Annotated in this window: 60 protein-coding genes; 56 read left to right on the top strand and 4 right to left on the bottom strand. The window is 31.7% G+C overall.

The features are described 5' to 3' along the window. The first annotated feature begins 232 nt into the window (after positions 1–232). Together ACREVU_RS19875 and ACREVU_RS19880 are read left to right on the top strand one after the other, a co-directional pair. Positions 233–370: a hypothetical protein gene (locus ACREVU_RS19875; RefSeq protein ID WP_216162584.1), complete on the top strand. Its 138-nt coding sequence runs from the start codon at positions 233–235 to the stop codon at positions 368–370. 252 nt (positions 371–622) lie between these two features. After that, positions 623–1,054: a transposase gene (locus tag ACREVU_RS19880; RefSeq protein WP_431553334.1), complete on the top strand. Its 432-nt coding sequence runs from the start codon at positions 623–625 to the stop codon at positions 1,052–1,054. A 121-nt stretch (positions 1,055–1,175) separates the two neighbouring features. Here ACREVU_RS19880 and ACREVU_RS19885 read toward each other — a convergent pair whose 3' ends face one another. Further along, the gene (locus tag ACREVU_RS19885) at positions 1,176–3,260 is read right to left on the bottom strand and encodes a methyl-accepting chemotaxis protein (protein ID WP_431553335.1); all 2,085 of its coding nucleotides are present in this window, start codon (positions 3,258–3,260) and stop codon (positions 1,176–1,178) included. 208 nt (positions 3,261–3,468) lie between these two features. On the opposite strand from ACREVU_RS19885, the gene ACREVU_RS19890 reads away from it, so the two are divergent. The 31 genes from ACREVU_RS19890 (at position 3,469) to ACREVU_RS20040 (ending at position 29,901) form a co-directional block, all read left to right on the top strand. Beyond that, a complete protein-coding gene (locus tag ACREVU_RS19890; protein ID WP_431553336.1) occupies positions 3,469–4,308 on the top strand; it encodes a flagellin in 840 nt (279 codons plus the stop codon). 647 nt (positions 4,309–4,955) lie between these two features. Beyond that, on the top strand, positions 4,956–5,366 hold the full coding sequence (gene flgB, locus ACREVU_RS19895; RefSeq protein WP_431553394.1) for a flagellar basal body rod protein FlgB: 411 nt from the start codon (positions 4,956–4,958) through the stop codon (positions 5,364–5,366). 6 nt (positions 5,367–5,372) lie between these two features. Continuing rightward, positions 5,373–5,807 (top strand): flagellar basal body rod protein FlgC, encoded by a 435-nt coding sequence (flgC, locus tag ACREVU_RS19900; RefSeq protein ID WP_431553337.1) that lies wholly within the window; start codon positions 5,373–5,375, stop codon positions 5,805–5,807. An 11-nt stretch (positions 5,808–5,818) separates the two neighbouring features. Next, the gene (gene fliE / locus ACREVU_RS19905; RefSeq protein WP_431553338.1) at positions 5,819–6,118 is read left to right on the top strand and encodes a flagellar hook-basal body complex protein FliE; all 300 of its coding nucleotides are present in this window, start codon (positions 5,819–5,821) and stop codon (positions 6,116–6,118) included. 15 nt (positions 6,119–6,133) lie between these two features. Further along, positions 6,134–7,690, top strand: a complete 1,557-nt coding sequence (gene fliF / locus ACREVU_RS19910) for a flagellar basal-body MS-ring/collar protein FliF (protein ID WP_431553339.1) — start codon at positions 6,134–6,136, stop codon at positions 7,688–7,690. A gap of 6 nt (positions 7,691–7,696) precedes the next feature. Then, positions 7,697–8,710: a flagellar motor switch protein FliG gene (fliG, locus tag ACREVU_RS19915; RefSeq protein ID WP_431553340.1), complete on the top strand. Its 1,014-nt coding sequence runs from the start codon at positions 7,697–7,699 to the stop codon at positions 8,708–8,710. Next, positions 8,694–9,440 (top strand): FliH/SctL family protein, encoded by a 747-nt coding sequence (locus tag ACREVU_RS19920; protein WP_431553341.1) that lies wholly within the window; start codon positions 8,694–8,696, stop codon positions 9,438–9,440. Before fliG ends, ACREVU_RS19920 begins: the two co-directional genes overlap by 17 nt. Positions 9,441–9,462: 22 nt before the next feature. After that, positions 9,463–10,770, top strand: coding sequence for a flagellar protein export ATPase FliI (gene fliI, locus ACREVU_RS19925; RefSeq protein WP_431553342.1), 1,308 nt, complete (start codon positions 9,463–9,465; stop codon positions 10,768–10,770). A gap of 72 nt (positions 10,771–10,842) precedes the next feature. Next, positions 10,843–11,289: a flagellar export protein FliJ gene (gene fliJ / locus ACREVU_RS19930; RefSeq protein WP_431553343.1), complete on the top strand. Its 447-nt coding sequence runs from the start codon at positions 10,843–10,845 to the stop codon at positions 11,287–11,289. A gap of 5 nt (positions 11,290–11,294) precedes the next feature. After that, positions 11,295–12,893, top strand: coding sequence for a flagellar hook-length control protein FliK (locus ACREVU_RS19935; protein ID WP_431553344.1), 1,599 nt, complete (start codon positions 11,295–11,297; stop codon positions 12,891–12,893). Between the two features lie 35 nt (positions 12,894–12,928). Then, entirely contained in the window at positions 12,929–13,666 is a 738-nt protein-coding gene (locus ACREVU_RS19940; protein ID WP_431553345.1) for a flagellar hook assembly protein FlgD, read from the top strand. A gap of 38 nt (positions 13,667–13,704) precedes the next feature. Beyond that, positions 13,705–14,127, top strand: coding sequence for a TIGR02530 family flagellar biosynthesis protein (locus tag ACREVU_RS19945; protein WP_431553346.1), 423 nt, complete (start codon positions 13,705–13,707; stop codon positions 14,125–14,127). A 116-nt stretch (positions 14,128–14,243) separates the two neighbouring features. Continuing rightward, the gene (locus tag ACREVU_RS19950; RefSeq protein WP_431553347.1) at positions 14,244–15,245 is read left to right on the top strand and encodes a flagellar hook-basal body complex protein; all 1,002 of its coding nucleotides are present in this window, start codon (positions 14,244–14,246) and stop codon (positions 15,243–15,245) included. A gap of 176 nt (positions 15,246–15,421) precedes the next feature. Continuing rightward, complete coding sequence (locus tag ACREVU_RS19955) at positions 15,422–15,613, top strand: flagellar FlbD family protein (RefSeq protein ID WP_431553348.1); 192 nt, start codon at positions 15,422–15,424, stop codon at positions 15,611–15,613. A gap of 11 nt (positions 15,614–15,624) precedes the next feature. Further along, positions 15,625–16,437 (top strand): motility protein A, encoded by an 813-nt coding sequence (locus tag ACREVU_RS19960; RefSeq protein WP_431553349.1) that lies wholly within the window; start codon positions 15,625–15,627, stop codon positions 16,435–16,437. Beyond that, positions 16,430–17,164 (top strand): flagellar motor protein MotB, encoded by a 735-nt coding sequence (locus tag ACREVU_RS19965; protein ID WP_431553350.1) that lies wholly within the window; start codon positions 16,430–16,432, stop codon positions 17,162–17,164. Before ACREVU_RS19960 ends, ACREVU_RS19965 begins: the two co-directional genes overlap by 8 nt. Beyond that, positions 17,161–17,619, top strand: a complete 459-nt coding sequence (locus ACREVU_RS19970) for a flagellar basal body-associated FliL family protein (RefSeq protein WP_431553351.1) — start codon at positions 17,161–17,163, stop codon at positions 17,617–17,619. The genes ACREVU_RS19965 and ACREVU_RS19970 overlap by 4 nt, the downstream gene beginning before the upstream one ends. Positions 17,620–17,630: 11 nt before the next feature. Continuing rightward, on the top strand, positions 17,631–18,035 hold the full coding sequence (fliO, locus tag ACREVU_RS19975) for a flagellar biosynthetic protein FliO (protein ID WP_431553352.1): 405 nt from the start codon (positions 17,631–17,633) through the stop codon (positions 18,033–18,035). Then, the gene (gene fliP / locus ACREVU_RS19980) at positions 18,019–18,849 is read left to right on the top strand and encodes a flagellar type III secretion system pore protein FliP (RefSeq protein ID WP_431553353.1); all 831 of its coding nucleotides are present in this window, start codon (positions 18,019–18,021) and stop codon (positions 18,847–18,849) included. The genes fliO and fliP overlap by 17 nt, the downstream gene beginning before the upstream one ends. 10 nt (positions 18,850–18,859) lie before the next feature. Next, positions 18,860–19,129, top strand: coding sequence for a flagellar biosynthesis protein FliQ (gene fliQ, locus ACREVU_RS19985; RefSeq protein ID WP_431553354.1), 270 nt, complete (start codon positions 18,860–18,862; stop codon positions 19,127–19,129). An 11-nt stretch (positions 19,130–19,140) separates the two neighbouring features. Next, positions 19,141–20,979: a fused FliR family export protein/FlhB family type III secretion system protein gene (locus ACREVU_RS19990; RefSeq protein WP_431553355.1), complete on the top strand. Its 1,839-nt coding sequence runs from the start codon at positions 19,141–19,143 to the stop codon at positions 20,977–20,979. 9 nt (positions 20,980–20,988) lie between these two features. After that, positions 20,989–23,055, top strand: a complete 2,067-nt coding sequence (gene flhA / locus ACREVU_RS19995; RefSeq protein ID WP_431553395.1) for a flagellar biosynthesis protein FlhA — start codon at positions 20,989–20,991, stop codon at positions 23,053–23,055. Then, entirely contained in the window at positions 23,055–24,335 is a 1,281-nt protein-coding gene (flhF, locus tag ACREVU_RS20000; RefSeq protein ID WP_431553356.1) for a flagellar biosynthesis GTPase FlhF, read from the top strand. The genes flhA and flhF overlap by 1 nt, the downstream gene beginning before the upstream one ends. Next, complete coding sequence (locus ACREVU_RS20005) at positions 24,329–25,192, top strand: MinD/ParA family protein (RefSeq protein ID WP_431553357.1); 864 nt, start codon at positions 24,329–24,331, stop codon at positions 25,190–25,192. The genes flhF and ACREVU_RS20005 overlap by 7 nt, the downstream gene beginning before the upstream one ends. A gap of 12 nt (positions 25,193–25,204) precedes the next feature. Continuing rightward, on the top strand, positions 25,205–25,849 hold the full coding sequence (locus tag ACREVU_RS20010) for a flagellar brake protein (RefSeq protein ID WP_431553358.1): 645 nt from the start codon (positions 25,205–25,207) through the stop codon (positions 25,847–25,849). A 12-nt stretch (positions 25,850–25,861) separates the two neighbouring features. Next, the gene (locus ACREVU_RS20015; RefSeq protein WP_431553359.1) at positions 25,862–26,590 is read left to right on the top strand and encodes a FliA/WhiG family RNA polymerase sigma factor; all 729 of its coding nucleotides are present in this window, start codon (positions 25,862–25,864) and stop codon (positions 26,588–26,590) included. A 17-nt stretch (positions 26,591–26,607) separates the two neighbouring features. Further along, positions 26,608–27,144 carry a DUF6115 domain-containing protein gene (locus ACREVU_RS20020; protein WP_431553360.1) on the top strand — a complete coding sequence of 179 codons (537 nt, stop codon included), beginning with the start codon at positions 26,608–26,610 and terminating at the stop codon, positions 27,142–27,144. 35 nt (positions 27,145–27,179) lie between these two features. Further along, positions 27,180–27,344: a hypothetical protein gene (locus tag ACREVU_RS20025; RefSeq protein ID WP_431553361.1), complete on the top strand. Its 165-nt coding sequence runs from the start codon at positions 27,180–27,182 to the stop codon at positions 27,342–27,344. Next, positions 27,341–28,123: a flagellar hook-basal body complex protein gene (locus ACREVU_RS20030; RefSeq protein ID WP_431553362.1), complete on the top strand. Its 783-nt coding sequence runs from the start codon at positions 27,341–27,343 to the stop codon at positions 28,121–28,123. The genes ACREVU_RS20025 and ACREVU_RS20030 overlap by 4 nt, the downstream gene beginning before the upstream one ends. 25 nt (positions 28,124–28,148) lie before the next feature. After that, positions 28,149–28,943 carry a flagellar hook-basal body complex protein gene (locus tag ACREVU_RS20035; RefSeq protein WP_431553363.1) on the top strand — a complete coding sequence of 265 codons (795 nt, stop codon included), beginning with the start codon at positions 28,149–28,151 and terminating at the stop codon, positions 28,941–28,943. Positions 28,944–29,115: 172 nt separating this feature from the next. Continuing rightward, the gene (locus tag ACREVU_RS20040; RefSeq protein WP_431553364.1) at positions 29,116–29,901 is read left to right on the top strand and encodes a hypothetical protein; all 786 of its coding nucleotides are present in this window, start codon (positions 29,116–29,118) and stop codon (positions 29,899–29,901) included. 110 nt (positions 29,902–30,011) lie between these two features. Here ACREVU_RS20040 and ACREVU_RS20045 read toward each other — a convergent pair whose 3' ends face one another. Beyond that, positions 30,012–31,655, bottom strand: coding sequence for a putative manganese-dependent inorganic diphosphatase (locus ACREVU_RS20045; protein ID WP_431553365.1), 1,644 nt, complete (start codon positions 31,653–31,655; stop codon positions 30,012–30,014). A 229-nt stretch (positions 31,656–31,884) separates the two neighbouring features. Between ACREVU_RS20045 and ACREVU_RS20050 the strand changes: the two genes are divergently transcribed. Both ACREVU_RS20050 and ACREVU_RS20055 read left to right on the top strand, forming a co-directional pair. After that, positions 31,885–34,488: a cation-translocating P-type ATPase gene (locus ACREVU_RS20050; protein ID WP_431553366.1), complete on the top strand. Its 2,604-nt coding sequence runs from the start codon at positions 31,885–31,887 to the stop codon at positions 34,486–34,488. A 92-nt stretch (positions 34,489–34,580) separates the two neighbouring features. Next, on the top strand, positions 34,581–34,838 hold the full coding sequence (locus tag ACREVU_RS20055; RefSeq protein WP_431553367.1) for a DUF4190 domain-containing protein: 258 nt from the start codon (positions 34,581–34,583) through the stop codon (positions 34,836–34,838). A 322-nt stretch (positions 34,839–35,160) separates the two neighbouring features. Here ACREVU_RS20055 and ACREVU_RS20060 read toward each other — a convergent pair whose 3' ends face one another. Further along, a complete protein-coding gene (locus tag ACREVU_RS20060) occupies positions 35,161–35,598 on the bottom strand; it encodes a hypothetical protein (protein WP_431553368.1) in 438 nt (145 codons plus the stop codon). 252 nt (positions 35,599–35,850) lie between these two features. Here ACREVU_RS20060 and ACREVU_RS20065 point away from each other — a divergent pair, with 252 nt between their 5' ends. Continuing rightward, positions 35,851–38,145, top strand: coding sequence for an AAA family ATPase (locus tag ACREVU_RS20065; RefSeq protein ID WP_431553369.1), 2,295 nt, complete (start codon positions 35,851–35,853; stop codon positions 38,143–38,145). Positions 38,146–38,410: 265 nt separating this feature from the next. Here the strand turns inward: ACREVU_RS20065 and ychF are convergent, their stop codons facing one another. Beyond that, a complete protein-coding gene (gene ychF / locus ACREVU_RS20070) occupies positions 38,411–39,508 on the bottom strand; it encodes a redox-regulated ATPase YchF (RefSeq protein ID WP_431553370.1) in 1,098 nt (365 codons plus the stop codon). A gap of 307 nt (positions 39,509–39,815) precedes the next feature. Here ychF and mraZ point away from each other — a divergent pair, with 307 nt between their 5' ends. The 20 genes from mraZ (at position 39,816) to ACREVU_RS20170 (ending at position 57,607) form a co-directional block, all read left to right on the top strand. Next, entirely contained in the window at positions 39,816–40,244 is a 429-nt protein-coding gene (mraZ, locus tag ACREVU_RS20075) for a division/cell wall cluster transcriptional repressor MraZ (protein WP_431553371.1), read from the top strand. Between the two features lie 68 nt (positions 40,245–40,312). Continuing rightward, positions 40,313–41,245: a 16S rRNA (cytosine(1402)-N(4))-methyltransferase RsmH gene (rsmH, locus tag ACREVU_RS20080; RefSeq protein ID WP_431553396.1), complete on the top strand. Its 933-nt coding sequence runs from the start codon at positions 40,313–40,315 to the stop codon at positions 41,243–41,245. A gap of 18 nt (positions 41,246–41,263) precedes the next feature. Then, complete coding sequence (locus ACREVU_RS20085; protein WP_431553372.1) at positions 41,264–41,758, top strand: hypothetical protein; 495 nt, start codon at positions 41,264–41,266, stop codon at positions 41,756–41,758. A 73-nt stretch (positions 41,759–41,831) separates the two neighbouring features. Continuing rightward, complete coding sequence (locus tag ACREVU_RS20090) at positions 41,832–44,021, top strand: stage V sporulation protein D (protein ID WP_431553373.1); 2,190 nt, start codon at positions 41,832–41,834, stop codon at positions 44,019–44,021. A 260-nt stretch (positions 44,022–44,281) separates the two neighbouring features. Next, a complete protein-coding gene (locus tag ACREVU_RS20095; protein WP_431553374.1) occupies positions 44,282–45,727 on the top strand; it encodes a UDP-N-acetylmuramoyl-L-alanyl-D-glutamate--2,6-diaminopimelate ligase in 1,446 nt (481 codons plus the stop codon). After that, the gene (locus tag ACREVU_RS20100) at positions 45,728–47,215 is read left to right on the top strand and encodes a UDP-N-acetylmuramoyl-tripeptide--D-alanyl-D-alanine ligase (protein ID WP_431553375.1); all 1,488 of its coding nucleotides are present in this window, start codon (positions 45,728–45,730) and stop codon (positions 47,213–47,215) included. It begins immediately after the preceding gene. Beyond that, positions 47,212–48,165 carry a phospho-N-acetylmuramoyl-pentapeptide-transferase gene (gene mraY, locus ACREVU_RS20105; protein WP_431553376.1) on the top strand — a complete coding sequence of 318 codons (954 nt, stop codon included), beginning with the start codon at positions 47,212–47,214 and terminating at the stop codon, positions 48,163–48,165. Before ACREVU_RS20100 ends, mraY begins: the two co-directional genes overlap by 4 nt. A gap of 19 nt (positions 48,166–48,184) precedes the next feature. Next, entirely contained in the window at positions 48,185–49,297 is a 1,113-nt protein-coding gene (gene spoVE / locus ACREVU_RS20110) for a stage V sporulation protein E (protein ID WP_431553377.1), read from the top strand. A gap of 260 nt (positions 49,298–49,557) precedes the next feature. Further along, entirely contained in the window at positions 49,558–50,364 is an 807-nt protein-coding gene (locus ACREVU_RS20115; protein ID WP_431553378.1) for a cell division protein FtsQ/DivIB, read from the top strand. Positions 50,365–50,416: 52 nt separating this feature from the next. Next, a complete protein-coding gene (locus tag ACREVU_RS20120; protein WP_431553379.1) occupies positions 50,417–51,136 on the top strand; it encodes a DUF881 domain-containing protein in 720 nt (239 codons plus the stop codon). A gap of 10 nt (positions 51,137–51,146) precedes the next feature. Further along, entirely contained in the window at positions 51,147–51,485 is a 339-nt protein-coding gene (locus ACREVU_RS20125; protein ID WP_431553380.1) for a small basic family protein, read from the top strand. A 12-nt stretch (positions 51,486–51,497) separates the two neighbouring features. Continuing rightward, entirely contained in the window at positions 51,498–52,211 is a 714-nt protein-coding gene (locus ACREVU_RS20130) for a DUF881 domain-containing protein (protein ID WP_431553381.1), read from the top strand. Positions 52,212–52,383: 172 nt separating this feature from the next. Continuing rightward, positions 52,384–53,055: a YggS family pyridoxal phosphate-dependent enzyme gene (locus tag ACREVU_RS20135; RefSeq protein ID WP_431553382.1), complete on the top strand. Its 672-nt coding sequence runs from the start codon at positions 52,384–52,386 to the stop codon at positions 53,053–53,055. Between the two features lie 2 nt (positions 53,056–53,057). Next, positions 53,058–53,504, top strand: a complete 447-nt coding sequence (locus ACREVU_RS20140; RefSeq protein ID WP_431553383.1) for a cell division protein SepF — start codon at positions 53,058–53,060, stop codon at positions 53,502–53,504. A 70-nt stretch (positions 53,505–53,574) separates the two neighbouring features. After that, positions 53,575–53,835: a YggT family protein gene (locus ACREVU_RS20145; RefSeq protein WP_431553384.1), complete on the top strand. Its 261-nt coding sequence runs from the start codon at positions 53,575–53,577 to the stop codon at positions 53,833–53,835. 20 nt (positions 53,836–53,855) lie between these two features. Then, on the top strand, positions 53,856–54,629 hold the full coding sequence (locus ACREVU_RS20150; protein ID WP_431553385.1) for a YlmH family RNA-binding protein: 774 nt from the start codon (positions 53,856–53,858) through the stop codon (positions 54,627–54,629). 15 nt (positions 54,630–54,644) lie between these two features. Continuing rightward, positions 54,645–55,268: a DivIVA domain-containing protein gene (locus ACREVU_RS20155; protein WP_431553386.1), complete on the top strand. Its 624-nt coding sequence runs from the start codon at positions 54,645–54,647 to the stop codon at positions 55,266–55,268. A gap of 125 nt (positions 55,269–55,393) precedes the next feature. Further along, positions 55,394–56,086: a 5'-methylthioadenosine/adenosylhomocysteine nucleosidase gene (locus ACREVU_RS20160; protein WP_431553387.1), complete on the top strand. Its 693-nt coding sequence runs from the start codon at positions 55,394–55,396 to the stop codon at positions 56,084–56,086. Positions 56,087–56,097: 11 nt separating this feature from the next. Then, a complete protein-coding gene (gene aroF / locus ACREVU_RS20165; protein WP_431553388.1) occupies positions 56,098–56,904 on the top strand; it encodes a 3-deoxy-7-phosphoheptulonate synthase in 807 nt (268 codons plus the stop codon). 97 nt (positions 56,905–57,001) lie between these two features. Then, on the top strand, positions 57,002–57,607 hold the full coding sequence (locus tag ACREVU_RS20170; protein WP_431553389.1) for a TraR/DksA C4-type zinc finger protein: 606 nt from the start codon (positions 57,002–57,004) through the stop codon (positions 57,605–57,607). The last annotated feature ends 64 nt before the right edge of the window (positions 57,608–57,671 follow it).

Consider the following 57,671-nt stretch of genomic DNA (forward strand, 5'->3'; position numbering starts at 1 on the left):
AACTAGAAGAATTAAACATTAAGCTAAACAATTTAGTAGCACAGGTAAATGCACAAGATGAAGAAAGTAGAAATATAGAAAATGAAGGAATAGTTGAATGAGGAGCAAGTTCGTCGGCAAACCTCCTTACTAGGGTGACAGGCACTTGTAAAAGAATGTAAAAATAAAAGTGTTAAAATAGTAAAGCCTGTTAATAATATAAATAATAAAAATTGACAGGAGAAATTTTGAAATGGGAAGAAAAAAGCTAGAATGGTATCCTGGAGCTGTGTATCATGTAACTGCTAGAGGTAACCGTAGAAATGATAGACTCAAAGAAAAAATTGATTTTAAATTTTATTTAAAATGTATGGAAGAGTCACTAAGTTAGCTACTGATGCTCATTTTGTTGTAGTATGCTTCTATATTTTAATAGCAGAAGTTCCATAAGACATGGAAAACATGTGGGAATTAACAAATTTTCAAGATACTTTGCCAAAGTATCTTGAGCAAGCAAGTTCGTCGGCAAACCTCCTCACAAAGGTGACAGGCACTTGTAAAACAATGTAAAAATAAAGGCTTTAAAAAATTAAAAACTGTCAACAATAATATAGATAATAAAAATTGACAGGAGAATGTATAAATGGGAAGAAAGAAGTTAGAATGGTATCCAGGAGCTATATATCATGTTACAGCAAGAGGCAATCGAAGAAGTGATTTATTTAAAGAAGAAATTGATTTTGAATTCTATTTAAGATGTATGGAAGAGGCACTATGTTATTACAAAGATTGTTATAGAATTATAAGTTACTGTTTGATGACAAACCATGTACATATACAAATAGAAGCAAAAGAAAAGCCTATAAATTTTTATATTGGTAGGATAAATAATTTTTATGCTAAAAATTTTAATAAGAAATATAATTTTATAGGTCATTTGTTCCAATCAAGATATAATGCTGAAATAATAGAGAAAGATGGATATGTATTAGAAGTAAGCAGGTATATACACTTAAACCCTATGAGAGCAAAAATGGTTAAAAAGCCTGAGGATTTGCTGGTTAGTAACCAATAAACGTATTTATTGGAATGGGTTAGCCACTGATGCTCATTTCTATTATTTGCCTGTAAAATAGACCTATAGGATTAATCTCCTATAGGTCTATTTTTTTCCTAGCTCTATTTTAAATTACAAATTATAACCTGAAATTGCTCATTAAACTTTGTAGTTCAACGGCCATTTCAGTTAAATTTTCAGCAGCATTAGCTACTTCTTTCATTAGTGCTGTCTGCTCCTGCGATGCTGCTACTACGTTCTCAGCATTTCCTGACGATTCAGTTGAAATCTTAGCAACATTCTCAATTGCTCCTAGCATATTGTGTGTCCCTGCACTTATTTCTTCTGTTACTGAGGAAACATCTTCCATTTGGGTAGCGATGTAATTTATATCCTCTAATAGATCTGCAAATGATTTGCCTGCCTGATTCACCATGTTTATGCCATCGTTAACTGCAATACTACCATTATCCATAGCCTTGACAGCATTTACTATTTCCTTTTGAATTTCATTTATTAAACTTGATATATTCTTAGCTGCTGATGCGGATTGTTCTGCTAATTTTCTAACTTCATCAGCTACTACTGCAAATCCTTTTCCTTGTTCACCAGCTCTAGCGGCTTCAATAGCTGCATTTAGTGCTAATAAATTTGTCTGCCCAGCAATAGAAGTTATTAATGATACTATACTTCCAATCTCTTTTGATTTATCTCCAAGTATTGACACTGAGTGTGATGACACTGTTACTTTGTCCCTAATATTATTCATTTGCCCTATAGCAGAGGATACTACATTATTACCTTTTTCGGCTCTTTTAGAAGCTTCTAAAGAAGTATTTGTTACAGCTTGAATATTATTTGATATCTGTTCCATACCTGTAAATATTTCTTCTGCAATCTTCGTTGTATCATTAGCTATTGTAACCTGCTCTCCACTACCAATAGCTACCTGTTGAATAGCTAGAGAAACCTGTTCTGCGGATTGCTGCGTTTGGTCTGAGCTTGCTGTAAGTTCCTCTGATGTTGCTACCACCTGTTCTAAACTTCCAGCAACTTTTTCAACTAATATTCTTAAGTTATTGGCCATTTTGTTTAAATTGTTACCCATTGACCCTAGTTCATTATTACTTCTAACCTTTATTATATGAGTCAAATCTCCTTCTGCAATGGCATGCGAAAGGTCATTTACTTCCTGAATATTCTTAGTAATATAATTACTGAACATAACAATTGCCAATGTCACTAATAAACAAGCGATTAGACTTAGTATAATTATATTAATCAACAATTTATTTATTGGGGCATAAAGTTCCTTTTGTGGAATTGAAAGAACTATATTCCAGGCTAGGTCTGGTATCTGTTTATAATATACAAGATTTTTGCCGTTATCATCTTCAAAAGAAGATATTCCTTCTTTAGTTTGTAAAATTTCTTGCCCTAGCTTTGCTATGCTTGTATTTTTATCTCCTGTGATTTTTGTTTTTATAGCTAAATCTTCAGAAACACCTGCCAAATATGTTCCGTCCTTTCCCAGTAGCATTGCTTTTCCTGTTTGTCCTACTTTAATATTTTTAATATTTTCTTGTATAGTCTGTAAACTCATGTCAGCAGTTACCACACCTAAAAAACTTTTATTTTCATCATATATTGGCGCAGTGGCGGTTAGCATAGTCATCTTTAAAGTATCATCATAGTAAGGGTCCTGCCAAGCAATATTTTTATCAGTATTTTTACCTATAGTATACCAAGATTGCTCAGGATAATTATATGCCTGTGTAGCATAATCCTCAGTAATCTTTGAACTTCCACCGTCTTTGTATGCATAAGGTCCAAAGAATTTTAAATCTTTCTTATATTTATATGGTTCAAACCAAACTCCCACTCCTAATGTGTCTTTATTAGTAGAGAGTACTTCTTCTTGAGATTTTAAAATTGCTGCCTTGCTTAATACCAATCTACTAGCTCCAGTGAATTTTCCTAAATCAACGGCTATCTGAGCATGCTTTTCCATATCTCTATCTATTAAATTAATAGTTTCTTGTAACTGATGTTTCATCCTATTTTCAATTTCAGCAGTTATAAGTTTCTTAGAGATATAATTTGAAAAAACACCCATTGTCAATAAAGATATTAATACTACTGGTAAAATGGAAATAAAAATTATGGTCTTAATACTTTTAAATTTACTAATACTTTCATTTTGTTTAGCTTTAATTTTAAACATATCATCACCTCTTGTGTTATATTTTTGTTATGATTATTACCGTTTATATATATATTATCGATTAAATTTGCAATATCTTTAGGGGTCAGACCCCTAGTATAAAATGTAAACGTAGTTAAATAACAATTTATATTCCTAAAGTAAAATTCAATATATCCGATATACTATATATAGATAGTAAATAAAAAACTTTAATGGAGTTGATTTTATGAGAATAAATAAAAATATTGCCTCTTTAAATATATATAAAGCCTACAGTCAGAATCTTAACAAGCAAAGTGTATCCTTAGGGAGAATATCCTCTGGTATTAAAATAAACAGTTCCAAAGAAAATCCTAATGCCATTGCTCAAAGTGAGAGATTTAGAATGCAGATAAGAGGGCTTCAAATGGCAGCCAGGAATACTCAAGATGGAGTTAGCATGCTTCAAACAGCAGAAGGTGGTCTTGAAGGTATAACAGGTAGTTTGCAGAGAGTTAGAGAACTGTTGGTGCAAGCTGGAGGAACTACAACTCCAGAGGATAAAGAAATAATTCAAAGGGAAATAAACCAGATGTTAGATGGTGCAGATGACATGGCAAATAATACTGAATTTAATGGGGTTAAACTTTTAGCGAAAACTAGTACTGATTCAGATGTTCTAGAAATGGTTACAGGTGCTAATGTAGGAGAAAAGATTGACATACCAAGATACAATCTAACTACATCATCTGCACAAGGATTAGATCTCAATAATACAACTGTGGATGTTAATAATATAGGCGCTTCTATTGAAAATGTAGACAAAGCTCTTGATAAAATCATCGGTGCAAGAAGTAAATTTGGAGCGCTAGAGAATAGATTTGAAAGCACCTATGATTCTACCGTTGAAATTTCAGACAAAATGCAATCAGCGGAAAGCAGTATAAGAGATACAGACATGGCTGAGGAAATGATGCAATACTCTAAGTATAATATTCTTATAGAAGCTGGGAATGCTATGATGGTTCAATCAAACAAATTACCTCAAGATGCACTAAGAATATTGGAAAACGTTAGATCTAGATAGTTGAGTTTTGAGTTGCTTTTTTTAGTTATATAGGAAACAGCTTGCGGAAGTGGCTGTGGATAACATTTATACTCGACTGTAGGGAGAATTCGTTCTTTACACAGTAAAGAAAGTATATATTACGTAAACTTCATTTGAGCAAGCTCTAGTAATTCTTAAATGATTTTAATGGGAGATGCGTTAAGAAAAGTGCATGTTTGAGAATTGCGAGTTTGCACTTTTTAGCATCTTTCATTAAAACCAGTTTAAAATTACTTAGCGCAGCGAACAGAAGTTGTAGTAATATATACTTTCTTTCTTTTTTTATTTGTATTATTTAGCTAAATTAATAGACAAATTACAACAATAATGTATAATATAAATGTACATTATAAAGAAAACACATACTTCATAAAAATTTCTAAAAAAGAAACATAACTACTAAAATAGACATTATAACAATGAAATATAGCAGTTTAAATTTTAATATTAATCAAATTCATAAAAACCAACAAAAAAACATTCGCAGAGTAAACTAAATAGTATATAATGAAATTAATAAAGTGGAATATATTAGGGTTAATAAAAATATTTAGTTATTTATAGTAAAATATAAGATATAAAGAAGGATTTTCTAAGTATATGTCTAATTCTAAATTAAGGGGATGATGATTGTGGGTATAAGTGGGGATCCTATAGGTGGGAATACATATAACTTGTTGAAAAAAAGTATGGATGCTTCTGCAGTTAGAAGTAAGGTTATTGCAAATAATATAGCAAATATTAATACAAAAAATTACAAGAAATTCTATGTTTCATTTGAAGACACATTAAATGACAGCATGGGTGAAAATACAATGAAAACCAGTAATGATAAACATATGCAAAACGGTGGTAGCAATGGAGAAATTACAGTAAAAAGAGAAGAAAACACCAGTATGAGGCAAGATGGTAATAATGTTGATATAGATTTAGAAATGACTAATCAAGCAGCGAATACCTTAATGTTTAATGCACTAGTTACACAAGTTAATAGTAAAATGTCACTTACAAACTATGTTATATCGGGAGGGAAATAAAAAACAATGAATGATGTTTTTAGGGGAATGAGAATAAGTTCTAGTGGGCTAACTGCAGAAAGACTAAGGATGGACACCATAGCTTCTAACATAGCCAATGCAACTACCACTAGGGGAGAAGATGGACAACCATATGTAAGAAAAATAGCTGTGTTTAAGGAGAATCTACAACAAGAAATGGACAAGACAACTGGGTTATATAAAGATAGTTTTAAAGGGGTATCGGCTGTTGGTATTGAAAAAGATACTTCGCCTTTAAGGAAAGTCTATGACCCATCACATCCAGATGCCGATAAAGAGGGATATGTTACAATGCCTAACGTAAATATTTTAAATGAAATGGCAGATATGATTGCATCTACAAGAGCATATGAGGCAAATGTAAATTCTATGACTGCTATAAAAAACATGTTCTCTAAAGCTTTAGAAATCGGTAAATAGGAGGGTGCACAATGAATATTAATGCTTATGTTAATAATACAAAAATATCTAATGAACTTCAAAAGAATTCTGTAGAAGTAGAGAATAAAGGTACTAATTTTTTAGATACTTTAAAAGAAAAATTAGATGACGTTAATGATAAACAAATACAAGCAGATAACATTACTGATCAGTTTGTAAAAGGTGACGAAGAGGATGTACATAAAGTTATGCTATCTACACAAGAAGCTAAACTATCCCTGGAACTTGCAGTGCAAATTAGGAATAAAATTGTAGAGGCTTATCAGGAATTCAATAGGATGCAGATATAGTAAGGGGTGCTGGTGATGAGTAAGCTACTCGAGATGAAGAATAAGGCCACGCAAGGCTTTGGTAATTTAAGTAAAAGTAAAAAAATAGCTTATAGTTTACTTGCGGTGGTAATTATAGTGGCCCTTAGTTCGTTTATACATATAGCATCTTCGACTAAATATGATGTGCTATTTTCCAATATGACATCAGAGGATTCAGGTGCTGTTTTAGCAAAGTTAAAAACAGATAAAGTTAGTTATAAAGTAAGTGGTTCTAGTATATTAGTGCCTAAAGAACAGATTGATAGTCTTAGAATGCAACTTGCGTCAGAGGTTCCACTTACAGAGGGAAGTAAGGGATTTGAACTTTTTGATAATAGTAAAATGTCGCCTACGGATACAGAAACTAAAATCATGTACCAAAGGGCTTTATCAGGAGAAATTGAAAGGGCAATAAAATCTTTTCCTGAAATTGAAGGAGCAAAGGTTAATTTGGTTTTACCAGAAAACACAGCTTTCGTTCGGGAAACCCAGCCAGCTAGTGCTTCTGTTGTAATAAAACTTAAAGCAGGTACTAAGCTTGATGATTCACAGGTAAAGGCAATAGTTGCATTGTTAACTGGAGCTGTAGAAAACCTTCCAAAGGAAAATGTCAGTATAGTTTCTGATAAGTTTCTTCTTTTAACTGAGGGGTTATATGATAAAGACGCAGATACATTAACTGGTTCTACAGATAAACAACAAGAAGTAAAAGCAGAGATTGAAAAAAAATTGGAAGCAAAAATAATGAAGGTATTAGAGCCTATATATAAAACTGGAGTAAGGGTTTCAGTTAATACAGATCTTAATTTTGATGCAATTGAAAAGAAAAGCGTTACATATGATACAAAGGGAGCTGTAGTAAGTTCTAATGATAAACAAACTATAAATGATAGTACTACTACTGATTTAACAACTAGTCCTGTAGATGAAGCTGCAAAAAACTCTACGGCTACAACTCCTAAAAATGGGAATGTTGTTAATAAAGAATCAACAAAAAATTATGATAACTCAAAAGTAGAGGAAAACACAGTAACTGCACCTGGTGGAATTACGAAAATTACTACTTCGGTTGTGTTAGATGGCAATTTGGATCAGGCTACTAAAGCTTCAGTAAATAATTTGGTGGCAGAAGCTATAGGGTTTTCTGGAACTCGTGGTGATACTATAAGCATAGAAGGCTTGAATTTTAATAGTGATAGTAAAAAAGCAGCTGAAAAAGCATTAGTAGATATTGAAAATGTTAATAAAGCAGCTAGTAAAGCGGCCTTATACAAACAGATTGGATTTGGGGTTCTTGCTCTTATAGTACTTCTTATATTGTTTGTTATAATTCGTAAGTCTCGTAAAAAGCCAGAAGAAGCTTCAGAAGGCATTGATACGGTAATTGGGGACAATATTGTTCCAAAGCAGCAAGAATTCTTTGCTCCTATTGAATTTGAGACTAACGATAAGAATCATAATATGGAAAAGCAGGTTAAAAAATATGCTGCAGAGAAACCAGAACAAGTTGCAGATATAATTAAGTCTTGGCTGACGGAAGATGAGAGGTGATAATTAGTGGCTAAAAGTGAAAAACTTACAGGAATTCAAAAGGCAGCTATATTATTTATAACCTTAGGCCCGGATGCCTCATCTGGTATAATAAAAAAATTGCCGGAAAAGGATATACAAAAGATAACCTATGAAATTGCTAATATAGTGTCAGTAAAATCTGAGCAAAGACAGATGATACTGGATGAATTTATGGAAATGAATAAAGCGAAGGATTTTCTGCTAGAAGGTGGACTTGAATATGCAAGAAACTTACTTTCAAAAGCACTTGGAACGACCAGAGCAAAAGAAATATTAGATAAGGTTATGGAGGAAACACAACAGTATAGACCATTTTCCATTGCAAGGAAAGCTGACGCTCATCAACTTTTGAATGTTATATCCAATGAACACCCGCAAACCATAGCACTTATTATGTGTTATATGCAGTCAGATAAGGCTGCTCAGATACTGGCAGCTCTACCACTTGATTTGCAAAGTGAAGTATCTTTTAGAATTGCTACTATGAGTAGCATTTCACCTATGGTTATTAAAGAAATTGAAAAAGTTTTAAATGGAAAATTATCTTCTATTATTAGAACGGATACTGCAGTAGTTGGTGGAATCGAATCCCTTGTGGATATTTTAAATCAAGTAGATAGAACTACTGAAAAGAATATTACTGAGGGTCTTGAAAGAGAAGATGCCGAACTTGCAGAAAAGATTAAAGAATCTATGTTTGTATTTGAAGATATTATTACCCTGGATGATGTTTCAATACAAAGAATCTTAAGAGAAGTAGATACTAAAGATTTATCTCTCGCATTAAAGGGATGTTCAGAAGAAGTGGCAAACACTATATTCAAAAATCAATCTAAGAGAGCAGCAGCATCACTAAAAGAAGATATGGAATTCCTTGGACCAGTTAGACTTATGGATGTTGAAAAAGCACAACAAAAGATTGTTGGTATATTAAGGCGCCTTGATGAAGCTGGAGAAATTGTACTTTCAAGGGGTGGAGAAGATGCAATCATCAATTAATGTGATAAAAAATTCCAGAGTTGTTAAGCAAGGCGATAAGGAGATAAGTACCCAATTAAAAGAAGTTACTAAAGATGGATTTATGGTTGAGAATAATGGCACTAAAAGAGATATTATGGAAAGCTATGAAAAGATAGCAAGCAATATAGTAGCCAGTGCAAGGCTTGAAAGCGAAAAAATTATTTCTAAAGCTTATGTGGATGCAGCAACCGCAAAAACTCAGGCATATAAAGAGGGATTAGACGAAGGACATAAAACGGGTTATGAAAATGGATATAATGAAGCTATGGAAACGTCTAGGGCAGATGCTGAAATCGTAAAAACCATGGCTGACGATTTATTAACTTCAGCAAAAGTTGAGTATAATCAGTATTTAACAGATAAAGAGCAGCAGATAAAATCACTAGTTTTAAGTATAGCTGAGAATATACTTAAAAGGGAGATATTGGAGAAAGATGCTTTGAATGAAATGATCTTCAATACTCTAAAAACTGAAAGAAATATAAAATCCTATATTATAAAAAGTAACAGTTGTCATTTCGACTCTATAAAAGGACAAATAGAGGAGTGGAAACGTAAGCTTGCTTTTCAAGGTGATATATTTGTAATTGAGGACAATTTTTTAGATGATGGAACTGCTGTTATTGAAAAAGACACAGGCAAAAACATTGTAAGTATAGCTTATGGTTTAGAAAAAATAGTGCAAGTTTTTCAGGAAGAGCAAATATAGGTGTAGAAAGGCGACAACTATTATGATAAATCTAAATTTTGAGTATTTAATGAAAAAAATTCCGGATATTAACTACACTTATTCCGAAGGTGTGGTAGTGAATGTTATAGGACTTACTATTGAAGTTCAAGGGATAACGGCTTTTGTTGGTGAGGTGTGTAATATTTATAATATTTCAAATGAGGAAATCCCCTGTGAAGTTGTTGGGTTTAGAGATAAAAATGTAATATTGATGCCACTTGGGGAACTAATAGGTATATCGCCGGGATGCAGGGTAGTGCCAACAGGTAACCCTTTAACCGTGAAATGTTCCGATGAATTGTTTGGAAAGGTCCTAGATGGGTTAGGTAATCCATTATCAGGCCCTGATATTGCGAGGTATACAAAGTATTCACTAAATGCATCGCCTCCAGATCCACTAAAAAGACGTAGAATAACGGAAATTTTACCTACTGGAGTCAGAGCCATTGATGGATTCTTAACTTGTGGGGAAGGCCAAAGAATTGGTATATTTGCGGGTAGTGGCGTAGGTAAAAGTACAACTCTTGGAATGATAGCAAGACAGGCAAAAGCAGAGGTAAATGTTATTGCACTTATTGGAGAAAGAGGAAGAGAAGTACTGGATTTTATAGAAAAGGATTTAGGCGCTGAGGGAATGAAAAAATCAATTATCGTATGTGCAACTTCTGATAAATCGCCCCTAGTAAGACTCAAGGGAGCTTTTACAGCTACAGCAATTGCAGAATACTTTAGAGATCAAGGTAAAAAAGTAATTTTAATGATGGATTCAGTAACAAGATTCGCCATGGCACAAAGAGAAATTGGACTAGCCATAGGAGAGCCTCCAGCTACAAAGGGTTATACTCCATCTGTATTTGCAATGTTACCTAAATTAATGGAACGCAGTGGTATGTCACTTAAGGGATCCATTACAGCTTTTTATACAGTACTTGTTGATGGGGATGATTTCAATGAACCCATAGCAGATGCGGTTAGGGGGATACTTGATGGGCACATAGTTTTATCTAGAGACTTAGCTGCAAAAAATCATTACCCGGCTATTGATGTTTTAGGTAGTGTAAGCAGGTTAATGTCTGAAATTGCTACAACAGAACATAAACAGGTGGCATCTATAGCAAGGGAGCTTATGGCAACTTATAAAGACTCCGAGGACTTAATAAATATTGGGGCATATGTAAAAGGCAGTAGTGTAAAAATTGACAATGCAATTAAATATAATGATAGTATAGAGGCTTTTTTAAAACAGGGTATTAATGAAATTACAGACTTTGACCAAAGTTTAAATTCGCTAAAAAATATTTTTAATTAAAGTATCTAAGAAATGATGTATATATGGCCTTTAAGATGTTCATAGACAAGTTTTCAGAGAGGAGTTTTTAAATTGGCAGATATTTATAAATTTAGACTGCAAAAGCTTCTTGATATTAGAAAAGATAATGAGGATAAAAGTAAACTAATATTTAAAGAAGCACAAAGGGATAGGAATATAGTACAAGAGGAACTAAGTAATCTAAAAGTAAAGTATAAAACTCATAGAAATATAGATGCTCATCAATCTATTATTCAGCAAAAGATGAAACAGAATTATTTAAATGCATTAAATTTGGCTATTGATAAAACCTCTGTGGTTTTAGAAGATAAAGAAGAGATGCTAGAGAAAAAAAGATGTGAATTAAAACAATGTCAAGTTAAAAAAAAGACAGTTGAAATTTTAAAGGAAAATCAAAAGTGTGCTTTTATAAAAGAGCAAAACTTAATTGAACAGAAAACCAATGATGAGTTTGCGCTATATGCTTATATTAGAAATAACCACAGGGAGAGGAGGTGAAAACAGTGAACGTAAATATGAATATGAATGTTGATGTTAATACCTATGCTACTTCTAAAAAGCAGGAGATTCCAAATGCATCAAATAAAAGTGAAGAATTTAAAAGAGTTTTAGATAATCATGAATTGAGTTCTAAGAATTCTTCGAAGGAAAATGTTCAGAAAGAACAGTGTAAAGACCAAAATATAAACGAAACAGATAATGAAAATAAGAGTGCAAGTGTTGAAAATAAGGACACTAAAAACAAGGATATTGAAAACAGTGATGTTGAGAAAACAGCAACTCAGGTTACTCCTGCAAAGGATTTAGACAATACAAAAGATGATAAAGAGTTAAAAACAAAGATAATTAATCTCATAGAAGAAGCTATAGATAAACTTGAAAAAACCATTGATAATTCATCGCAAGAAGTGGAAGGTGCAGATAAATCTGTGTCACAAATGGACCAAATTCAGCAGCTACTTCAGTTATTGAATTCTATGCTTAAAAATAATTCTGAACCTTCAACCACGATAAAACCGGAAGGGGAATCTAATTCTATTGACCTAGAAAGTTTAAAGGTGGGGGCTAAATTAATAGGTGCAGAACAATTAATAGGTACAGATAAATTGATGTCCAATCCAAAGAATGATTTAATAAAAAATAGTCTTAGTGAAATAGTTGCAATGATGGAGCAATTAAAGGGCAATGAACAATTAATATCTAGTCCAAAGAATGATTTAATAAAAAATAACCTTAGTGAAATAATTGCAATTATGGAGCAATCAAAAGAAAGTAACATCAAACCTTCTGAAATAATTGATGTGCTACAAAAATTATCTACAGTAGTAGATGAGTTAAAGGGAGATTTGAGCTTGTTAAAAGTTCCTAATGTACAAGTACTTAGCGGAATTAGTGAGGACAGTGAAGTAAAAGATAATTTAGTTAAAAAGGTAATGGAACTTTGTACTAAGACCACTACTGAAACTCTTCCTAAAAGCCAAATGCAAAGCTCCAATGATTCATCTAAGGAAAATAAATCCTCAGGAAATAGTTTCTCTGAAGAAAAATTCCTTAAAAATTTGCTAGGTGGAGATAAGGATGATATGAAAATATCAAAAGCAGTTAATTTTATGAATCAATTTGAAGCTGCAAAGACCATAGATACTTCTAAGGTTCAAACTACAAATTTAGTAATTGATAAAAATGATTTTACAGTAGATGTAATTGAAAATATAAAATTCATGGAAATTAATAATATTAAGGATTTGACAGTAAAAATGAATCCTAAGGAACTTGGAGAAATAACAATAAAACTTACCATGGAAAGTGGAATCATGAAGGCTAGTATATCTGCTATAAATAAAGATACTTATAATTTATTGAATCAAAACTTTCAAGATATAAGTGATAGGCTGAAAAGTATGGATATCAAAATTCAAAGCTTAGATATAAATATTTATGAGGATTCAACATTTTTTAACAAGGATTCTAAAGGGAAAAACAACAACGGAGGAAAAAATAATAATAATGATACAAAAATAGTTTCAGAAGATGGAAATGATGATATGTCTATAATAAATAATTATGCTATACAAGAAAATCAGGTAAATAAATTTGTCTAAGAATGAAAAAGTCTTTAAAAGAAGGAGTGATAAAAATGGCTATAGATGGACCAATAATAGCACCGCAAATTGTTCCTAGCAGCTCAGTTACTACTAATAAACAAGAAAAAATAACGGATAATGGTACTACAATTAGTCAATCAGCAAATGACGCGGCTAAATCATCAAGAGCAACTGACAGAGGAACTCCAATTGTAAAAAAAGGGGAAGAAATGGACCAAAATTCTTTCTTTAAAATTCTTTCTGCAGAGCTTTCAAACCAAGATCCAACAGCAGCAAAGGATGGTACAGAGTTTGTAGCTCAAATGGCCCAATTTGCGTCATTACAACAAATGGCCAATATGAATAGTACTATGGCTTTTCAAACCTCATCTGCACTAGTGGGTAAGATTGTAGCTTTTAGTAGTTATGATGCAAATGGAATGCAATATGGAGGCACGGTTAAGGCAGTTTATAAAGAAGCAGGTGCAACTTATATGGCGGTGCAATTGTCTGATGGCACTATAAAGGATTTCCCCGCTGACACTTTATCAGATGTTATAGATGTGCCAGATACTACATTAAATAATTTAAATGGCAATGCAGGATTTTCTGCTGCTATAAGTTTAATGGGTAAACAAGTTGAGACTACAGCAACAGATGATGAAAAAGCATATTCAGGAATAGTTAAAAGCGTTTCTAGAGATGCAAAAGGAATTAATTTAACTATAACTAATGATGAAGATGGTAAGGAATGCATTATAAGCTATGATGACATCTCAAAAGTGAAATAAATAAACAATTAATTGTGATGGTAAGGTGATATTAAGATATGTCTTTTAGAGTGGTAAATGGAAAATTGTATTCAACGGTGGACTTTACGGAGTATTCAAGTGTAGGACTCCAAAATAAGAATGCTAAAGTTAGTAAAGAAGAAGATATATTAAACAAAGATAAAAGTACATTTAATAAAATTTTAGACAAACAAATAAAAAAAGAAGAATACTTCACAATATCTGCTCATGCAGCACAAAGGCTTAATAGTAGAAATGTTAAATTTGATGATGCTGACATGGAAAAAATCAACCAAGGAATTAATATGGCAGATAGTAAAGGTGCGAAACAAGCATTAATCTTATATAAGGATATGGCCCTTATAACTAGTATTAAAAATAGAACTGTAATTACCGCAATAGACAAAAATCAAAGCCAGGCAAGTGTAGTAACCAATATAGATAGTGTAGTTATGATATAAGCTGGACCTTTTAGGAGGCTTAACTTTGTGGAAATACAGAAGCAAAGTGAATAATAAAAAATCAAAATTACATTATAACTCTATTGCAATTTAACTAAAAAAATGGAGGTAATATTATGTTAAGATCATTATATGCAGGAGTAAGTGCAATGAAAGCAAATCAAGTTAAATTAGATGTTATAGGAAATAACATAGCAAACGTTGGGACTACAGCTTTTAAAAGTTCAAGAGTTAGGTTTCAAGATATGGTAAGCCAAAGTATGTCTGATGCATCTGCACCATCAACAAATCAAGGAGGAGTTAACCCAAAGCAAGTAGGACTAGGAGTACAAGTTGCGGGAATAGATACTATGGTTGGTCAAGGAATGATGCAGCCAACATCTAGAAATTTAGATGTTGCTATGGATGGAGAAGGTTATTTAATAGTTGCTAGTGGATCTATTAATGGAAAAGTAACAGTTACAGATCACACTATGGTGGATCAAACTGAAAATATATTGACTCCATCATATACAAGAGATGGAGCTTTAACACTAGACCATGAAGGTCATTTGTTAACATCAGATGGGTTTAGGGTTATGGGCTACTCTGTAGTTGAAAGCTTAATCTACACGGATGGTAAACTTGTTACAAAATTTGTAAATGCAAATCCTACCGATGTTGGCGATGCTCCAAAAGCAGATGGTTTTCTTATACCATTATCAATACCTGATAAAATAACTAAGGATAGTGGTGAAGTCAAGGTGAAATCTTTTTCTATAGAAAAAGATGGAACTATTAAGGCTATTTTAGATGATGAGAGTGTAACTGTAATTGGACAGATTGCCATGGCATCTTTTAATAATCCAGCAGGACTAAGTAAAAGTGGTAAAAATTTATATACAAGCACTTCTAACTCCGGAGAACCAGTGGTTAGATCAGGAATTGGAGCTGCTACTGATGACGATAACAGCAAAGGTTATGGTAATATGCTTTCAGGAATGCTTGAAATGTCGAATGTAGATTTAGCTGAGCAATTCACAGATATGATAGTTACAACAAGAGCCTTTCAGGCAGCAGGTAAGACAATTACCACAGGCGATGAAATATTACAGGAAATAATAGGTCTAAAGAGATAGTATAAATCATTATATTTTAAACTGAATTTGCAATAAGTCTCAAATACCATATGTATTTGAGACTTACCAAATTCTTTTCAATTTACTTATTCTAAAAAATAGACCAACATATAGAATAGGTATTTTTAAAAGAAATCTTATAATACATAATAAATCGTAAATCATAGGAGGTTCCCATGATAAAACTTACAGGCTTAAATAAAGAAGAATTTATATTAAACGCAGAGGTAATAGAAAAAATTGAAACAATGCCAGAAACGTTAATAACATTAGTAAATGGCAAGAGGTACATTGTGCTTGAGAGCACAGATGCAGTAATTGATAAAATAATAAAATATAAAAACAAAATATTTGCTGGTAAGTTTTAGGGGGTAAGGGCATGAAAAAACATGATATTTTGACCAGTGCTGGAATTGTAGTAGGAGTTGTGCTGATTTTATGGGGGATGTCAGCTGGTGGGGCTAATTTAAAAATATTTTTTGATCCTGCTTCCATAGCAATTACAGTAGGAGGTTCTTTTGCGGCGCTGCTTATAGCTTACCCAATTGCAGCCATGAAGAAAGTTACAAAGATTATTGTACAATCTTTTAAAGAAAGTACATCTTCTAGTACAGAGATTATAAATAGTTTTACAACACTATCTAAAAAAGCAAGAAGAGAAGGTCTTTTATCTCTTGAGGATGAAATGGCACAATTAACAAATGAATTTTTAAAAAAAGGACTCCAAATGGTGGTGGATGGCCTTGAGCCTGAAACAATAAAGGAAATTATGGAACTAGAAATAGGGGAAATGGAAAGGCGTCATAATGATGGAGCTAATATGCTAAAAGCTTGGGCAGCTTATGCACCAGCTTTTGGTATGATTGGTACTCTTATAGGGCTTATTCAAATGCTTGCAAACTTAAGCGATTCCTCAGCCTTGGCATCTGGTATGGGAAAGGCACTGATAACTACATTTTATGGTGCTTTACTTGCAAATTTAATATTAATTCCTATGGCACAGAATTTGAATTATAAATCTAGCATTGAAGTCAACAATCGTGAAATGATGCTTGAGGGTATACTTGCAATTCAATCTGGAGTAAACCCAAGGATTGTTGAAGAAAAATTGACATCTTATTTATCACCTGTGGACAGAGCTAAATTCCTTGAAGATGAAGCCAAAGCAGCTGGGGTGACAGATAATGTCTAGAAAAAAAAGTGGCGGAGAAGAAATGAGAACAGATGCATGGATCGCTACTTTTTCAGATACTATGACACTTCTTCTAACCTTTTTCGTCTTGTTATATTCTTTTTCAACAGTTGATGCAGCAAAATTTAAACAAATTGCATCCTCTCTTCAATCAGTACTCACAGGCGAAACTGGAACTAGTATTTTAGATTTCAACGTGAAAAGTGGTGAAGTTCCATTAGTTGGAGAACCTGTACCAACTACAACACCTAGTAATAGTTCAGAAGATGTGTACCAAAAGGTCCAAAGTTTTATAAAAACCAATAAACTAGAAAGCACAGTGGTGATAAAATCTGATAGAAGGGGAGTTATCATTCAACTTAAAGCAAATATTTTATTCCAAAGTGGAAAATCAGAAATTATAGATAAGAGTAAGCCAGTGTTAGATTCAATTAATGCCTTAGTAGCTACTCTACCTAATGATGTTGTAATAGAGGGACATACAGATAATATACCCATTAATAATTTCGAATACAAAAATAATTGGCAATTATCTTCTGCTAGAGCTCTAAAAGTACTTGAATATTTTGTAAATATTAAGAAACAGAAGCTTCCAAAACGATTTACATCAGTAGCTTGTGGTGAATATCAACCTATTGCACCTAACAATAACGAAGCAAACAGAGCATTAAATAGGAGAGTAAATATTTTGATTGTTGCAAATCAAAAGGAGGCTGTTAAAAAGTGAGTGAGAAACCTAAAAGTGGGAAAAAATCTAAATTAATTATTATACTTTTATTAGTATTAATTGTAGTTGGCGGTGCAGCATTTGGCGGTATGTATTTTTTAGGTAAAAAAAATGATAGCAGTTCGACTACAACAGCTAAAGTCGCGGTAAGTAATGAGGTAACTTATTCTTTGGATGAATTCTTAGTAAATTTAACAGATGAGGATGGAAGGCGTTATTTAAAGGTTAGTGTTGTTCTTGGATATGAAGATAATGCAGACTTAACTGCAGAACTAGAAACAAAAAAGCCAATTATTAGAGATGCTGTCATTGCGACTCTTAGAGCAAAAACTACTGCAGATTTTAGTGGTGCAGGTGTGGATGGTATAAAGAAGGAGCTAATTGCTAAAGTTAATCCTACCTTAACGAAAGGAAAAATATCCCATATATATTTTAATGATATATTGGTACAGTAGGTGGTAATGTAATGGACTTAGATTTCTGGACACTACTTTTTAAAATTATAATATTTTTACCTTTTATATTAATTTTACTATATTTATCCTTAAAGTATGGTGGAAATAAACTTCAAAAATTACAAAATGGTAGATATATGAAAGTATTAGATAGGATAGCGCTATCTAAAGAAAATAGTATAATAGTTGTAAAAATTGGTGAAAAAGCTTATGCAATATCTTCTAGTTTAAAGGGAATTAATATTTTATTTGAATTACCTAAGGAAGAAATTAGCAGTATTGAAAGTATTAAAGAGATACCGCAATACGAGGACATGAAAGAGCTATTCAAAAAACATATTATTAACAGTGAAGTTGCGGCTACTTTTAAAAATCGTATTATGAAAAAGGGTGCTAAAGATGAAAAGAAAGAATAAAAACTTGCTTATTTTTGCTTTGATTATGTTGGTAATGGGGATTGTTTCTATAAAAGTTGTAAATGCGGTTCCGCAAACACTACCAATACCTAAAATTAATCTTTCAATTGATAAAGCAACTACTCCAAATGATTATGTGGATAATATTAAGTTACTTGTTGGTCTTACTATACTTACCTTACTTCCTTCATTTATTATAATGACTACAAGTTTTGTAAGAATAATTATAGTGCTATCACTATTCAAAAGCGCGATTGGTGCTCAACAGGCAATACCTAAAGAGGTTTTACTTGGACTTGCACTGTTTTTAACTTTTTTCACCATGGCTCCAACATTTACAAAAATAAATAATGATGCCATAACTCCATATTTGAATAGTACAATAACTCAATCCGTAGCCATCGATAAAGGTTCTAAGCCCCTTAGAGATTTTATGTTAAAACAGACCAGAGCTAAGGATTTAAAACTTTTTTTAGAAGTGGGGAAATTAGAAGATACGGTTAAAAATGAAGTTGATGCAAGTGGTAAAGTAGTAATGAGCAATGGAAAGCCTAAACTTTCCTATGATAAAGTACCCCTATATGCAGTAGTTCCTTCTTTTATGATTAGTGAATTAAGGCGGGCTTTTGAAATGGGATTTTTATTATTTATACCTTTTATTATAATAGATATTGTTACTGGTAGTATTCTTATGGCTATGGGAATGATGATGCTACCGCCAGTTATGATTTCTCTGCCATTTAAATTATTATTATTTATTATGGTAGATGGGTGGAATTTATTAGTAAAATCACTTATTATGAGTTTTAGTTGAGGTGAATTAAATGACTGAAGATATTGTATTATCTGTAGTAAGAGATGCTATTCAAACGGCAATAATGGTATCAGCTCCAATCCTACTTACAGCCACTGTAGTAGGGCTACTAATAAGTATATTTCAAGCTACTACTCAAATACAGGAGCAAACATTAACTTTTGTTCCAAAGTTACTTGCAGCAGCAATAATGGGCTTATTAATGGGAAGCTGGATGCTTCACATCCTAATTGATTTTACAACTAGAATTTTTGCACTTATTGCTAATATGGGAGGTTAGGTGGAGTTATTTTGATTAATACAGCTTATTATTTAGGCTTTATAATGGTGATACTGAGAATATCAGCATTCTTTATGAGTGTACCAATTTTTTTTCCTAAGGGTACTCCGCCTACAGCAAAGGTTGGATTTTGTGTTGTTTTTACTTTTTTAATTTTACCAGGTGTTAATTATGAAAGTGTGAATTTAATTACTAGTAACGTAGCTCTTATTAAATTTTCTATAGACGAGGTTATCACTGGCCTTATGTTAGGATATATAACAAAGTTTTGCTTTTTCTCAGCACAGTTTGCTGGGCAGCTTATGGATTTCCAAGTTGGGTTTTCCATGATGAGCCTTTTTGACCCTGTATCTAATGAGAATGTTACATTGCTTGGAAGAGTACTTTACTGGGTAAGTATGGTAATGTTTTTTGTTGTAGATGGCCATCATATGTTAATAAGGGCTGTGGTTGATTCTTTTAATTCTGTAAAACTTGGTAAGTTTATACTATCACAAGCATCAGCTATGATGATGGTGAAAATATTTATAGAATTTTTCATACTTGCGTTAAAAATAGCAATACCTATTATTTTAATAATTATTATAACAGATTTGTGTCTTGGTTTAATATCAAGAACGGTTCCACAATTAAATGTTATGATTTTGGGTATGCCAATAAAAATACTTGTGGGACTCAGTTGCTTTGCACTAGTGCTTCCAGCTATTCTAAAGTTAATAGTAAATTCCTTTTACACTATCCCGGATATAATAAAAGCTTTTTATAAAGTTATACCATTACTTGTTATTATATCATCGGATAGTGGTGAAAAAACTGAAGATGCTACCCCAAAAAAGAAAAGTGATTCAAAAAAAAAGGGGCAAGTGGCAAAAAGTAAAGAACTATCTTCTACTATTACTCTTTTAACCACAACATTTTTGCTCATTACTTTGGGTGCATATTTGTTAGATACACTAAAAGGCACACTAAGTGTTTTTTTAAACAGTTATTTAACCCTCAGTGTAAACGAAAATACTTTTAGAAGTCTGCTTCTTTTGTCTACAGTGAAATTTGGACTTCTTGTTTTACCAATTATGGTTCCAATTATGATAATGGGAGTCTTTGCTAGCTTAATACAATCTGGGTTTATATTTACAGGCGAACCACTTAAACCAGATCTTAAAAAATTAAGTATTATAAGTGGATTTAAGAAAATTTTTTCTATGAGGTCTTTGGTGGATTTAGTGAAGAATTTGGCTATAGTAACTACCATAGGAATTGTAGCTTATAATTTTATTAAAAATAATTATATGGAAATAATGAATTATGGAAGTCTTAAAATAGAAGCTATTTTAGGCGTTTTTGGGGCACTGGTAATAGCTATATTTATAAAAATAAGCATGATTATGCTCATAATATCAGTAATTGATTTTGCTTATCAGAAGTATAAGCATAACAAAGAATTAAAAATGAGTATGCAGGAAATTAAAGAAGAATATAAACAACAAGAGGGAGACCCTCAGCTTAAGTCGAAAATTAGGCAAAAACAAAGAGAGATGGCATCAAGTAGAATGATGCAATCAGTACCTGATGCCACAGTGGTTATCACAAATCCAACTCATTTAGCTATTGCTATTAAGTATGAGCAGGGTGGCGAAGGTGCACCCATAGTTGTAGCTAAAGGCGCAGATAATGTGGCTATAAAAATAAAAGAGATTGCCAGTGAAAATGATATTCCGATAATTGAGAATAAACCACTAGCTAGGTTAATATATAAGGAGTTAGATATAGGCTCTGAAATCCCAGCGGATATGTATCAAGCAGTGGCGGAGATATTGGCATTAGTATATAAATTAAAGAAAAGAAAATAATGGAGGGTAATTGTGGCTGAAAAAACAGGATTTAAAATAAAGAATAATCTAGATGTTTTGGTTGCATTTGGTGTAATAGGAATAGTTTTAATGATTATTATTCCATTACCACCAAAGCTACTTGATGTGATAATTGCTCTTAATATTACACTAGCAGTTATAATTTTACTATTAACAACGTTTACAACAGAAGTTTTGCAATTTTCAGTTTTTCCAACCTTACTTTTAATCACAACTCTTTTAAGATTAGCACTTAATATTTCATCTACCAGGCTAGTACTAACAGAAGCCTATGCAGGCGATATAATTGAGGCTTTTGGTGAGTTTGTTGTTGGAGGTAATTATGTAGTTGGAATAATTATTTTCTTAATAATAATAGTTATACAGTTTATAGTTATTACAGCAGGTGCTGGTAGAGTTTCTGAAGTTTCTGCTAGATTTACACTGGATGCTATGCCAGGTAAGCAGATGAGCATTGATGCTGATTTGAATGCAGGGTCTATAACTGAGCAGCAAGCAAGAGAGAGAAGAACAAAACTTCAGGATGAAGCCAGTTTTTATGGAGCTATGGATGGAGCTTCTAAATTTGTAAAGGGAGACGCAATAGCTGGTATAATTATTACAATAATCAATATTTTTGGTGGGATAATTATAGGTGTAGTAATGCTTGGAATGCCAATTGGAACAGCTGCAACAACTTATGTAAGGCTAACAGTAGGGGATGGTCTTGTAAGTCAGATTCCAGCACTTTTAATATCAGTTGCATCTGGTATTCTAGTTACGCGGTCTGGTAGTACAACAAATTTGGGAACTCAAGTAACCTCACAGCTTACTGCATTTCCAAAGGTTATTGCCATAACTTCAGTGGTGCTACTTGTTTTGGCTGCAATACCAGGCATGCCTACACTTGTTTTCATAATGCTTGCTATTGCTACGGCAACCAGTGCATATTTTTTACATAAGGACGAAAAGGATCAAAAGATTATAAAGATAGAAAATGAAGAACAGGAAAACTTTGATACTGAAAGTCGCGAACCGGAAAATGTTATGAATTTGATTTCTGTGGAACCTATGGAAATAGAAATAGGATATGGTCTAATACCCTTAGCCGACGAAGCTACAGGGGGAGATCTACTTCAAAGAATTGCCTCAGTGAGAAGGCAATGTGCATTAGAGATGGGAATTGTTGTACAACCTATTAGAATTAAAGATAATTTGCAACTAAAAACAAATGAATACGTAGTAAAGATAAGAGGGACTGTAATAATAAAAGGCAGTTTAATGCCAAGCATGCTACTTTGCATTGACCCAAGTTCTGAAGATATTACTATTCAAGGTATTAATACCATTGAACCAACCTTTGGACTGCCTGCAGTTTGGATAAATAATGATCAAAGAGAAGATGCTGAAATAAAGGGACTCACAGTAGTAGATCCAACTACTGTAATGGTAACTCATTTAACAGAAACTATTAAAACTCATGCCTTCGAGCTTCTAGGTAGGCAGGAAACTAAGTTATTAATTGATTCTGTTAAAGAGAAATATAGCACTGTAGTTGAAGAGTTAATACCAGATCTTATGACTATTGGTGAAGTGCAAAAGGTGCTACAAAGTTTATTAAAGGAAAAAGTAGCTATAAAAGATATGGTTACGATCCTAGAGTCTTTAGCGGATAATTCAAGAATAACCAAGGATATAGAAGTACTAACAGAATATGTACGTTTTTCACTTGGAAGAAGTATTTGTAATGGATTAATTGATGATAATGGAAGCATAACAATTATAACTCTCGCGCCAGAAGTTGAAAATATAGTGGCAAGTAATATTCAAAAATCAATTCAGGGCTCTTTTCCAGCAGTTGATCCTGAAACTACAGGTAAGATATTAAATTCTATTAAGGAAAATATCAATACAATTTATTTTCACAATAATCAACCAGTAATACTAGTATCGCCTAAGATAAGGCCAGCCTTTAGAAGACTTATTGAAATGGTATTTCCAAGTATTTCTGTGCTTTCTCTAAATGAGATACCAAATGAAGTTGAGATTAAAACTGAAGGGGTTGTGACTATATAATGATTATAAAACGATATGTAGTGAGTAACATGAACGAAGCCATGACAAGAATAAGATATGAACTGGGCTCAGAAGCTGTAATTATAAGTCAAAGGAAAATAAGAAAACCAGGAATAAAAGGTTTATTTACATCTAAAATTATCGAAGTTACTGCTGCGGTTGAAAATGAAATAGATGAGCAAGATGATAATATCAAAGAAAGCATAGAGGCTCTTACAAAAGTTGTGCAGCAGCAAGACGGAATTAAACCTTACCCTAGGGAATCTCAAAAGCAAAATAAGGCAGTATATAGCGCGCAAGATTACCAAAAGCAAAATAAGGTCGTACATAGTGAGAAGGCTTACACGGGTAGTGACAATAATAATTATCCAATTGATTTAATGGGTGAAATGAAAGAAATGAAAATCATGCTTAGTGAACTCTCCATCATTAATAAGGGTGGCAATAATAGTAAAATTAATAATGGTAAAAGCAATGTAGAAAAATTATTAGAAGACAATGATGTTGATAGTGAAAATATTCAAAATATAATGATGAATATTAGAAATCACTCCCTGGGAAATAATGAAGTCCAAGCTGCTGAAGAGCAAAATAATGATAGGGATGTTAATGAAATTGGAGCCGTAGAATATGAGAAATTGAAAAGCGTATTGAGTGAAATGATTCATACGACTATTCCAAATTTGCAAGGGCGAATAGTTCTAGTGGGTCCAACAGGTGTAGGGAAAACTACTACCATAGCAAAACTTGCAGGAAGGCTTGCTTTAATCGAAAAAAAAACTGTAGGCTTAATTACAGTAGATACTTATAGAATTGGAGCAGTTGAGCAGCTTAAAACTTACGCAGATATTATGAACATACCTTTTAAAGTAGTGTACAATATGAAGGATATGGATGAGGCTATACAATGTATGAATGAATGTGAAGTGGTACTTATTGATACTACAGGGAGAAGCAGTAAGAATAAAATGCAAATTTCAGAACTCCGAACTTTTGTGGAAAAGGCAGATACAAAAAACATCAATTTAGTACTAAGTTCTACAACAAAGAATAAAGATATTAAATCTATTATTGAAGGATATCAAATTTTGAATTATAATAGTATTATAGTAACTAAATTAGACGAAACTTCCACTTATGGGTCTATCCTTAATATATTAGAAACTGCAAAAATACCTCTCAGTTTTGTGACAACGGGTCAAAATGTACCTGATGATCTTAAAGAGTTATCTCAAAGTCAACTTGTTAGTCTTATATTAGGAGAGGATACTATATGCTAGATCAAGCTCAAAGGCTAAGGCAGATGGCACTGAAAAGTGTTGATAATGAGGGGCAGAGCATACCTAGGATTATAACGGTTACATCTGGTAAAGGTGGGGTTGGGAAAAGCAATATAGTAGTAAATTTATCTATAGCACTTCAAAAGATGGGCAGAAAGGTTATGATTTTTGATGCTGATATAGGAATGGGAAATGATGATATTATAATGGGATGTTCTTCCAGGTATAGTGTATTTGATGTTATAAGTAATGGAAAAGAAATTGAAGAAGTTGTAATAAATGGACCTTTTGGTGTGAAGCTTCTTCCAGGTGGGTCAGCCCTTACAAAAGTTGAAGATTTAACTCAAACTCAAAGAGATAATTTTCTAAATAAGCTTACGGCCTTAACAGGGCTAGATTATATAATAATGGACACTGGGGCTGGTGTAAATAGAAGTGTTTTGGGATTTATTGCTTGTTGCGAAGATTTAATAATAGTAACAACACCTGAACCTACTTCGTTAACGGATGCCTATAGTCTGCTTAAGGCTGTTAAACATTTCAATATAAAAAATTCTGCAAAGGTAATAGTAAATAGGTCTCTAGATAATAATGAAGCAAATATGACCTTTAAGAAATTTAATAATGCTAATATTAAATTTTTAGGGATGGAACTAGAATACTTAGGCAAAATTGGTGAAGATAAGAAATTATCCTATGCAGTAAGAGCCCAACAACCTGTAATTGTAAGTTATCCAAGTTCAGAGGCAGCTAAGGATATTGACAGTATAGCAAGAAAAATTGAGGGCATGAGTGATAAGAGGAGTGGGATTGGGATAGAAGGATTATTCAAAAAAATATTTAGCATTTTTTCATAAGGGGTTGGGGTAATGGTTAAAGTCGATTTTGCCATAAATAAGAAATTAGAAATATTAGTTGATGAAAAATATTATAATACAAACATTCAAGATTTAACAGAGGAATATATAGCAATTAGTATACCAATTAATGCAGGTCAATATATTCCATTGTCAAAGGGAACTGTTATGGATGTAATTTATTATGAAGAGGAAAATCTTTATAAATTTAAGTCTTCAGTTATAGGACGTAAATTTGAAAATATACCAATCTTGCTTATCTCAAAACCTAAGGAAATTATAAAGATTCAAAGAAGAAAATATGTTAGAGTCCCACTTTTAAAAGCAGCTAAATATAAAAACCTTAAGAATAAGCCAAAAACTAATCCAAGGACCGTGGATAAAAGTGAATATTTCAGAGCAGTATTAGTTGATTTAAGTGGTGGTGGAATGAAGGTTAGAGTATCAGAAGAAATTAAACTAAATGATTTTATTTTGCTGGATTTAGTGGTTAATGAGGAAGATGTGCTTATAGTGGGACAAGCAAAGAGAATTCAAAAGGATGACGAAGGTAGATTTGTTTGCGGACTTAGCTTTGAATTCTTAGATAGTCCAACAAGAGAAAGAATTATTAAATATACATTTCAACTTATGAGAGAACAGATGAAAAAAAATTAGGGAGGCGGTTATATGTCCATAGCCAGTGCGGTTGATGTAAGAGAGCAAATTGTTAAAAGCAATATACCCTTAGTCAAATATATTGCATCTAGAGTGATAATTGGAAAAACAAAATATGTTCAATATGAAGATTTGATTAGTTATGGCATGATAGGCCTTATGGATGCACTAGGTAAATTTGATGAAACAAAAGGGATGAAATTTTCAAGTTACGCATCAATTAGAATAAAAGGTACTATGATTGATGAACTTCGCAAGAACAGTCCCATTTCTAAGGGTGCTATGGACAAGCTTAATATTTACAATGCAGCTATTGAAAGGTTACAAAAACGTCTCTATAGAGAGCCTACAAATCATGAGATTGCCAAGGAATTAGGTATTACTATTAAAGAGGTAGCTGACATTGAAAGCAATATAAATTATATATCTGTAGTCTCGCTGGAAGACTTAATATTTTCTGAAGAGGATGAAATGCCCCTTAGTGGTACCATTAAAGATGATAAGAGTCCAAGCCCTGAAAGTGCATTAGAAGAAAAAGAGCAAATTGAGTATTTATCACTAGGACTAGAAAATCTAAAGGACAAGGATAAAATGGTTTTAACACTATATTATTATGAAGGCCTTACATTAAAAGAAATAGGAAGTATTTTAAATGTATCTGAGTCAAGGGTTTGTCAGCTTCATAGTAGAGCACTTGTAAATTTAAGAAAAGCTCTATCAAAACTGAAATATGAAATATAAAATATGGAGTGGGTTATATGACAGGTTTTTTAATTTTTGTTGGATTAATTCTTATAATTTTAAATGTCTTATCTATAAAAAAGCAAAGCAAGTCCTTTAAGGGAGTGCTAGGAAATGCCATAGAAGATACTAAGGAGTATGACATAAAAATAGGAGAACTTAAGAGAGAGTTTTCAGAAAGCATTTTAGAGCTTCAAAGTGAATTAGTGGAAATTAAAGAGATTATTGAGAAAAATAATAGCTTAAACAAGAGCAATGATTCCCTAAAGGAAGAAAAAATTAAAAAAATAACTTCATATTTAGAGAAAGCTCACGATATAGAAGATAGCGACAAATTTCATAAAAATAAAGAGAGATTTATTATAGAGGAAGTGTACGATAACAACACCAACAATAATAATAACAATAACACCGATAATAATAAAAATAATAGTGAAAAGGTTGATGAAATAAAAAGGTTATTTAGTGACGGATCGTCAGTAGATGAGATATCAGAAATAATGCATTTAGGTAAGGGGGAAGTACTATTAATAAAGGATTTATATATAAGATAAAAAATTTAATAGACTTTCTAAGTGATAGGAAACTTTTGATTGGAATAGGGATAGGTATAATTTTATCTTGTATTCTATTAACTGGTAACAAGATTAATTATGAGATGAGCAAAGGCCGAATTGAAATAAAGGCTAGAGGATATGGTATGCGTTACCCTGATGAGATGCCAATTATTAATAATAAGGAAGTGGGAAAATGATTAGAGGTCTATACACTGCAGTTACGGGACTAATAACTGGTGAAGCTAAACAAAGCATAGTTAGCAATAATTTAGCAAATGCTAGCACTATTGGATTTAAAAGTGACAACCTTTCTATTAAAAAATTTGATGATGTACTGATACAAAACTATGACAAAATGGTAAACGGAGTAAACACTAAAAATGTTATTGGTTCCCTTAGTATGGGAAGTCAAATTGATGATGTAAACACATACTTTTCCCAAGGGGTTCTTCAAACTACGGATAAAGCTACAGATTTCGCAATTGAAGGAAAGGGTTTTTTTACAGTGAAAAGGGATAACGGTATTGATAATAAAAATTATTATACCCGAAGTGGTGATTTTCATGTGGATGGACAGGGTTATTTAGTAACGGATAGTGGAGATAAGGTTTTATGTAAAAATAAGGGCACAAACGCTATTGAACCTCTTTTTGTAGGTGATGGTAAACTTCAAGTTGATAAAAGTGGAAATATATCAGTTAATGGACAAAATACACATGAATTTAATACTGTGGACTTTGCAGATTACAAGACACTTAAAAAAGTTGGAGACAATTTGTTTGAGGGAGCAAGTCCAATTCAAAATCAGAATATTACTGTAAGGCAAAACACTCTAGAAAAATCTAATGTTAATGTTGCAAATGAAATGGTAGAGATGATGACAATTATGAGAAATTTTGAAAGTAATCAAAAGGTTTTACAGGCCATGGATGAAACACTGGGAAAAGCTGTTAATGAAGTTGGTACAGTAAGATAATTGTAATGAGGGAGGGGAAGCTAGGATGTTAAGACTTATATGGAATAGTAAAAGCTCTATGATGGCTCAGCAAGAAAAATTAGATGCTATATCAAATAATATAGCTAATGCAAATACCAATGGTTATAAAAAAGTTAGTGCGAATTTCAAAGACTTACTTTATGAGTCACTTGATAGAAAAGGATACCCAGTATCTAAAGGTATTAATGGTAAATCAGTACTACAAAATGGTACTGGTGTTAGAGTGGGAGAGTGGACAAGAGATAATATGCAAGGAGACCTTACTTCTACAAATATTTTAACAGATTTAGCTATAGATGGTACTGGCTATTTTGAGGTTACTCAGCCAGATAATAGCAAGGCTTATACTAGGGCGGGCAATTTTGTTACAGATTCAAGTGGTACTATAGTTGATGAAAAGGGAAATAGGTTAAGTATAATTGATAAGGGTATTAATATTAACAAGGCAGGTGGCCCTTATAAATTTAATGGAAATAATTTTACTGTAGATGAAAGTGGTAATGTAACTTTTAAACAGAATAATGTAGAGAAGCAAGTGGGAAAAATTAGAATTTCAAATGTTATAGGGGATAATTCAATGATTTCTGTTGGCGACAGTTTGTATATGCCAAAGCCCGGTTCTCAGGTTATAGATAGCACTGATTATTCTATTAGACAAGGATTTTTAGAACAATCCAATGTTGATATTTCCACAGAAATGACAGATATGATTATAACGCAAAGAGCTTTTCAACTTAGTTCATCTACCCTTAAAACTGCTGATGAAATGTGGCAAATGGCTAATAACTTGCGCAAATAAATAGATTTTTCAGGAAAGATATTGAAATTAAACTTGCCACGTGGGTGGCACTACTGATTCTTTTATACTCTTTTTTTTGTTGTGTTTAAATAAAAAATGAAAAATAGTTTTAATTAAAGAGTACCTCTCATATATTATTATTAAAGTGCGTAATAATATGAACAAGGAGGGGATGGAAATAGGGATAGGTTATGTGTTTGGATGTTTATTTAGTATATTACTGTGGAAATTAGATAGGCAAAGGGCAGTGAATTTTTTTAATTTAAAATTAAAGAAAAAGATCAAAAATGTTTATATACTACAATTTTTATATTTTTCTGTTGCAATTCTTATATATATTGGACTTTCTTTTATGGCAAACCACTTTATGGTAAAAAATAGTGAAGTGTACAATGCCATAGCAGCTTTTATTGTAATAGATATAAGCAATACAGAACGAAAAAATTTGAATCATACTGAAAGAAAATATTTTTATGACACAATGTCCACTATATCCAGAGCACTTATATGTGGATTTATTGCTCCACTTTTTTACATTATAATACTGGGAAATAGTGCTGCTATTATATTTACCTTGCTCTATAACTTAAGCCTTAATGAGGACTTGAATATAATAGGTGTATTTATAGCTATAGTCTGTATAATTCCATCATTGATAGGTGAATTATTTTTATATGCAATTTATGCTTTTAAAAACAAAGATTTAAAGATAAATTTTAAAGGTGATTACTTTAATAATCTCTTAAAAATACCTCTTTTAAACGTTGATATTTTAGCTGCATATATAGAATCAGTTAATTTTTACTTTCATTATAATGGAAACAATATGCATTATCTAAAAAGTTATGGTGAATATAATAACAAAATTGATGATGTTTGCATAAAAGATTATTTAAGCATAAGTTATTTTATATGTTTCATACTTTTTATTGGGATTCTTCTTATGCGACTATTGTAGTTTTAAAGAAAAAAACAAAGCATTTCAAAAGGAATGCTTTGCTTTTTTTCATTATATAGGAAACAGCTTGCAGAAGTGGCTGTGGATAACATTTATACTTTTTTCTTTATTTATTTTATTTGATTAATAGCAGCAGAAATAGGCGGTATAACTTGTTTTTTCCTTGATACTATACCAGGTATGTATACACCGTTATCAGAAAGAGTAATATTAAAGGCTTTTGAGACAATATCTTTATGTTGCCCTGCAGCTATTAATACGGAACCACCATTTAATATGTCAGTTAACATTAGTAAGACAATGTCATAATTGCTTTCCTTGGCTTTTTTGTTCATTAGACTTATTATGTCCTCTTTTAATGGGTCAAAGCCCTCAATATACATTGTACCAACTTGTGATACTCCAACTTTATAATTATTAAGTGTAAAGGTCTTAAAGTCTTGGTAGAAAATTTCCTCCGCAGTTTTACCCTCAAGGGATGTGCCAGCTTTAAACATCTCTTTAGCAAATTCTTCTATGTTTAAATTAGCTATTTGAGCTAATCTTTTTAATACAATTTCATCTACTATAGTGGATGTAGGAGATTTTAAAAGCAGGGTATCTGAAATTATTGCTGCACATAAAAGGCCCGCAGCGCTTTTTGAAGGTCTAATTCCATTTTCGAAGAATATGGAAGCTACTATGGTTGAGGTGCTTCCTACGGGCTCGTTTCTAAAGTATATAGGGAGGCCAGTTTGCACATCTGCAATTCTATGATGGTCTATTATTTCTAATACCTCAGCATCCTCAAGGCCAGACACAGATTGAGTTCTTTCATTATGATCCATAAGGATTACCTTTTTCTTGTTTTGTGATATTAGGTGATATCTAGATACACTACCAATAACTTTATTGGTTTCATCAATTACTGGATAGCTTCTGTACCTAGTTTCAAGCATAATATATTTTATGTCCTCAATAAAATCTTCTGAATTAAAACTCAATACATCTTTTTTGGTCATAACATAATTTATAGGGATGCTTTGAGTTATTAATCTAGAAGCTGTAAAAGTATCATAAGGGGTCAATATAATTGTACAGCCACTCTCTTTTGCAAGATCTATAACTTTATCTGTTGGAGGATGGTTTCCTGTAATAATCAAAAGACAAGCTTTAGAACTTATTATTAAGCACTGTGAATCTTCTCTATCGCCACATATGGCAACGTCACCAACCTCAATTACAGTTTTCGTGCTTTCTGGATTCATAGCAGCTACAATAATTTTACCAGTTATTTTAAACTCTTGTTCTGGTTTAAACACGCATTTAGCTGATAGTGTATCTAAAATATTTTCAAGTGTGGTATTACTTTTGGCTAGAATGGAATTGTCCCATATATCTAAATAGCTTGCTGCAAGATTTGAAACCGAAGCCACACCAGCTAGCCTATCATTTTCGTCTATAACAGGTAGAGTTTTAATATTATTTTTTTTCATAATGGACCAGGCCATTTTTAGAGAAATCTCTGGAGAGATAGGGGCTATAATGTCTATATCCAAATCAGAAATTTGTGTTTTAACGGTAGTTATAAGCTCAGGTTCTGCTACGTTAAAGTATTTAAGAATAAATTGTGTTTCTAGGTTTGTAGCACCGAGTCTTATAGGAACAGCAGGAATTTTTCCTGTTTTATTTTTAAACTCTGCATATGCAATAGCAGAGCAAATAGAATCAGTATCTGGATTTTTATGCCCAGTAACATAAATAATGTTTTTCACGTGTGAACCTCCTTGTCATCTTTTTAATTATTTAATTAATAATGATTGTCCTTACTAGTTTATATTTAAATCCCTATATTGTAAAGAAAAAAAAGCATAAGTAAAACAATTCATCATATTTTTTTCATATGTAAGTAAATTAACACATATATTAGAAGATAATGAAAACATAGTAATTCTTAGTGAGTAAAATAGAAGTTTTATTTAAGTTAGAAAAGGGGGCATGCATATGATTAACGAACAATTGTTAAAAGACAGGGATAAAAATAAGCCGAGAAACTCTGTTTATAATAGCAAAACTACATTAAGGGGGCTTACCTGCGAAGAGGCAGAAAACAGGCTTAAAAAATATGGATATAACAAATTAGAGAGTAAGAAAAAGATATCTGCTGCTCGAATATTTTTTTCGCAATTCAATGATTTTATTACATGGGTATTGATTGCAGCAACAGTTATTTCTGGGATTATGGGAGAGAAAGCAGATGCCATAACTATTTTTATTATAGTTGTAATGAATGGAATCCTGGGATTTATTCAAGAATATAAAACTGAGCGATCCCTTGAGGCACTAAGTAGGCTTGCGGCGCCAACTGCTAAAGTGGTCAGAAATGGTAGTATAACAGTGATAAATGCAATATTTTTAGTGCCAGGCGATTTGGTGATTTTAGAGAGTGGGGATAGAGTTCCGGCGGATTGTATTTTGGCTGAGGATAATAATGCAATGTTAGACGAATCACTTCTTACTGGAGAATCAGCAGGGGTAAATAAAAGTGCGAATTCTAATGATAGCAATATTTATATGGGAACCATACTTCTTACAGGAAAAGCTAAAGCAAAGGTTATAGAAACAGGAATGAACACAGAAATGGGAAAAATTGCGAATATGCTTCATAGCATTGAAAATGAGAGGTCTCCACTTAAAGAAAGATTGGCTCATCTTGGGAAAATATTAGTTGCACTTTGCATAATAATTTGCGTAGTTGTAACTCTCATGGGCATTTGGCGTGGGCAAGATAAGTATGCAATGTTTTTGCTAGGGGTAAGTCTTGCAGTAGCTGCAATACCAGAAGGATTAACTGCTATAGTTACGGTGGCTTTGGCTCTTGGAGTATCTAGAATGCTTAAAAGGAATGCACTAGTCAGAAAATTACCAGCAGTGGAAACCCTGGGTTGTACATCTGTAATCTGTACAGACAAAACAGGAACTTTAACTGAAAATAATATGACGGTAAAAGCATTGTATTTCAATGGACATGTTTACGATGTTGATAAAGATAAAATCCCATTAAATATAGTTATGAAAAAAGCCTATACATATTGTAATGATTGTAATTATGATTTCAATGGGAAAACATTTCAAAAAAGCCTCTTTGGTGATCCTACAGAAACTGCATTAATCAAAGGATTCTTTAAAAACTCCGAAGAATTAAAAGAATTTTTAAGTAAAGCTAAACGTGTTTATGAAATACCATTTAACTCTACAAGAAAAATTATGTCGGTGATTATGAAAGAAGAGGATAGGGAGGTTTGTTATGTAAAGGGTGCTCCAGAAAGAGTTATAGAAAAATGTAATTATATATACATCAATGGGAATATAGAACCAATGCTTCCAATTTATAAAAATTCACTATTAAGGGCTGTAGATTCTATGTCCTATAAAGCCTTAAGATGTATCGCCTGTGCCTATAAGGTATCAGGTATTATTAAAAATGATAATTTAGAGTCTAATCTGATTTTTATTGGTGTTGCAGGTATAATTGATCCTCCAAGAAAAGAGGTAAAGGAGGCAGTTATTAAATGTAAGATTGCTGGTATAAAACCTGTAATGATAACAGGAGACCACAAAAATACAGCTTATGCTATTGGGAAAGAGTTAGATATTTGCAGCCAGCCTAGTGAAGTTATAACTGGAGATGAATTAGATAGATTAAATGATGTAGAGTTAGAAAAAGATATAAACAAATTTAAGATATTTGCACGGGTAACTCCAAAACATAAGCTAAGAATTGTAAGAGCCTTTAAGCATAACAACCAAATTGTTGCTATGACTGGAGATGGTGTAAATGATGCTCCGGCTATAAAAGAAGCAGATATTGGTATCGCCATGGGAATATCCGGAACAGATGTAACTAAAGAAGCGGCTTCTATGATACTTTTAGATGATAATTTTGCCACTATAGTTGCAGCAGTTGAAGAAGGCCGTGTAATATACAATAATATAAGAAAGTTTATAAGGTATTTGTTATCTTGTAATTTAGGGGAAGTGCTTACCATGTTTTTGGCTTCCTTATTTTACCTTGAAAATCCGCTACTTCCAATACAAATTCTATTTGTAAATTTAGTTACAGATGGGCTTCCTGCTATTGCACTTGGAGTTGATCCTGCTGACGGTGATATTATGCTTGAAAAGCCTAGAGAAAGAAATGAAAGTGTATTTTCAAGAGGACTTACAGAAAAAATTCTAATTCGAGGAGTACTTATAGGGGTATGTACAATATTGTCATTTATCGGTGGTAAATATTATGGCATGAGTCTTGAAGCATGTAGAACCTTGGCCCTTGGAACACTAGTTTTATCTCAATTAATACATGTATTTGAATGTAGGTCAGAAAAGCTTTCTCTATTCGAAATTAACCCCTTTACAAATTTATACCTAATTGGAGCGGTGGGAATATCTGTACTTATGTTACTTGGCATAGTATATATCCCATTCTTACAGAGTATATTTCATACAATACCATTGAATTTTGGGCAGTGGTTAATTATTTTGTTTTTCTCGGGTATTATATCCTTCATAAACAGTTTGTACTTGTATTTAAAACACAATCATTAATAATGGCTATGTTAAAGAGTAGTGTTGAAAATCATACACACCAATTATTGTAAATATTATCCTTTTATTGTATAATGGAGTTGAGGTGTGAAATGGAAAAAACAAATAATAAATCAAAATCAACATTATTATTAGGGATTCTATCAATATTACTACCTTTTATTGGTTTAGTCTTCGGTATCATGGGAATAGTTATGTCCTATAAGTCTGTTAAAGAAATAAATATTTCAGAAGAAAAAGGAATTGGTTTGGCTGTATCAGGAAGGATTATTAGCATTATAGGTATGTGTTGTCAAGTTTTTGCAATCATTGTATTAGTAAAGTTTTCTTCAGTAACTTATTATCAGTAAATTCTTTTTACTTAATTCAAATTTTTCTTTTATGACGCATTAAAGGCAACCTTGAGAGGTTGCCTTTCAATTTCAACATTATTCTTAAACAGAACCTTTATAATTAAAAATAATGTCTTTATGCATAAAAAAAAGTATATATTACGTATAATGCATTTGAATAAGCGTTAGAACTTCTTATTTTATTTTTAATTAAGTAGCGTTAAGAAAAACATATGTTTGAGCGAAGCGAGTTTATGTTTTTTAGCAGATTAATTAAAAATAAAATTAGTAGTTCTTAGCGAAATGAATGCATTAGTAGTAATATATACTTTTTCAAGTTTTATTTAAATCGTTTATCAGCTCTTACTCTTTGCACTTTAGGAGCAGCAGCTCCTTGCATTGGAACTAAGTCTTTTTTTGTAGTCATATTTCTAATATTTACAATTGAAATTTGTTCTCTTTTTTCTTTTCCTTTTTTGCCTTTCATTCCTTGAATTATAACAGAATGACCTTGAAGCACTGAGATAAATTTGATTTTTCTAAACCAGCGCTTTTTTTTATATACGCACTTAGCAATAGATTTACTTCCATCAGCCTTTACTAAGATTGTAACATTCAACTTATAAAGTATTCTAAAGTATTCTAAAAACTTATAGAAACGATTTTTTTCTTCTACTTTTACGGATAGAACTCTACCTTGCGCCTGAGTAAGTCTATCACCATATCTTTTTAAATAAGCCTGTGTGTAGCTATTAGTTAATTTGTCTTTAAACCCCATCAATATTACTCCTTCACAAAAAAAATTATAAAAAATAAAAAAAGTCAACAACTTATTATAGTATATCTTAAGTTGTAATTTAACTCAAGTATTAAAAAAGGTGTATTTGAATATTTCTAATAAAAATTAAGGATAAAAAAATATTTATAAGCATAAATTTAATAAATATTATTATTTCTTAACGATAATATTTGTTCCTAAATCGGTAATTTAAGAATATTAATATAATAAAGGATTGAAGGGAGGCGGAATATGAATAGGGAATTAACTCCAAAAGACATTATATATGAATTTGATATTGAAGATATTAGTGAAAGGGAACCCTTAGATTCATTACCACAGTACTTTAGTGTGATAGAAAATATTAAAACGGCTTTAAGTATAGATAAAGAGGGTTTTAATGTTTATTTAATAGACGATTTTTCAAAAGAGACGCTTAAAGACATTACTAAATATGTAAATGAAATTTACAAAAGTAAGAGCAGGCCTAAAGATATATGTTATGTATCATATGAAGATGAGAAATCTCCTAAACCAATTTTTGTAAGCAATGGTGGGGGCAATAAGCTAAAAGAAACACTTGAAGAGATGCAGAATGAATATTTAGAGTGCACATTTCAGTTTTATGATGATTCTACAAATAAAGAAAAGGAAGATATTCAAGAGAGCATTCAAAAAAAGAGAAGTGAACTAATTACTAAACTAATAGATGCAGCAAAAGAAAAAGGCTTTGATATAAAATCCACTAATAATGGATTTACATTCATTCCTTTAAGTAGTGGAAAAGAAATGACTGAAAGTGAATATGACATCTTAGATAAAGATAAAAAAGAAAGCATTTTGGAGACAGTAATTATTTTAAAAGATAAGGCTAAGGATATATTAGAGCAGTTAAAAGAAATTGAAGTAAAGGACCTAGATAAAATAAAAAAAATTATGGAAGTTTATTATAAAAATCAAATGACGGATTTAAAGCAAGAATATAAAGTATTATTTAATGAAGACGTAGATGTTCAAAAATATTTGGATATAGTATGCAATGATATTGAAAAAAAACTTATAGAGAATTACTCGATAGCCTATGAAGATGATGAGGAAAAAATAAATGAAATTATATATAAATATGTTGTAAACGTAATGGTTGACAATAGTAAAAATGTAGTTCCACCTGTAATATTTGAACAAGATCCTAACTTAACAAACTTAATTGGAAATATAGAGTATGAAAATCACAATGGTGTTTATTCTACAAATATAGATTTTATAAAAAGTGGTAGCATGTTAAAAGCAAATGAAGGCTGTTTAATAATTAGAACAAATAATTTGCTAAGTAATCCTTCTGCTTATTATCATTTGAAAAAGTCACTACTAAAAGAAGAAGTAGATGTGGCATCTAACAAAAGCTATTATGACTTGGTTTCCTTAAGTTCCTTAAAACCTGAACCTATACCTATTAAAGAGAAGATAATTCTTATTGGGGACTATGAGACCTATGACTTACTTTATAACTATGATGAAGATTTTAGAAAGATTTTCACTATAAAGGCCGAAGTGAGTCCTGTGCAGAATATAAACAATGATTTAAAGACCTCATTGGTATCAGAGATAAATAAAATTTGTAGTGAAAATAATTTTAGGTCTCTTACAAAAGGAGCTGTAAGAGAAGTAGCAAAAGTTTTATCAAGAAAAGCCCAGAGCAGGAATAAAGTATATTATGATAAATATGAAATAAGCAAGCTAATTACCTTATCAGATAATAAGGTTAAAGCAGAAAATAGGGCCGAGATTAGTGAAGATGATATAATTAACATTGCTTATAAAAAAGATATTATGGAAGTGGAAATTTTAAATAATTATACAGAAAAGAAAATGCTTATTGACGTGAAAGACGGTAAAATTGGTCAAATCAATGGATTATCGGTAATTGACACGGGGTATTTTAGTTTTGGTAAGCCAATTAAGATTACCTGTTGCTGTTATAAAGGAGAAGGAAATGTTGTAGATGTTCAGCATGAGAGTAATTTAAGCGGAAGTATTCATAGTAAGTCTATTAATATTTTAAAGGGATATATAAGTGGCATTAATGGAGGGTTTACTAAACTTCCAGTGGATTTCCACTTGAGTTTTGAACAAATATACGGCAAAATAGATGGAGATAGTGCTTCAGTAGCAGAAATAATATGTATGCTTTCTTCTTTAAGTAAAATCCCTATTAAACAAAATATTGCCGTCACAGGCTCCGTAAACCAATTTGGTGATGTTCAACCTATAGGAGGAGTAAATGATAAAATAGAGGGCTTTTTTGGAGTATGTAAGGCTATTGATACCATAGTGGATAAAGGTGTACTTATACCATTGTCTAATGCAGATGACCTGGTATTGAGCGAGGAAGTTGAGCGAGAAATTAAAAATGGTAATTTCCATATATATACTATGACTTCTATTGAAGATGCAATGAGTGTACTGATGGGAAATTCAGATATAGACCACCAAGGGATAATGATGACTATTAACAAAGAATTAAGAAAATATAGTAGCAAAAAATAGTGGACAGTTAAGGTTAATTTTTCTGTTGGCACGTTGGTGGCACTACTCGATTCTTTTATATGCGTAAAAAGAGTATATATTACGTATAATGCATTTGAATAAGAAGTTCTTAGCGAAATGAATGCATTAGTCGTATTGCAATACGCGTAATATATACTCTTTTTTTATTGTATAGGAAACAGCTTGCGGAGGTGGATGTGGATAATATTTATACGCTAGAGCTTGTCAATTTTGCCACTTGCCACGTGGGTGGCACTGTGTTCTTTTATACGTTAAATCTGAAATTAACTACATCGCCATCTTGCATAATATATTCTTTTCCTTCAAGTCTAAATAATCCTTTTTCCTTAGCAGCGGCTTCACTGCCACATTCAATTAATTTATCATAGGAAACTATTTCTGCTCTTATAAAGCCTCTTTCAATATCTGAGTGGATTTTGCCCGCAGCAGCAGGGGCTTTGGTTCCAATGTGTATAGTCCATGCTCGTATTTCTGGAACTCCTGCAGTTAGAAAACTCATTAAACCAAGTAGCTTATAGCTTGCATGAATAAGTTTATCAAGTCCTGATTCGGAAAGACCGTATTCTTTTAGAAGTTCCATTTTTTCATCATCCTCTAGTGTGGATAATTCTTCTTCAAGTTTTGCGCAAACTACAATTACTTCTGAATTCTCATTTGAAGCAAATTCTTTAACTTTTTTAACCATATCATTTTCTGTATTACCAGAAACTAAATCATCTTCGCTAATGTTTGCAGCATACAATACAGGTTTTGAAGTAATTAGAAAAAGACTGTTTACAAAGACAGATTCCTCCTCGTTAAATTCAAGGGTTCTTGCTGGAGAATTTGCTTCAAGTTGCAGCTTTATTCTTTCCATAAGTTCATATTCTATTTTGGCTACTTTATCACCAGAACGAACAAGTTTTACTGATTTCTCCATTCTTCTCTCTAAGACGTCAAGATCAGAAAAAATAAGTTCTAAATTAATAGTATCTATATCACGTAGTGGATCAACGTTTCCATCTACGTGAATGATATTGTCATCAGTAAAGCATCTTACAACATGCACTATAGATTCAACTTCTCTTATGTGAGATAGAAATTTATTACCTAGACCTTCTCCTTTACTTGCACCTTTTACAAGGCCAGCTATATCATAAAATTCGATTGCGGTATGAACTACCTTTTTACTATCATAAAGAGCTTGTAGCACGTCCAATCTTTTATCAGGAACACTAACAACACCTACATTTGGTTCTATAGTACAAAATGGGTAGTTAGCAGATTCTGCTCCTGCCTTTGTTATTGCATTAAACAATGTGCTTTTTCCTACATTTGGTAAACCTACAATTCCTAGCTTCATATATATGTACATTCCTTTCTTACTTTTAAATTATTAACATCTTATAAATTATACTCCAGATTGGAGTGCATTTCAAGAAAGTAAATTTGCAGAATGCACTTTAGTAAAAACATAAAAGTATAAAAATGTATTAACAGTATATATATTATAAAAATCTGAACTGTAAAATTAATTATTTTAAAAAAATGATAATACTTGTATAAAACAAGAAGGAATTTTAGTTTTTTTATAGAATAATACTTTAGAGTGGTTTAGAATGGGTTAAAGTGGTTTAAAGTGGAGTAATTTTATAAACTGGGGGAATAAAATGTTTATTGGTGAATATCAACATGCCATTGATAATAAAAACAGAATAATTATTCCCACCAAATTTAGAAATGGACTTTCTAATGAATTTATAATGACTAAGGGTCTAGATGGATGTTTGTACATATATACTATTAGCGAATGGTCAATAATGGAGGAAAAACTAAAAAGACTTCCATTAACCAGTAAGGATGCCAGAGCTTTTGTACGATTTTTCTTCTCAGGTGCTAATGAAGTGACAATAGATAAACAAGGAAGAGCTTTAATACCGCAAAATTTATGTGAATATGCTGGACTTCAAAAGGAAATAGTAAGTATAGGAGTGTCAACTAGAATAGAAATATGGGCTAAGGACAAATGGGATGAATATAATGATGCGGATATAAGCTTTGATGAAATAGCAGAAAAAATGATGGAACTAGGAATATAGGATGAAATAGCTATATAGTAAAAAATAAACATATGGATGAAATAGATGCAGATAAGAGGAGATTAATTATGGAATTTAAACATTTACCAGTTTTACTCGAGGAGTGCCTTGATGCACTAGATATTAAAGAAGATGGAATTTATGTTGATTGTACACTGGGAGGAGCAGGGCACTCTTTAGAAATTTTAAAAAGATTATCCCCAAAGGGACGATTAATTGGTATTGATCAAGACGAGGATGCATTAAAAGCCGCTAAAGAAAAAATTAAAGAATATAACAATGTCACCTATGTACACGATAATTTTCATAATATTGAAGCCATTTTAGAAAAGCTTGGAATAGAAAAAGTAGATGGTATTCTTATGGATTTAGGAGTGTCTTCTTACCAATTAGATACCACAGAACGTGGATTTAGCTATATGAGAGATGCAAAGCTTGATATGAGAATGGACAGAACTCAGAGCCTATCAGCTTTTGAAGTGGTGAATAGCTATAGTGAAGAGCAGATAGGAGAGATTTTAAGAAACTATGGAGAAGAAAAGTTTTCAAAGAGAATAGCTAATTTTATAGTAGATAGGAGAGCTGAAAAATCAATTGATACTACACTAGAACTAGTGAATGTTATAGATGCAGCCATTCCAGCAAAATATAAGAGAGATGGGGGTCATCCCGCTAAAAGAACTTTCCAAGGTATAAGAATTGAGGTTAATGGAGAACTTCAAATATTAAACAGTGCCATAGAAAATGGAGTACATAGACTTAAAAGCGGTGGAAGAATGGCAGTGATTACCTTCCATTCACTTGAAGACAGAATTGTTAAAAATGCATTTAAAGAATTACATGATCCATGTAAATGTCCAAAAGAACTACCTATGTGCGTGTGTGGAAAAGTACCAATAGTAGAACTTATAAGTAGAAAACCTATAAGGGCTACGCAGGAGGAATTAGAAATCAATGCAAGAAGTAGAAGTGCAAAACTAAGAGTGGCTGAAAAAATTTAGTTCTAAATTGTGGATGGGGTGAATAAAGTGATAGTAGCAAAAAACAACTTTGAAATGGATGGGAATACCGTATTAGCACCAGATGAACAGGTTAGAAAGAGAAAATACCAGGAGTTAGAAAAATCAAGGCAGCAAACTCAACTGAGCAAAAAAATAAAGGATATAAAAAATAAAAAAAGTATTCTTAAAAATATCCTTTTAGGTTTTGTTATCGGAATTACTATTATTGCTAGATATTGTATGATTTATAATTACCAAGACGCAACTTCAAAAGCTAAGGCACAAATAGAAACATTGAATAAAGAGAATGATGCTTATAAGTTAGATTTAATTAAGTTTAGAAATATAAGCCTCATTGAACAAACGGCTACTAATAAACTTCATATGGTTAAACCTAATATTAGTGATATACAATACTGTAATTTGAGTAAAAATAATTTAGCAACTGTGGAAAAATCACAAGTTAAAATAAGCATTGATATAATAAGCAAAATAAAAAACATTATTTTTTAAAATATTACATTTTAGATAACAAGCGCTAATTTTATCTTTTTATCTTCACAAGCATTAATAAGGAGGAACTTAGTTGGCAAAAGGGGAGTATAGAGACAAAGTAATAGTTAAACGTAGAATGCTTACTGTCTTTTTAATACTTTTTCTTTTGCTTTTTCTATTAATTAGTAGGTTAAGCTACGTAATGATAGTTAAAGGCAAGGAATATAAAGAAAAAGCAATCCTACAGTGGACAAGCGACGTTCGTATTGCGCCACAGAGAGGAAGAATTTTAGACAAAAATGAAAAAGAATTAGCTATAAGTGCAAATGTTTTTAGGGTAGACTTAGATCTTAATTCACTTCGGGATACCACAACAAAAAACAAGTTAACTATGCAGGATATAGCGCCAGATCTGGCTAAAATACTTGGAATGGAATCCAAAAACGTCTTAAAAATTTTGACTCAGACTAATGCAAAGGGAAAGGTTATTGGAGCAGCAATGCTTAAGAGAAGAGTGGAGAAGGATGTAGCTGATAAAATCACTGATTATTCTACGAAAAATAAGTTAAGGGGAATTGTCATTACTGGAGATACAAAAAGATATTATCCTAACAATAATTTTTTAGCAAATGTTCTAGGACATACCAACACTGATGGTAATGGATTAACAGGTGTGGAATTATATTACGATAAATATCTATCAGGTGTACCTGGAATAAAAATTTCTGAAACTGATAGAAAAAGCGAAGATTTGCCTTATACAATATCAAATTATACAAAGCCTATTAATGGCAAAGATGTAGTACTTACTATTGATCAGATGATTCAATATTTCTGTGAAAAAGCAGCTGATCAGGCTATGATTGATAACAAAGCAAATGCAGTTACTATAATTGCAATGAATCCTAAGAATGGAGAAATACTAGGCATGGTCAATAAACCAGACTATAATCCCAATGACCCATGGGATCTTACTAAAACCTTTGACGAAAATCAAAAAGCTTGGAGAAATAGGGCAGTAAGTGATACTTTTGAACCGGGGTCTATTTTTAAAGTGGTTACAGCTACGGCAGCTATGGAAGAAAAATTAGTTGATGATAATGATAGATTTGTTTGCAATGGTAGCACTGTAGTTGGAGGCAGAACGATTAAGTGTTGGAAAACTACAGGACATGGAACTCAGAGCTTTGTGGATATATTAAAAAACTCTTGCAATGTTGGATTTATGGAACTAGGCAGAAGACTAGGACCTGAAAAACTAAATAAGTACGTTTATTTGTTTGGGTTTGGTAAAAAAACAGGTATTGATCTAAATGGAGAAGCACTGGGGATAATTAGAAAAACTAAAGATATGACTGCTGTGGATGTAGCAACAACATCCTTTGGTCAAAGTAATACTCTATCTGCTGTTCAGTACTTAACAGCTTTTAATGCTATTGCAAATGGAGGAAAGCTTATAACACCTCATGTTATGAAAGAAATAGTAGCTTATGATGATTTAAACAATAAAAGTGTCCTACAATCATATTCAAATTTTAATGAAAGACAAATAATAGATGAGCCAATAGCAAAACAATTGCGGGGTTATCTAGAACAGGTTGTAGAAAACGGTGGAGGTAAGAAGGCATATATTGCAGGGTATCATATTGCTGGAAAAACAGGAACAGCTCAAAAGGTTATAAATGGTGTTTATGCGCCAGGAAAATATGTTGCATCATTTGCAGGTATGGCACCCGCCAGTGACCCACAAATAACACTACTAGTTTCAATTGATGAACCAGACCCATCTTGGTATTATGGTGGGCAGATTGCGACTGTAGTTGCAAAACAAGCTTTTAATGATATTTTTAATTATTTAGCACTAAAATCTGATGCTTCTAATGCAGAAATTTCTATAAGCTTATTAAAGGATGTTATTGTACCTGAGGTAAGGGGTCTTAAAAGAGCAGAGGCTCAAAAAATAATGAAAGATAGTAATTTGAAATTTAAATTATCAACAGACGGAGATATTATTACTGATATGACACCTAAACCAGGTTATACAGTTAAAGAAGGAACAGAAATCATTTTACATACAGATACAAATGTGCAGTATAGTAATATGGTTATGGTTCCCAGTATTCAAGGGTATAGCCCGGATAAAGCTAGTGAAATGTTAAATGGTCTTGGCCTAAAAGTACAATTTGTTGGTAGTGGAGTAGTCTCAGAACAAAGTGAAGAGGGTACAGAAGTAAAAAAAGGAACTACCATAACTGTGCATCTAGATCTTATGGCAGATTAGTTAAATATAGTGTATAACTATATATAAGGCACACTAAAATAGATAACAAGTCATTACATTAGCACCTTTGACTTGTTATTTGTTTTAATGTAACATAAATTTAATAAAAGCTGCCGGCACTCAGAAATTCTGAACTGTCGGATTTATTATTTGATTTATGTGCTTTGATATTATTTTTACAAAATCACATTTATTCTGTATACTATTTTAGAAAGCTGGTTAGTAATACACTTAAGGTGAAGATTTAAGGGAGTGATAATATGAAATTAGGAAAAATTATGGAAAATATTAAATTTGATTTAATCTTAGGAAGTATTGATATAGAGATAAGTGAAATTCAATATGATTCAAGAAAAATTAAAGCTGGAGATGTATTTTTTTGTATAGAAGGATATAAAGTTGATGGACATAAGTATATACAAAATGCAATTAGCAATGGAGCTATTGCAATTGTATGCCAAAGAAAATTAGAAGAAGAGTTAAGTTGCACGGTGATTCAAGTAGAAGATAGTAGAAGGGCACTGGCCATGAGCGCATCTAATTATTATGGTAATCCTAGCGGCAGTATGAAAATGATAGGAATTACAGGCACTAATGGTAAGACAACTTCTGTTTTTATGATGAAGGCTATTTTAGAAGAGCAAGGGTATAAAGTTGGACTTATTGGAACTATAGCAAATTATATAGGGCAGCAGAAAATTCATACAGAGAGAACTACTCCAGAATCACTAGAGCTACATGAGCTTTTCAAGAAAATGGTAGATGCTGGGACTGACTACTGCGTTATGGAAGTGTCTTCACATTCACTAAGTCTAGATAGAGTGTATGGAATCGAGTTTTGCGAAAGTATTTTCACTAATTTAACCCAAGATCATCTGGATTTTCATAAAACTTTTGAAAATTATTTTAAGGCAAAACTAAAATTATTTGAGTATAGTAAAAATTCTATAATCAATATTGATGATACTTATGGTGAAAGAGCTTATAATTTAATTTCCAGTAGCAAATTGACTTATGGATTAAATGCTAGTGCAGATGTTAGAGCCACCAATATAAAAATGCATTCAAGGGGAAATGAATTTACACTAAAGTATAAAGAAACTTCTTTTGAAATAGAATTAAATATACCAGGTAATTACAACGTTTATAATGCTCTTGGATGTATAGCAGTTTGCTTGCACCTGGGAATAGACATATCGGCTATTGTGCGGGGTCTTAAAAAGGTACAAGTGCTTGGACGATGTGAACTTGTTGCAAACAGCTATAACTTGGGATTTGAGATAATTTTAGATTATGCTCATACCCCTGATGCACTAGAAAACATACTAAAAACCGTTAGAGAATTTACAAAAGGTAAACTTATATGCGTTTTTGGTTGTGGTGGAGATAGAGATAAGACAAAAAGGCCTATAATGGGCAAAATTGGAACGGAGTTAAGTGACATTTCAATAATAACTTCTGATAATCCAAGAACTGAGGATCCAAATGAAATAATTAATGATGTTGTATCTGGTATTGAAAAACAAGGTTTTGAGATTGTAGAGGATAGAACCTCAGCTATAAGGAGAGCAATAGAAGTTGCCGCTCCTTCCGATGTAATTGTTATTGCAGGAAAAGGCCATGAGGATTACCAGGTTTTAAAAGATAAAACTATACATTTTGATGAACGAGAAATTGTTTCAGAGATTTTAAAGGAGCGTTTTTAGATGGAATATATTAGTTATGACGAGATAATCCAGGCAACTGGGGGAGAAACAATAGTCAAAGGTGAAACTGGATTATATAACAATGTAAGTATAGATACAAGAGCCATAAAGACTAATGATATTTTTATAGCTATAAAAGGCGAGAATTTTAATGCTAATGATTTTGCTGTGCAGGCTAGTAAAAGTGGAGCTTCAATTTGCATAGTTGATGAAATGAAATTTGAAAGCGTAGAGTTTTCTAAGAATACATCTGTAATTAAGGTGGCGGACACTAAAAAAGCATTAAGAGACCTGGCAAGATTTTATATAAATAAACTAAATTTAAAAGTAGTAGGAATTACTGGTTCTACAGGTAAAACCTCCACAAAAGACTTGGTTGCAGCTGTGCTCTCAACAAAGTTTAAGGTTTTTAAAACCTTGGGAAATTTTAACAATGAAATAGGATTACCTCTCATGATATTTAAACTGGATAAAAGTTATGATATTGCAGTTCTTGAGATGGGTATGAGTGATTTTGGAGAAATTCATAATTTATGTGACGTAGCAAAGCCTGATATTGCTATTATTACTAACATTGGAATGTCTCATCTTGAAAATCTAAAAACAAGAGAAAATATTTTAAAGGCTAAAATGGAGATAACGGATTACTTTAGCTTGGACAATGTTTTAATTGTAAATTCAGACAACGATTTATTAGAAAATATAAGTAATTCAAACTATAAAATTATAAAAACAGGAATTGATTCAGAGGCTGATTTTAAAGCATGTAATTTAAATATTGAGGAAAATAAAATAACCTTTAGATTGATGGACCAAGGAAATTTAATCCCTAATAGTTTTGTAGTGAATATACCTGGAAGACATAATATACTAAATTCCACATTAGCTGTGGCTTGCGGAAAAACATTAGGAATGAGTTATGATGAAATTGCAGAAGGTTTTAAAAATTTAGAAGCTACTTCCATGCGCTTAGACATAGTAAAAGGTGAAAAATTCACTGTTATAAACGATTGTTATAATGCTAGCCCAGATTCAATGCTGGCAGCCATAAATGTGCTTTGCGATGCTGGTGGAAAATCTAAAATTGCAATACTTGGTACTATGAGGGAACTAGGTAGTAGTGCTTTTGAGGCGCATAAACAAGTTGCGGAGTATGCAAAATACAAAAACATAGATTTGTTAATTACCTTAGGAGAATTTAATGAGGCATATAAAGAAGGATTCAATGATATAAATAAATATAAAAGTTTTGAAAGTTTTAAGGAAGTAGCTTGTTTTTTAGAAGAAATTATTGATGAAAATGCTGTAGTCTTAGTTAAAGCTTCAAGATATATGAAGTTTGAGGGAATAGTTAGTGAATTAATGAATATAAATTCATTAGGGAAGAAAAATTTCTTAGAGAACAAAAATTCCCTAGGAAATATAAATCATTTAGAAGAAGCAACTTCTATTAAAAAGATAGATGTAAAAGAGGTGATTGAAAGATGAGTTTAATTATATATTCAGTTTTAATTGCGTTTTTTTTATCAATTATCCAAGGACCCTTATTAATTCCCATGTTACATAAGCTTAAATTTGGTCAAAATATAAGAGAAGAGGGACCTAAAAGTCATCTCAAAAAAGCAGGCACACCTACTATGGGTGGTATAATATTCATGATCTCAACAATAATAACAATGTTAATAATTGTTAGACGTACAAGCGATGAATCTATGATTGCACTTTATTGCTTTATTGCTTTTGGCTTAATTGGGCTTATTGATGATGTTCTAAAAATAAAACATAAAAAGAATGAAGGACTTTCTTCTAAAAAAAAGATGCTACTTTTACTTATAGTATCTGGTTTTATTGGTTATTATGCTTCCATCAAAATAGGAACGGACATAAGGATACCATTTTTAGACAAAAGTGTTGATTTGGGGTTTTGGTATGTGCCTTTTATTATGTTCTATTTTGCAGCCACCACAAATGCAGTAAATTTAACAGATGGATTAGATGGCTTAGCTACATCAGTTACAATAATAGTTATGACGTTTTTTGCATTAGTTAGTAATATGTTGTTTCATCCAACTCTTGCAATATTTTGCGCTGCTCTTGCTGGTGCATTATTAGGATTCTTAAAATACAATTCTTATAAAGCTCAAATTTTCATGGGTGATATGGGGTCTCTTGCACTTGGTGGAGCAGTTGCTGCAGTAGGAATGATATTAAAGTCACCAATACTAGTTGCGATTGTAGGAGGCATATATGTTTTTGAAACACTATCTGTTATTATTCAAGTTGCAGTATTTAAAGCTACAGGTAACAGAGTATTTAAAATGTCTCCAATTCATCATCACTTTGAATTGTCCGGATGGCATGAAACTAAGATTGTTGCAGTATTCTCCATTGTAACTGTGATTTTATGTGTAATCGGATTTCTATCCTTTTCCTATTAGTTAAGTAAGGAGGTATATTATGAAAAAGTCCAAGGCTAAGATGGGACAAATAGATTTTGTATTATTTGCAATCATAATGCTTCTTGTAGCCATTGGAGTGGTAATGGTTTATAGTGCAAGTTCCTATTATGCAGCTTTTAAAGTTAATGACCCAGAATTTTATTTAAAAAAACAGGCACTATGGGCATGTATAGGCTCTGTTTTTATGGTTACAGCCATTAAAGTTGATTATCATGTGATAAAAAGATTTACTGGGATTATTATGCTAATTACGATAGCACTTTTACTTATTGTACTTGCGTGCCCAGCTGTTAACGGTTCTAAGAGATGGATTCCATTAGGATTTGCAGGTTTTCAACCTTCGGAAATTGCAAAATATGCTATAGTAGTTTATATGGCTAAAAGCTTAGATATAAAGGGAGAAAAGGTTAAGGAGTTTCTTAAGGGGGTACTTCCATACTTATTGGTTTCAGGATTTTATGCAGGCTTGATTTTACTAGAACCAAACTTAAGTATTGCAACAGTTATAATGATTGTTACTGTAATTATACTATTTGCAGTAGGGGCAAAATTTTTTCACATTTTTGCTATAGGTGCAACACTAGTTGCAGCAGTGGGTGTTTTAACAATTACTGCCTCATATAGAATGGCTAGACTTTTGAATTTTATGAATCCTTTTGAACATAGTCAAGATGAGGGGTATCAATTAGTTCAATCACTACTGGCACTTGGGTCTGGAGGAGTTACTGGTTCGGGAATCGGTCAATCAAGACAAAAATGCTTGTATATACCAGAACCACATACTGATTTTATTTTTGCAATAATTGGTGAAGAACTAGGTTTAATTGGAGGCGCATTTATAATTTTATTATTTGTGATCTTTGTATGGCGTGGTATTAAAACAGCGGTTACAGCGAGAGATATGTATGGTACTATTTTAGCTATTGGAATTACCTCTGTTATAGCCGTTCAAGCAATTATTAATATAGCGGTAGTTACTGGGTCAATGCCTGTAACTGGTGTGCCACTTCCGTTTATAAGTTATGGAGGTTCAGCCCTTGTTTTTAATATGTTTGCTGTGGGTATACTCTTAAATGTGTCAAGACAAACTGTAAATAAAAATTCAAATTAAAATGCAAGGTGTGCCTTTATGCATGCCTTTTTATGCTTATATCTAAAATTAATATTTTAAAACTTGAATTTTTTTAAAAATACTCAAAAATAGATTCAAATTGAGATGAAAATAATTAAATAAAGTGGTATTATATATACATAAGTGAGTTATAAAGGAAATTTTTATAAATTGAATCAGGATTTGCTCTACAAATAACAGAACACATGGTTTAATCTTGAAGTTTGTTAAAAATATTATTATTGAATGCGGGGAAGTGAATGGGAAAGAAAAAAGATAATCTTAAAAATGGAAATTATATTATAAAAAATAAAGAAAAATTATTATATGAAAGAAAAAACAAAAGAAAATTAAAACGTTTATTTTTTCTATCTATAATTATGATATCTACATTGGTTACACTATGTTTTAAATTACCTTATTTTAATATTACAACTATTGAAATCTTAGGGAATAAAATTGTTTCTAAAGCTGAAATCACTGACACGGCTAAAATTGAAATGGGAAGTAATATTTTTTATTCCAGTTTTACAGAGAGTAATAAACAAGTCATTAAAAATCCCTATATTTTAGGTGCAACTTTTAAGAAAGTTCTACCTAACAAAATTGTAATAAATATAGAGGAAAGAGTTGCTGTATTTTATGGTAAAGTAAACAATATTTATTATATCCTAGATGACAAAGGTGTTTTGCTTCAAAAGAGAGAGAATATTAAAGATATGGATTTAGTAAATTTAATAGGATTTGACTATGGAAAGTGTCAAATAGGAGATTTAATTGTATCAGAAGATAATAGAAAAATTAATATTGCCAATGAAATAACAAATATTACTAAGAATTATAAAAATACTAATGGTGCTACTAAAATAACGATGGTAGATGTAAGTAATGTTTTAGATGTGAGAGTTTATGCTGGAGAAATGTGTATTAAATTTGGAACAACGGAAGATTTAAAAAATAAATTTAATAAGGCAATAAACATTATTTCGGAGCCGAAATATAAGAGCGCAAAGGGATATGTAGATGTTAGTTTTACTGGAAATCCAGTTGTGTTTATACAGCAATAGCGGTAGAAAAGCAATTATTAATCTTCCCTAGAGAGTAGCAAGGAGGAAACCCATGAAGAAGTTTAAATCTCAAATGTCCATTGGTATTATATGTGTATTATTAGGATTTATGGTATCTTACCAGTTTAAAATGATAAGCAAACAAAATTCAGTAGTTGATACTAAGAGTAATACACCAGAAATTATAACTGAAAATGAGCAACTAAAAAAGAGCAAGGTAGAACTTCAAAAGAAGATTGACGAGTTAGAAACTAAGACAGTTGAATATGAAACTGCAGCAAAGGGAAGAGATGAAGAAAGTGGAGTATTGTATAAAGAATTAGAAGAAACAAGAATACTCACTGGAGGTACCGAAGTAAAAGGTGAAGGTATAACAATATATATTACTCCCAAAAGTGATATTTTTGGAAGCAGTCCTGAGGATCAGCGTATAAATGATACAGATTTAGTTCTTATAGTAAATACATTAAATGCAGCAGATGCTGAAGCAATTTCAATAAATGACATTAGGTTAACTACTCGTAGTGGTATAAGAAATGCAGGTAATGCTATCATTATAAATGATGAAAGAATCTCTTATAGTAAAAGAGTTACAGTTAAAGCAATTGGGAATAAGGGCTTATTAGAAGGTGCTATTAGCTTTGCAGGAGCAATTCCACAATCACTTAACGAGACTTGCACTATAACAATGGAAGAATCAGACAAAATTATAATTCCTAAATATAATAAAACATATAAATTTGACTTTGCTAAACCAATAGAAAAAAAATAGAGGTGATTAAATGGTTGCTTTTGTAGGATTGTTAATAGGAGTTATATTAGGAATTGTATGGAATATAGATATTCCAATTAAATTTTCTCCTTATATTTCGGTAGCAATTTTTGCATGTTTAGATTCTGTTTTTGGAGCGCTTCGAGGATCAATATCTCAGAACTTCAGAGCAGATATTTTTGTATCAGGCTTTTTTGGAAATGCAGCATTGGCCGTAGCCATGGTTTATCTAGGAGATAAATTAGGAATCCCAATTTATTTGGCTGCAGTTATTGTATTTGGAGGAAGAATATTTGACAATTTTGCAATTATAAGACGTCTTTTAATAGACAAAGCTAAATCTCATTAATGAGGTGATTAAATGAAAAATAATGAAGCTACCATATTTGTTTTTATTGCATCAATAATCATAGGACTTCTTATAGCTATGAATATTGGATTTGACGGAAAAAGTGATTTTTTGGATGTAAAGCAATATAATGAAGCTTATAATGAGAGAAGCAAATTATATTCTGATGTGAATAATTTAAAAGAACAATATTATAATGCTTCTTCAAAGCTTAAGAAATATGATAGTGGTGATGTTAAAAAATTCAAGGTTTTAGAAGAAATTCAAAAAGAAGTTAGTAGTAACAATATTATTATAGGTAAGACTGATGTTAAAGGTTCAGGGATCAAAATAATATTAGATGATGGTAATACTAATATTGAGGAGTTTAGTAGTAGACAGTTAATTCATGATGCTGATATTGCTGAAGTGATAAATGACCTGCAAAATGCAGGAGCAGAAGCTATTGCTGTTAATGGGGAAAGAATTATTTATAATAATTATGCATTATGTTGGGGAGCCCCCATTAAATTAAATGGAGTTAAAATTGTAGCTCCATTCAATATTAATGCTATAGGTAATGAAGATGTGTTGTACAATTATTTAACACTAGAATCCATACATACAAAGGAATTAAAGTTAAGACAAGTTAAGATTAGCATTGTTAAGACGGATGATATAGAAATATTAGCTTATACTGGTGATTTTAAGTATAAGTACATGAGTATTGCAAATGAAAAGAAATGATAGGATTAAAAAAAATATAAAAATATAAAAATATAAAAATATAAAAACATAAAAATTATAAAAAAATGAAGGGTTTTTCTTTTAAATGAAGAATTTAACATTAGAAGTGGAAATAGTGCAAAATAGTTATAGTTATTTTGTATAATGGAGAACAGCAAGGAGGCATAAGTACTTGGATATTGGTGAGGTTTATTGTGAAATAAAAAAAGAAATTCCAAAAGATGTAACACTAGTATGCGTTTCTAAAACCAGACAAGTAAATGAAATAAAAGAAGCATATGCTGCAGGAGCTAGAGATTTTGGAGAGAATAAAGTACAAGAATTAATGGAAAAATATGATAACGTGGGTCCGGGTATTAGATGGCACTTTATAGGACATCTTCAGAGGAATAAGGTAAAATATCTTGTTGGTAAAGTTCATCTTATTCATTCTTTAGATAGTATACGCTTATTGAAGGAAATCGAAAAACAATATGCGGAGCAGGATGAAATCGCTAGCCTGCTAATTCAAATTAATATAGGAAATGAAGACAGCAAGACAGGTATTGCTGTAGATGAAGTGGATTCTCTAATAAAAGCCTGTGAGCAGTGTAATTACATAAAAATTAAAGGACTAATGGCTACAATTCCAATTGGGGATACGTTGCATTGTAGTAGGTACTTTGCAGAGATGAAAAGCATATTTGATAATCTGAAAAAGACTAAATATAAAAATGTTTCTATGGAATTTTTATCATTAGGTATGAGTGGTGATTTTGAAATTGCACTAGCAGAGGGAGCTAACATGATAAGACTTGGATCAAGAATATTTGGAAAAAGAGATTATAAAAAACTGGAGGTATAATAATGGCAAGTAAAGTAATAAATAAGGTTATGGGCTTTTTAGGTATGGCAGAGGATGATTATGAGGAAGTTGAAGAAATAGAAAATGAGGAGGATAATGTGGATATTGAGTCACTTATGACTGCAAACAAAAAACAAAGTAAAGTAGTAAACATTCATACCACAGCAGCTACAAAAGTTGTTATTATAAAACCAGAAGATTTTGACGAAGCAACTACAATTAGTGATAATTTGAAATCTAGAAAAATAGTAGTAGTTAACACTACAGGGCTTGAATCTAGAACTGGACAAAGATTATTAGACTTTATTGGAGGAGCATGTTATGCCTTAGGTGGTGAACTCCAACAAATCGAAAAAGGAGTCTATATAATATCTCCTTCTAATGTAGAAGTTAATAATGAATTAAAAAGCGAGCTAAGTTCAAAAGGAATTTTCAATTGGAATAAATAAATTGAAGTATTTTCAAGATAACTAGGAATAATTCTTATCTACATAATGGAAATATAGGAGGTTATAAATTTTGCTGATTTTGCTTAGAGTAATTAATAGTATTTTTAATATTTTAGAGTACGCAATATTAATTGAAGTTATTTTATCGTGGGTATATGCAGGACGTACAAACCAATTTATAGAAATAGTCCATACAATTACGAGGCCTCTGCTGCAACCTGGTAGAAAAATTCAAGAAAAATATTTTTCAAACACTATGATAGATTTTTCACCAATAATTGCTCTTGCTATTATAATGGTTGCAAGAAGAGTCTTATTTGCAATATTATAATACATTAAAGGAAGAATTAAATGGATAAAAATTATTTTTTAAATAGTATAAATCACGAAGATAAGAATTTGATTTCTAATATATATAGTAAAATGATTATAGCTGAAAAGACTAATAAAATTGTATTTATTAATGAGTTTCTATCTCCGGATGTATGGACTCAAATTTCAGATATCTGTGAAAGTCATAAAGTAAAATCATTTACAAATGGTATATTTAAAGATGCAGATAGAAGAATATTAGCTTTTTCTGCCTTTGATGAACCACTAATATATCCAATAAACTTATTGAAAATAAGTAATAATTCGAAGTTTGTCACACTTGCGCATAAGGATTATTTAGGTGCAATAATGTCACTAGGGATTAAAAGAGAAAAATTAGGTGACTTAATAATTAGCGATGGAGTATGTTATGCACCAGTTTGTAGTGACATTAGCGGTTATATAATTAGTAATTTGAATGACATAGGGAATTGTCATTGCGGAGTTAGCGATTATGATTATAAGCTACGAGAGCTACCAGAAAGAAAATTTGAAGAGAGGGTTATTATATCTACCTCACTTCGCCTTGATGGCATGGTTGCGGCGATTTGCAATGTTTCAAGAAGTAATTCAGTGGCATTAATAGGAGCCGGCAAAATACTAGTAAATTATTTGCAATGCGTAAAAAAAGATAAAATTATCAAAACTAATGATACTTTAACAATTAGGGGATATGGAAAATTAAAGATTGCAGATATTATAGGAACAACTCAAAAGGAACGTTTGAAAGTTGCAATATTGAGATATATTTAGGTAGGGGGAATCAAAATGAGAATGACAGCCATGGATATTAATAATAAAGAGTTTAAAAAGGGCTTAAGGGGATACAATGCTGATGAAGTTGATGAATTTTTAGATAAGATATCTGAAGAATATGAAATTATGTACAAAGAAAATTCAACACTAAGAGAAAAAGCAAGTTTTTTACAAGAAAAATTAGATCATCATGTTAAAATAGAAGCTACAATTCAAAATACTTTAGTACTCGCTCAAAATGCAGCAGAACAAGCAAAATTTTCTGCTCAAAAGGAGTCAGAATTGATTATTAGAAGTGCTAATGACTCTTCACAAAGAATGGTAGATAAGGCTCATGACGATGTACTTAAGATAAATGATGAGTATGATAAAACTAAGCAAGAATTTGCAAAGTTTAGAACAAAATTTAGGGGTTTTATGAATTGTCAGATTGAGATGTTTGAAGGATTAGAAAGTGATTATTTTAAAAACTATAATGTGGGTAATGAGACTGCCGATGTTAGTAATGCTAAAAAAGTAGAAGAAAAGAGTATTGCAGAATCAGAATATTCTAATCTAACACTGAAAAACATTGATGAAAAAGATTTTAATACCCAAGACATGGAAGAAATAAAAAGCTTTTTTGCAAAAGAGTAAAAACATAAAAAAATCTCACTCATTGGGTGAGATTTTTTATGTAGCAAATGTGCTATAATATATTAGGCACTTTCAATTTAATAATTGATATGTACTTTATAGTAGCAACGGGAGGAAGAGGGCAAATGAATATAGGCATTATTGGAGCAATGAGTGAAGAAGTGGAATCTTTACTTAAAGATATGGATTTTAAGAAAAGTGAAGTTAAGGCTAAAATGAAATTTAGTTTGGGAACAATACATAATAAAGATGTAGTTATAGTTACTAGTGGTATTGGAAAAGTTAATGCTGCAGTTTGTACACAAATATTAATCGATGATTTTAATGTGGAATGTATTATAAATATTGGTATTGCAGGTGGAACTAAAGATAATATATATCCTGGAGATGTTGTAATAGGAGAAAATTTAGTGCAGCATGATATGGATACCACGGTATTTGGTGATAAAATAGGACAGATACCAAGACTGGATACTTTTGATTTTAAATGCGATAAGAAACTAATTGAAATTGCAACCAAGGCATGTGATGGTATAAAAGGACATAATCATTTTACAGGGAGAATTGTTTCAGGAGATCAATTTATTGGCAGTGTAGATAAAATAAAGTGGTTGAATTCTGAGTTTGAATGTTTGGCTTGTGAAATGGAAGGTGCAAGTATTGCTCAAGTATGCTATTTAAATGAAGTCCCATTTATTGTTATTAGATCAATATCTGACAATGCAAATAATGGAGCTCATATGGATTATGAAAAATTCAAGGATATTGCTGTTGAAAATGCTACTAGCATTTTGAACAATATGTTAAAACTAATTTAGGAGTCTTTTAAATGAAAAAGTTATTGGTACATAAGAATAGTGGATTAGATATATTAGTAAAAGTTAAAGATGTAGTTATTGGTGGAGAAGAAAAGGTAATAATATCAGGACCTTGTTCTGTTGAAAACTACGACAATATGCATGCCATAGCAAGTGGACTAAAAAAATCAGGTGTACATATATTAAGAGGTGGAGCGTTTAAACCAAGAACTTCACCCTACGATTTTCAAGGGTATAAGGAGGAAGGTTTAAAGATACTTAAAAGTGTTGGTGATGAATTTGATATGCCAATAGTGACAGAAGTTATGGATTCTAAGGATATAGATTTAGTGCTTAGATATGCTGATATGTTACAAATAGGGTCAAGAAACATGTACAACTACAGTTTACTAAAAGAGGTTGGAAAATTAGAAACACCTATTTTATTAAAAAGAGGAATGAGTGCAACTCTATCCGAGTGGCTTTATGCTGCAGAATATATTATGGCTAGTGGTAATGAAAATGTTGTGCTTTGTGAGCGAGGTATTAGAACATTTGAAACATATACAAGAAATACATTAGATTTAAGTGCTGTTGCTGTAATTAAACAAAATTACCGTATTCCAGTAATTGTTGATCCAAGTCATGGCACGGGAAGACGAGAACTGGTAGCAAAGATGTCTCTTGCTGCAATAGCTGCTGGTGCAGATGGTTTAATTATTGAGAGCCATGTTAATCCTGACAAGGCTATATCCGATGCTAAACAAACAGTTTCAATAGGCACAGTGGACGAAATAGTAAAAACTACAAGAAAATTTGAGAAAATTTTTAGTGAATAATAAAATAATTTTAAGTATTATTAAATAAATGTAATAAAATTCGCTCCATGAGAAAACATAACTCTATAATATATTAATAACTAGAGGAGCTGTTATCATGGATAAGGAAAAATTGCAATATTTTAAGAATAAATTAATAAATGAACAGCAACGGGTAAACCAACTTATAGTTCAAATGAAGCAAAATGGGGTTGGAAATTCCAATAGTGAAATGGCAACGGAGTTATCATTTTCTGACAATCATCCCTCAGATACTGCTACTGAATTGTTTGACATGGAAAGAGGCATAGCACTCAAGCAAAATGAAATTACAATTATGAAAAAGATTAGAGATGCACTAAAGAGCATTGAAGATAATACTTATGGTAAATGTAAAAGTTGTGGAAAGGATATAATTGAGGAAAGATTAGAATTTATACCTTACGCAGAAAACTGTGTGAGATGTGAAAATGACATAAATAATAAAAAACCTGCGCCCCAAAATGATAGATGCGTGGAAGAAGATGTATTGGGTATACCTTTTAGATATAGTAGTATTGGTGATGAAGTAGGTATAAAAGCTGAAGATACTTTTATGGTAGTAGATCGCTTTAATGAAATAGATGACATTATTGAGTATTATGATGACGACGACGAAGGCGGTTATGTAGAGTCAATAGAGAAAATAAGTAACCAGCAATATAAAAATCAGCTGCCAGATTAAAAAACAATTAAATTAGTAAACAATTAAATTAAGAAAGTATTAAATTGAGAAAGCATTAAATTGA

The sequence above is a fragment of the Clostridium sp. genome (genome assembly GCF_050717535.1).
GTDB lineage: Bacteria > Bacillota > Clostridia > Clostridiales > Clostridiaceae > Clostridium_AD.

Coding starts and splice junctions, on each gene's coding strand:
- ACREVU_RS19875 (WP_216162584.1), top strand. CDS start 233: ATGGGAAGAAAAAAGCTAGAATGGTATCCTGGAGCTGTGTATCATGTA.
- ACREVU_RS19880 (WP_431553334.1), top strand. CDS start 623: ATGGGAAGAAAGAAGTTAGAATGGTATCCAGGAGCTATATATCATGTT.
- ACREVU_RS19885 (WP_431553335.1), bottom strand. CDS start 3,260: ATGTTTAAAATTAAAGCTAAACAAAATGAAAGTATTAGTAAATTTAAA.
- ACREVU_RS19890 (WP_431553336.1), top strand. CDS start 3,469: ATGAGAATAAATAAAAATATTGCCTCTTTAAATATATATAAAGCCTAC.
- flgB (WP_431553394.1), top strand. CDS start 4,956: ATGATTGTGGGTATAAGTGGGGATCCTATAGGTGGGAATACATATAAC.
- flgC (WP_431553337.1), top strand. CDS start 5,373: ATGAATGATGTTTTTAGGGGAATGAGAATAAGTTCTAGTGGGCTAACT.
- fliE (WP_431553338.1), top strand. CDS start 5,819: ATGAATATTAATGCTTATGTTAATAATACAAAAATATCTAATGAACTT.
- fliF (WP_431553339.1), top strand. CDS start 6,134: ATGAGTAAGCTACTCGAGATGAAGAATAAGGCCACGCAAGGCTTTGGT.
- ACREVU_RS19920 (WP_431553341.1), top strand. CDS start 8,694: ATGCAATCATCAATTAATGTGATAAAAAATTCCAGAGTTGTTAAGCAA.
- fliI (WP_431553342.1), top strand. CDS start 9,463: ATGATAAATCTAAATTTTGAGTATTTAATGAAAAAAATTCCGGATATT.
- ACREVU_RS19940 (WP_431553345.1), top strand. CDS start 12,929: ATGGCTATAGATGGACCAATAATAGCACCGCAAATTGTTCCTAGCAGC.
- ACREVU_RS19945 (WP_431553346.1), top strand. CDS start 13,705: ATGTCTTTTAGAGTGGTAAATGGAAAATTGTATTCAACGGTGGACTTT.
- ACREVU_RS19950 (WP_431553347.1), top strand. CDS start 14,244: ATGTTAAGATCATTATATGCAGGAGTAAGTGCAATGAAAGCAAATCAA.
- ACREVU_RS19955 (WP_431553348.1), top strand. CDS start 15,422: ATGATAAAACTTACAGGCTTAAATAAAGAAGAATTTATATTAAACGCA.
- ACREVU_RS19960 (WP_431553349.1), top strand. CDS start 15,625: ATGAAAAAACATGATATTTTGACCAGTGCTGGAATTGTAGTAGGAGTT.
- ACREVU_RS19965 (WP_431553350.1), top strand. CDS start 16,430: ATGTCTAGAAAAAAAAGTGGCGGAGAAGAAATGAGAACAGATGCATGG.
- fliO (WP_431553352.1), top strand. CDS start 17,631: ATGGACTTAGATTTCTGGACACTACTTTTTAAAATTATAATATTTTTA.
- fliP (WP_431553353.1), top strand. CDS start 18,019: ATGAAAAGAAAGAATAAAAACTTGCTTATTTTTGCTTTGATTATGTTG.
- fliQ (WP_431553354.1), top strand. CDS start 18,860: ATGACTGAAGATATTGTATTATCTGTAGTAAGAGATGCTATTCAAACG.
- flhF (WP_431553356.1), top strand. CDS start 23,055: ATGATTATAAAACGATATGTAGTGAGTAACATGAACGAAGCCATGACA.
- ACREVU_RS20005 (WP_431553357.1), top strand. CDS start 24,329: ATGCTAGATCAAGCTCAAAGGCTAAGGCAGATGGCACTGAAAAGTGTT.
- ACREVU_RS20010 (WP_431553358.1), top strand. CDS start 25,205: ATGGTTAAAGTCGATTTTGCCATAAATAAGAAATTAGAAATATTAGTT.
- ACREVU_RS20015 (WP_431553359.1), top strand. CDS start 25,862: ATGTCCATAGCCAGTGCGGTTGATGTAAGAGAGCAAATTGTTAAAAGC.
- ACREVU_RS20020 (WP_431553360.1), top strand. CDS start 26,608: ATGACAGGTTTTTTAATTTTTGTTGGATTAATTCTTATAATTTTAAAT.
- ACREVU_RS20030 (WP_431553362.1), top strand. CDS start 27,341: ATGATTAGAGGTCTATACACTGCAGTTACGGGACTAATAACTGGTGAA.
- ACREVU_RS20035 (WP_431553363.1), top strand. CDS start 28,149: ATGTTAAGACTTATATGGAATAGTAAAAGCTCTATGATGGCTCAGCAA.
- ACREVU_RS20040 (WP_431553364.1), top strand. CDS start 29,116: ATGGAAATAGGGATAGGTTATGTGTTTGGATGTTTATTTAGTATATTA.
- ACREVU_RS20050 (WP_431553366.1), top strand. CDS start 31,885: ATGATTAACGAACAATTGTTAAAAGACAGGGATAAAAATAAGCCGAGA.
- ACREVU_RS20055 (WP_431553367.1), top strand. CDS start 34,581: ATGGAAAAAACAAATAATAAATCAAAATCAACATTATTATTAGGGATT.
- ACREVU_RS20060 (WP_431553368.1), bottom strand. CDS start 35,598: ATGGGGTTTAAAGACAAATTAACTAATAGCTACACACAGGCTTATTTA.
- ACREVU_RS20065 (WP_431553369.1), top strand. CDS start 35,851: ATGAATAGGGAATTAACTCCAAAAGACATTATATATGAATTTGATATT.
- ychF (WP_431553370.1), bottom strand. CDS start 39,508: ATGAAGCTAGGAATTGTAGGTTTACCAAATGTAGGAAAAAGCACATTG.
- mraZ (WP_431553371.1), top strand. CDS start 39,816: ATGTTTATTGGTGAATATCAACATGCCATTGATAATAAAAACAGAATA.
- rsmH (WP_431553396.1), top strand. CDS start 40,313: ATGGAATTTAAACATTTACCAGTTTTACTCGAGGAGTGCCTTGATGCA.
- ACREVU_RS20095 (WP_431553374.1), top strand. CDS start 44,282: ATGAAATTAGGAAAAATTATGGAAAATATTAAATTTGATTTAATCTTA.
- ACREVU_RS20100 (WP_431553375.1), top strand. CDS start 45,728: ATGGAATATATTAGTTATGACGAGATAATCCAGGCAACTGGGGGAGAA.
- mraY (WP_431553376.1), top strand. CDS start 47,212: ATGAGTTTAATTATATATTCAGTTTTAATTGCGTTTTTTTTATCAATT.
- spoVE (WP_431553377.1), top strand. CDS start 48,185: ATGAAAAAGTCCAAGGCTAAGATGGGACAAATAGATTTTGTATTATTT.
- ACREVU_RS20115 (WP_431553378.1), top strand. CDS start 49,558: ATGGGAAAGAAAAAAGATAATCTTAAAAATGGAAATTATATTATAAAA.
- ACREVU_RS20120 (WP_431553379.1), top strand. CDS start 50,417: ATGAAGAAGTTTAAATCTCAAATGTCCATTGGTATTATATGTGTATTA.
- ACREVU_RS20125 (WP_431553380.1), top strand. CDS start 51,147: ATGGTTGCTTTTGTAGGATTGTTAATAGGAGTTATATTAGGAATTGTA.
- ACREVU_RS20130 (WP_431553381.1), top strand. CDS start 51,498: ATGAAAAATAATGAAGCTACCATATTTGTTTTTATTGCATCAATAATC.
- ACREVU_RS20140 (WP_431553383.1), top strand. CDS start 53,058: ATGGCAAGTAAAGTAATAAATAAGGTTATGGGCTTTTTAGGTATGGCA.
- ACREVU_RS20150 (WP_431553385.1), top strand. CDS start 53,856: ATGGATAAAAATTATTTTTTAAATAGTATAAATCACGAAGATAAGAAT.
- ACREVU_RS20155 (WP_431553386.1), top strand. CDS start 54,645: ATGAGAATGACAGCCATGGATATTAATAATAAAGAGTTTAAAAAGGGC.
- ACREVU_RS20160 (WP_431553387.1), top strand. CDS start 55,394: ATGAATATAGGCATTATTGGAGCAATGAGTGAAGAAGTGGAATCTTTA.
- aroF (WP_431553388.1), top strand. CDS start 56,098: ATGAAAAAGTTATTGGTACATAAGAATAGTGGATTAGATATATTAGTA.
- ACREVU_RS20170 (WP_431553389.1), top strand. CDS start 57,002: ATGGATAAGGAAAAATTGCAATATTTTAAGAATAAATTAATAAATGAA.